The sequence below is a fragment of the Limnohabitans sp. genome (assembly GCF_031538885.1).
Lineage (GTDB): Bacteria > Pseudomonadota > Gammaproteobacteria > Burkholderiales > Burkholderiaceae_C > Limnohabitans.
In genome coordinates this window covers 1-55,904 of the sequence record NZ_JAVKLW010000061.1, presented here as the reverse complement: position 1 = coordinate 55,904, position 55,904 = coordinate 1, and the positions used below count along the sequence as shown (strand labels likewise).

Genomic DNA, 55,904 nt, shown 5'->3' with positions numbered 1-55,904 from the left:
TTATGGCGCGGCGTTATCGCAGCGCACCTGCCCACAGTAATGCTGGCAGAACGGACAGCCTGTCATGGGCAACCATGACGGAATTTGATGGCGCTGCTGGAAGATGTCTTTGAGCACCGTGTCGCGGTAGACCCGCCATTTGAAGTGCTTCCCCTCGACTGCGTAAAACGGCACCTCGTCTTGCGACGCAGTGATCAGTGACACGCTGTCAAAGTAGGCGCGGTACTCGTCTAAGTTGGGTTGGCTAAAGCCAATGATGCGGATGGTTTTGCCATCGAAGTCCGCGAAGTTCACCAGCAAGTCGTCTTGACGCGCGTGGAAGCTGCCCGCGCCAAACACTGGCACATAGGTTTTGAGCGTTTGGCCATAGATCGAGGCAGGCGTGTAGGACGTGGCCATTAACACCGTGTCTGGGGCTTGCACTTGGGCCAGCAGCGCTTGCGTGCGATAGCTGCGCACAATCTCGGGGTAAATTTTGACGCCCTTCCAATCGGCGAGATGCGTGCTGTACATCGTCACCAGTGCCACAAGATGCGCGCCCAAGAACACGCCCATCCATAGGCTGCAACGCTTGAGTTGTGTGGTCGGCAAGGCCAATGCAAGCAGCACAAAAAACAAAGGGTAGAAGTTCAGCACCCAATGCAAGCCCACCACCTTCTTCATGGCGATGAGTGCAAAGAAGGCAAAAGGCACGGCGACCAATGTGACCAAAAGCTTGTTTTGGCGAACCCCTGTGACGAGGGCTTGGCGATCTTTCCATCCCAACCATACCAGCCCCGGTGTGAGCAGATAAACCCAAGTCAGCAAATACAGCGCAGGCTTGTGCCATTCGAACACCTCGCCTTGGTTGCGGTTGTAAACGTTGAACATGATGTTGGCCCAGCCGTGGCCCATGTTCCACCACAGGTTGATCAGTGAACCTGGTGTGGCTGCCAGCACCAGCAGCACAAAGCCCAGTAGGCGCTCGCGTCGCCAGGCCACAAAGTACACCAAGTACGCCAAGCCCATCACCACTGCAAAGTACTTGGATAAAAACGCGAGGCCTAAACATAAGCCGCTCAAGGCGTAGAGCCCGTAAGTCGCGTGGTCACGCTGTGCCCGTTGCTCGGCCCGCACTAAGGCGCAAACCGACAGCGCCGACCAAAAAATCAACGGTGTGTCGGTGGTGATGAGCGCATTGAGCCAGTTGATGGGGGTGAGCCAGTACAGCACAATAGCCCACGCCGTTTTCTCGCGGTCTAAGCCCGAGAAGCCCCACCACAAAGCCGCGCCCAAGGCAGTTGGCAGGAGTAGCGCGGGGATGCGCATGGCCAAGGTGCTGTCGCCAAACAGCCTGAGCATGACGGCGATCAGCCAACCCGCCATCGGCGGGTGGTCGTAATAGCCCCAGTCGGGGTAGACCCCCCACCAGTAGAAATACGCTTCGTCGCCTGTGATGGGGAAGGTGGCGCCAATCCATGTGCGCACCAGCAGCGACAACACGCCGATCCAAAGTAACAAGCGAACCAAGGGCTGAGAAATCGGTGTGTTCATGAGGCGAACTGCGGGCAATCAATAAGGGCAGAGCAGGCCGAGGCGGGCCATGATGAACATCTCGAGCGTTTCCATTTCAATGGCGTCTGCTTCAGAGGTGTCGTGGTCGTAGCCTTGGGCATGTAGTGCGCCGTGAATCAGCAAATGCGCGTAATGCGCTTGCAGCGTCTTGCCTTGCTCTTTGGCTTCAGCTGCAACGACGGGCGCACACAGCACGAGGTCAGCCATGACCACGGGCGCTTGCCCATAGTCAAACGTCAGCACATTGGTGGCGTAGTTTTTTTTGCGATAGCTGCTGTTTAAAGCTTGCCCTTCTTCGGCATCGACGACGCGCACCGTCATCTCGGCGTCGTGGGCCAAGGCGTGACGGATGCAGCGGTTCACAAAAGCGCGTGGCAACGCTGTGCGGTGACGCGCAGCCTGCGGCACATCGCCAAATTGCAGGGTGAGGTCTAAGGTGGGCAGGGCCATGTGTTTAAGCTTGTTTGCGTGAGGGTGCGCCTGTGGTGGTCGTTCGTTGCGCGTCATACGCATCGACGATGCGTGCCACCAGCGGGTGGCGCACCACATCGGCCGTGGTGAAGCGGGTGACGGAAATGCCTTTGACGCGTTCCAACACGCGTTCGGCGTCAATCAAGCCACTGAGCTGCCCTTTGGGTAAATCAATCTGACTCACATCACCCGTGACCACCGCTTTGGCACCAAAGCCAATGCGGGTGAGGAGCATCTTCATTTGCTCAGGCGTGGTGTTTTGCGCCTCGTCCAAGATGACGAAGGCGTTGGTGAGTGTGCGACCACGCATGAAGGCCAGTGGCGCAATTTCAATCGCATTGCGCTCGAACGCTTTTTGCACGCGGTCGTAACCCATCAGGTCATACAAGGCGTCGTACAAGGGGCGTAAATACGGGTCCACTTTTTGGCCCAAGTCACCAGGCAAGAAGCCCAGCTTTTCACCTGCTTCTACGGCGGGACGCGTCAACACAATGCGTTGCACCGCGCTGCGCTCCAGTGCATCCACAGCGCAGGCGACGGCCAAATAGGTTTTGCCTGTGCCCGCTGGACCAATGCCAAAGCTGATGTCGTGGGCCGCAATATTGTCGAGGTAGGCGACCTGTGTGGGCGTGCGCGCACGCAGGTCTGTGCGGCGAGTTTGCAGCGTGGGCGCGTCTTCCTCCATGGCGCTGTCGCCTGCCAGCATGAGCTGCACTTGCTCAGGCGGAATGGATTTGGCCGCACGTTCGTACAAGGCTTGCAGCACCTCCATGGCGCGGGTGGCTTTGGCCTTGTGGCCGTCCACTTTGAATTGCTCGTGGCGGTGGGCGATTTTCACGTCCAGCGCCAGTTCGATGGTGCGTAAATGTTCGTCAGTAGGGCCGCACAAATGCGACAGACGGGTGTTGTTATGCGGGGTGAAGGTGTGGCGAAGAATCAAGTCGATAATCTCTCAAAAGGTTCCCCAATGATAGGCAAGATGTGATTGGCAAATTAAGCGGCATTCTCAGCGAGAAAAACCCACCCCAAGTGCTGGTGGATTGCAATGGCGTGGGCTACGAAGTCGATGTGCCCATGAGCACGTTTTACAACCTGCCCGCCACCAGCGAACGTGTGTCCTTGCTCACTCACTTTGTGGTGCGCGAAGACGCACAAATTTTGTTTGGTTTTGGGACGGCATCAGAGCGCGCCACGTTTCGCTTGCTGATCAAAATCTCAGGCGTTGGGCCACGCATGGCGCTGGGTATTTTGAGCGGGTTGAGTGCCGACGAGCTGGCGCGTGCGGTGTCGGACCAAGATGCGGGCCGCCTCACCAAAGTGCCGGGCATTGGCAAAAAAACCGCCGAGCGCTTGCTCTTAGAACTCAAAGGAAAGCTGGGTGCAGATCTGGGCCCCCATTTGTTTTCGACGCCCGACCACCAAAGCGACATCTTGCAAGCCTTGCTGGCACTGGGCTACAACGACAAAGAAGCTGCTGCCGCGCTCAAAGCTTTGCCGGCCGATGTGGGTGTGAGTAATGGCATCAAGCTGGCGTTGAAGGCTTTGGCCAAATAAACCATGAGCATTCAGACTGACGACTTCGCTCCCACACCTGTGCCGTCGCGCATGGTGTCCGCCGCACCCGTGTCGCCCAACGAAGAGGCCATTGAACGCGCCTTGCGCCCCAAGTTGCTGCAAGAGTACGTGGGTCAGATGAAGGTGCGTGAGCAGTTGGAGATCTTCATTGGTGCAGCCAAGATGCGCAACGAGGCCCTCGACCATGTGTTGCTGTTTGGCCCCCCAGGTTTGGGTAAGACCACGCTCTCGCACATCATTGCGCAAGAGCTGGGTGTCAACCTGCGCTCCACCAGCGGGCCAGTGCTTGAAAAGCCCAAGGACTTGGCTGCATTGCTCACGGGCCTAGAGAAAAACGATGTGCTGTTCATCGACGAAATTCACCGCCTCTCCCCCGTGGTGGAAGAGATTTTGTACCCCGCACTCGAGGACTACAAAATCGACATCATGATTGGCGAAGGCCCTGCGGCGCGCAGCATCAAACTCGACTTGCAGCCCTTCACTTTGGTGGGGGCCACCACCCGCGCAGGCATGTTGACCAACCCACTGCGTGACCGTTTTGGCATCGTGTCTCGCTTGGAGTTTTACACCGCCGAAGAGTTGCAACGCATCGTGGTGCGCAGTGCTGGGTTGCTCGATACGCCGATGGACGTGGAAGGTGGTTTTGAGATTGCGCGTCGCTCACGCGGTACACCGCGCATTGCCAACCGCTTGCTACGCCGTGTGCGCGACTATGCCGATGTGAAAGGCACGGGCCGCATCACCGAAGACATAGCCAAACGCGCACTGGCTATGTTGGACGTCGACCCCCAAGGCTTTGACTTGATGGACCGCAAATTGTTGGAGGCCGTGATTCACCGCTTTGACGGCGGGCCTGTGGGCTTGGACAACATTGCCGCGAGCATCGGCGAAGAGCGCGACACGATTGAAGATGTGATCGAACCGTATTTGATTCAGCAAGGCTTTTTGCAGCGCACACCGCGTGGGCGTATCGCCACCTTGGCGGCTTACCGTCACTTGGACGTGACGCCGCCCAAGGCGATTAGCGATGTCGCCACGGACTAAGCATGCGTTTTAAGTTGTGGTCTCGTCGCGCGGTGTGCCGTCCGCTTCTTCCAAGTGCGACACATCGCCCCAGCCTACCAAGCTCAAGCCCTGAGGCGTCCACAGCAAACGGTTGATGGCGGCATTGCCCAAGTGCCACGTGCGTGGAGCATCGAGGCTTTGTTGGGTGGCCAGACGGTACAGCGCATCCGTCACCCCGCCGTGCGCGACTAACACAATTTGCTCGCCGAGGTGCTGGCTGGCCAATGCGTGGACGCAAGTTGCAATGCGTTCGCGCAGCACGGTGAGTGATTCGCCTCCCACGGGCGACCAATGCGGGTCACGTCCACGCCAGCGTTTGGCGTCTTCAGGCCAGCCGCTTTCAATTTCAGCCCATGTCTGGCCTTGCAAGTGACCGAAGTGACGCTCACGCAAGCCCGTGTGCCCCACCACGCCAAGCTGTGCAGCGCGTGCATGGCCTTGCGCAATGGCATGTGCGGTTTCGAAAGCACGGGCCAAGTCGCTGCTGTAGATGGCGGTAATCGGTTCTTCGCGCAAAGCGTAGCCCACGCGTCGGGCTTGCCATTTGCCCGTGTCGTTGAGGCCAATGTCGAGTTGGCCCTGAATGCGGGTGTCCACATTCCAAGGGGTTTCCCCATGTCGTATGGCGATGATTCGTGTGGCTTGCATGGGCACAGTTTAAAGACGAAAAACCATGCAAAATAGTACGGCCGTTCTTTTTGTAAATTCGCATGACCGCCCCTCTTCAAACTTCTGCATCCGCGCACAAAGCCTTGCAAAAAGGCCAGCAAACCAAGGCTGCCATTGTGGACGCCGCCTTGGGCTTGGCCACGCAAATTGGCTTGGAGGGTTTGAGCATTGGCGCTCTGGCCGAGGTGGCGCGCATGAGCAAGTCGGGCGTGTTCGCCCACTTTGGCTCACGCGAGGCGCTGCAAATCTCGGTGGTGCGCGAATACCACGTACGCTTTGAAACCGAAGTGTTTCTGCCCATCTTGCAGGTGCCGCGTGGCTTGCCGCGCTTGCGCCAACTCTTTGCCAACTGGACCCAACGCACTTCGGCAGAAATTGATTCGGGTTGCCTCTACATCAGCGGGGCGAGCGAATTTGATGACCGCCCCGGCCCCGTGCGTGATGCGCTGGTCAGCTCCGTCAACACCTGGTTGGCTGCGGTGCATCGCACGGTGGCAAGCCTGTGAGGAAGGGCATTTGGCGGCCGACATGGACGCGGCGCAAATGGTGTTTGAGTTGCACGGCTTGATCTTGGCCTTGCAGTATGAGGCGCGTTTCTTGCGCTCATCTCAATCTCTGAGACGCACCGCGCAAGGCTTTGAAAATATCTTGCAACGCTACGGCGCACACAAGACGCCGCTGATTTCCAAACCCGCCGTCAAACGCGGCACAGTCACTCCAAAGTAAAAACCATGCCCAGCTACACCCCACCCTTACGCGATATGCAATTTGTGTTGCATGAGGTGCTGAACGTCACCGCCGATTTCAAGCAGATGCCCAACCACGCGGACATCGACGCGGATACCCTCGCGGCCGTGCTTGAAGAGGGCGGCAAGTTCGCCTCGGAAGTGATTTTCCCGCTGAACCAAGTGGGGGACGCACAAGGCTGCACCTTGAGCCGCGACACGCACAACGTCACCACGCCCGATGGTTTCAAGGCCGCCTATGCGCAGTACGTGCAAGGCGGCTGGCCGTCGTTGAGCGCCGACCCTGCCTACGGCGGTCAGGGCTTGCCCGTGGTAGTGAACCAGTGCTTCTACGAAATGCTCAACAGCGCCAACCAAGCGTGGACCATGTACCCAGGCCTGACGCATGGCGCCTACGAAGCTTTGCATGCGCACGGCACAGACGCACAAAAAGCCTTGTACTTGCCCAAGCTCACTAGCGGGGAGTGGACAGGCACCATGTGTTTGACAGAGCCGCATTGCGGCACCGACCTAGGCCTCTTGCGCACCAAGGCCGAGCCACAGGCGGATGGCAGCTACCGCATCACGGGTAACAAAATTTTCATCAGTGCTGGGGAGCATGATTTGGTGAACAACATTGTTCACTTGGTCTTGGCGCGCTTGCCCGACGCCTCTGCGGGTAGCAAAGGCATCAGCTTGTTTGTAGTGTCTAAATTTCATGTGCATGCGGATGGCAGCTTGGGTGAGCGCAACGGTATTTACTGCGGTGGCTTGGAGCACAAGATGGGCATCCACGGCAACGCGACCTGTCAGATGGTGCTTGACGGGGCGGTGGGCACGCTGGTGGGCCAACCCCACAAAGGCTTGGCCGCGATGTTTGTGATGATGAACGCCGCACGCATTGGTGTGGGCATGCAGTCCCTCGGACTGACCGAGGTCGCCTATCAAAATGCGGTGCGCTATGCCAAAGACCGCCGCCAGTCGCGCAGCCTGACGGGCGTGAAAGACCCCAGCCAAGCTGCCGACAGCATCTTGGTTCATCCCGATGTGCGCAAGATGCTGCTCACTGCCCGCGCCTATGCCGAAGGGGGTCGCGCCTTGGCGCTGCATTGCGCGTTGCTGATTGATCACGAGTTGAGCCACCCAGACGACGCCGTGCGCGCAGACGCAGCCCAACAAGTGGCCTTACTCACGCCCATCGTCAAAGCCTTTCTCACCGACAACGCGTGGACCGCCACATCCGCGTGCCTACAGGTGTTTGGCGGGCACGGCTTTATCCGTGAGTGGGGCATGGAGCAATATGTGCGCGATGCCCGCATCAACATAATTTACGAAGGGACCAACACCATCCAGAGCTTGGACTTACTGGGGCGCAAGGTGCTGGGTGACCAAGGTGCAGCCTTGAAAAAATTTGGCGCACACATCAGCGCGCTGGTGCTGGCCGAGCAGGACAACGACGAGATGGCCGAGTTCGTGAAACCCCTCGCCAAGTTGGCCCAGCAGATGACGCAGTTCACCGGTGAAATTGGCTACAAAGCCATGCAAAACGCAGATGAGGTGGGCGCGGCTGCGGTGGACTATCTGCGTGTGGCAGGCCACTTGGTGTTTGGCTACTTCTGGGCGCGCATGGCGCAAGTGGCTTTGCAAAAAATAGCAGCGGGCAACTGTGATCCGTTCTATCAAGCCAAGTTACAAACCGCGCGGTTTTACTTTGCCAAGCTGTTCCCAGAAACCGCATCACTCATGCTGACGGCTCGCGCCGGCGCCGCTGTGCTGATGGAGACAGACGCGGTGTTCGTTTGACCCGTAGCGATTTTGAATTCAGGTAAATTCAACCCATGATGGACTCTTGCCACGATTGGCGCACAAGAAATACGCAGCTACCTTGCTGTAGCCATAGCTCCACCATGGCGGCCCCCACATACGCGTGTCATCCCCCACACCAGGGCGCTCAACTTTAATGACATCAGCGCCGTAATCAGCCAGCATCTGCCCTGCCCATGGGCCAGCCAGAACCCTAGACAAATCCAGAACCTTTATCCCCTCCAAAGGTCTGGGCATTGAAGACTGCGAAACTGTCGGCATGATTAACGTAATCCTCAGTTCGAAAATGCTGCGATGCCTGTGATGGCACGACCCAAAATCAGCGCGTGCACATCGTGCGTGCCTTCGTAGGTATTGACCACCTCTAGGTTCACCAAGTGACGTGCCACCCCAAACTCATCCGAAATGCCGTTGCCACCCATCATGTCACGAGCTATGCGTGCAATATCCAAAGCCTTGCCGCAACTGTTGCGCTTCAAGATGGAGGTAATGTCCACCGAAGCCGTGCCCTCGTCTTTCATGCGACCCAAACGCAAGCAGCCTTGCAAGCCCAGTGAAATCTCAGTCATCATGTCGGCCAATTTCTTTTGAATCAGTTGGTTGGCAGCCAAGGGGCGACCGAATTGTTGTCGATCCATCACATATTGGCGTGAACGGTGGAAACAGTCTTCCGCTGCACCCAATGCGCCCCACGCAATGCCATAGCGCGCGCTGTTCAAACACGTGAATGGGCCTTTGAGACCACGCACATCCGGGAAGGCGTTCTCTTCAGGCACAAACACTTCGTCCATCACGATCTCGCCCGTGACAGAGGCACGCAAACCCACTTTGCCGTGAATGGCGGGGGCACTCAAACCCTTCCAACCTTTTTCTAAAATAAAGCCACGAATCGCGCCTGAATCATCTTTGGCCCACACCACAAACACATCGGCAATGGGGCTGTTGGTAATCCACATCTTGGCGCCTGAGAGCGAATAACCCCCTGTCACTTTCTTGGCGCGCGTGATCATGCTGCCAGGGTCTGAGCCATAGTTGGGCTCGGTCAACCCAAAGCAACCAATCCACTCGCCGGTGGCGAGCATGGGCAAGTACTTTTGTTTTTGCTCTGCAGAACCAAACTCGTTGATGGGCACCATCACCAAGGAAGACTGCACGCTCATCATGGAGCGGTAGCCAGAGTCCACGCGCTCGACCTCACGTGCAACAAGTCCGTAGCACACGTAGTTCAAGCCTGAGCCGCCGTAGTCCTCTGGAATCGTAGGGCCCAATAAGCCCAACTCGCCCATTTCGCGAAATATCGATGCATCTGTTTTTTCGTGACGGAATGCATCTAAAACTCGTGGAGCCAATCGCGCCTGACAATAAGCCGCCGCCGCCTCTTTGACTTGACGTTCGTCGTCTGTCAACTGCAAGTCAAGCATGAATGGATCCGTCCAAGAAAAACCGCTGCTAGCGCTCATTTGTAACTTTCAAAACATCGAAGGATGCGTCCATGTTATTTTGGGCAACCAACATACTCAAACGAATGTTCCTCACTCAGATATGATTTTTTGTAATGCCTGAGTCAATCCACTTACCGTCATGCGCCGTCAACTGCCGTCTATTCAAGCCTTGATCGGCTTTGAGTCTGTGGCAACCAGCCTTCATAACAGGCCGTGCAGGGTTGGCAATTTTTTTGGTTGATGACGGGCGTGCATCACCATACTCAGCGTACTTTGGGTGACGTGTGCGTCATCCGCGCTTTGAATGACGCAGATGTCATGCGTTTGTGAGGCTGCGTATTCTTTCCGCATGGGCCAGCAGCGAGCGCATGGCCACGGGCCACAAGCGCGCTGGCACATCGTCGTAGGCTTGCTTTAACCAGTCGTCCATGCTGCCTTCGGGGTGTTGCTGCATAACGCCCAGAATTTTGGCTTCGCGTTTGAGGCGATGTGCTTTGAGGTGGGCGATGCATGCGCGTGCATCGTGTGGCTCACCCCACACATTGCCCAACACATAGCCGTGGGCGGGCAGGATGAATTCGATGCGGTCTTGCGCACAGGCGGCCAGCAGTTTGTCGAGGGAGTTCAAGTAGTCGTTCATGTTGCCGTCAGGTGGGTCGATGACGGTCGTACTGCCATTGAGCACATGGTCGCCGCTGAACAGCAAGCCGTCTTCCTCCAGCACCAAGCACAGGTGGTTGGCCGCGTGGCCTGGAGTGTGGATTACGCGCAGGGTGTGGGTTGTGTCTGTGCCTTGAAGCACCAGTCGTTCACCATCGCGCACCTCGCGGTCAGGCGTGAAGGCACTGTGTGCGCGTGCGCTAGGTTGCGAGGCGAGGCCCAGCACGGGGGGTGTGTGACCATGTTGTTCACACAAGGTTTGCAAGGGGGCCGCACCCGGCGAATGGTCGGGGTGCGAGTGGGTACAGACGATGAACCGAATGTGGCCACCCGCGGCACACCACAAACGGTCGAGGTGTTCAGGGTCGGCAGGGCCGGGGTCGATGGCGGCGTAGCCGGTGTCCAGGTCACCGATCAAATAGCTGTTGGTGCCAGGGCCTGTCATCACGCCTGGGTTGGGGGCCGTGAGGCGTTGCACGTTTTTCAGGAGCAGCACTGCTTGGTCACTCACCCAATCCAAGTGGTGCAGCATTTGTCCATCGGGGCAGGTGAGGGCGAGTTCGCCAAAAGGGGCTTCATGCTCCATATAACGCACTTCTTTGCCGCCTAGCCAGCCCGCACGTGGACAGCTGGTGAACCAAGGTTGCTCACCTGTGCACTCGGCCAACACGCTGTCAACCGTGGCGTATTTTTGCAAACGCTCTAGTGTGCGAATGGTCGGATAGATGATGAAGAGGTTGCCTTGTTCGTGGCGTGCCAGTGCCTCGGCAGGGCGCACCCACACAGGCTCGAACTGTTCCTTGTCGTCGGCGACTGGCATTTGTGCATCTGGCATGCGGGCCACTAAAAAGGGGACATCAAAGCGCCGAGGCAGGTCTCTGTCCGTGATCCAGTGAGCCAAGACAAACACTTCGTCTGCCGCCAAGGTCAGCCCATGTGCGGCGCATTGCGCAGCGAAATCGGGTGGGGGTACATGGCGTTTCAGTGCGGCAATGTCTGCGTCGTTGGCCATTTGTCCGCTGGCATGGCGAGCCAGCAAGATGCCGAGTTCTTCAAAGCTTTCGCGAATCGCGGCAATGGCTTGGGTCAGGTGCAAGTCGCTTTGCGTGGCACGGCGTTTGGCAAACCTGTGTGCTTGCGCGTCAGCTGCATCGATACCGCCGCCCGGAAACACGTAGGCGCCCGGAGCAAAGCTGGCGGTCATGGCGCGGCGCGTCATCAAGACTTCTAAGCCTTCTGGGCCATCGCGCAATAACAAAACGGTGGCCGCTAACAGCAGGGGGGCGGGTTCTTTGTGAGGATGGAGGTGTTGGGTAGATCGAGCCATCTGCACATTATGGAGAAGCCTCCAAAAGAGGTGAGTCCGAGTATTTACCCTTGCGTAAAAGCCGCAAGAATTTGAGGTCTGCTTGCATCAACAATTTGTGCCAAACAACTTGTTGAGGAGGCTCCCCACATGCAACGACGTACTTTTCAAACGGCTCTCGGTTTGGCGCTGACTTTGGCGACGCTCAGTGTGCCGCAACTCGCCATGGCCCAAGCTTGGCCGAGCAAACAAGCCATCAAGTTGGTGGCTGTGTTCCCGCCAGGCGGCTCAGTGGACCAAGTGGCGCGCATCATTGCCCAGCCGCTGCAACAGCAACTGGGGCAAACCGTGATTGTGGAAAACCGTGGTGGTGCGTCGGGCGTGATCGGCACCGCTGCCGTGGTGCAAGCCCCAGCGGATGGTTACACCTTTGCCGTGGTGTTTGATACCCATGGTGTGAATCCCAGCCTCAACCCCAGCATGCCGTTTGACAGCAAGAAGGACTTGATTCCTTTGGTGTTGGTGGGCACATCGCCCATGGTGCTGGCGACCCATGTGAACTCCGAATACAAAACGTTTGCCGATGCGATGGCTGCGGCCAAAGCTAAAAAGAACGTCAGCTTTGGCTCGATTGGCAATGGCAGTTTGGGTCATTTGGCGATGGCTTTGTTGGCAAGAGACGCCAATGTGGAGTGGACGCATGTGCCTTACAAAGGTGGCGGCCCCATGATGAGTGATGCAGTGGCCGGCCACGTGCCTTTGTCCATCGGCTCGGTGTTTGTGACCAAGCCACACATCGACAGCGGTCGTATGCGCCCCTTGGCGGTGACGAGCAGTAAACGTGCCGCTGATTTGCCCAACGTGCCAACGATTGCCGAAAACGGCTACCCCGGTTTTGATGCACCTGCTTGGTGGGCTGTGATGGCCTCTGCCAAAACGCCACCAGAGATCGTCAAGCGCATGAACGAGGAACTCAACAAAGTGTTAAAGAAAGAACCCAGAAGTTGCTAAGAAGTTGGACGCGCAAGGCATTGATGTGACGGGTGGCACAGTGGCTCAAGCCAGCACCTTCATCGACAAACAAATGAACATCTGGTCTAAGGTGGTCAAGGACAACAACATCAAGGCCGATTGAGGCGGCTCCATCACGCCGCAGGCTTCCGATCAACGCGGTGCTTCACCCTCTGGCGTGATCTGCAAGGCCACCAAAAAGCGCGCCACCATGTTGTAGGTGGCAATGGCGGTCGTTAACTCGACCAACTCGGTGGTGGTGAAGCGTGCTTTCAAGGCGGCGAACAAGGCATCTTGGACATGGACATCGCGCGTCATTTGTGCTGCGTATTGCACCACCAGTCGTTCTGTTTCGCTCAGGGCTGCATCGGTCACGGGTTGACGCGCGTCACCTTGCACGACACGGTTCAAGCCATCTAGCTCCGCTTGTGTGCCACCAGCGGTGAGGAAGTCTGGCGCGTGGTGGTGGTATTCGTAGTGCGCACCCGTCAGCAGCGCGACGGTGCAAATGCCCAGTTCGCAGAGCTTGCGGCTGGTGGGCAGGCCGGTACGCACGTTTTTGATGTATACGTTCCAGCCGTGTGCCACGGGCTCGCTCCACAACAAAGCGCGGTCAAGGTTCATCAGTTGGCCACCGCGACGGGCGAGGATGGCATCGACCAAGTCTTGTGGTTGGTGTTTTTGTTCGGGGGTCCAAGCAGGAATTCGCATATGAGGTTGGGGACGGTTGAAAAATCAGAGGAAGAGCATAAAGGCAAGACAAGCCCAGACGTGACCATTCAGTGACAGCGGTGTGCGCAAACGCTACGTACCCGATAATCCCCTCATGCGAATTCGTTTCACCAAAATGCAGGGCGCAGGCAACGACTTCGTGGTCTTGGACGAGACCACGCAGCGCTTGAACCTCACGCCTGCACACTACCGTTTTCTGGCCGACCGCCACTTGGGTGTGGGTGCCGATCAAATCTTGACGGTGCGCCCCGCGCCCCAGCCCGATGTGGACTTTGAATACCTCATTCACAACGCCGATGGCGGCGAGGTGGAGCAGTGTGGCAACGGCTCTCGTTGCTTTGTGCGCTTCGTGCGTGAGCAGGGCTTGACCGACAAAACCACTGTGCGCGTCAAAGTGCATGGCGGTGTGATTACCCTGCAAGAAATGTCCGACGGCCAAGTGACGGTGGACATGGGCGCACCTGTGTTTGACTTGCCCCAAGTGCCGTTTGTGGCCGCGCATGCCCAAGCCTTGGATGTGACGGGTCAAGCGAGCCCTGTTGCAACATCCAACGCCAATGCGTGGCAACTCGGTTTGAGCAATGGCGACGCGGTGACGGTGGGCGTGGTCTCGATGGGCAATCCCCACGCCGTGCAAGTGGTGACCGATGTGGACACCGCCCCCGTGCTGACCCAAGGCCCTTTGATTGAACACCACGCCGCTTTCCCTAAGCGTGTGAATGCAGGCTTCATGCAGGTGATGCACCGTGGCGCGGTGCGCTTGCGTGTTTTTGAGCGCGGTGCCGGTGAAACCTTGGCCTGCGGCACAGGCGCATGTGCGGCAGTTGTCATGGGCATTCGTTGGGGCTTGTTAGACCCACATGTCAGCGTGCAAACCCACGGAGGCACACTCACCATCGAATGGCAGGGCGGCGACACGCCTGTGCGCATGACCGGCCCAGCCACCACCGTCTTTCAAGGCGAAATCACGATTCCGGACACCCTATGACCCACCCTGCCATGAACCCCATCACCGAAGACGACATTGCCAATTTTTTGGTGAACACGCCAGATTTTTTTGAACGTCACGCCGAATTACTGTCTGCGGTGAAGTTGACCAGCCCGCACAGCCACCGTGCCGTGAGCTTGCAAGAGCGCCAAGCCGAAATGATGCGCGAAAAAATCCGTGCGCTTGAACTGCGCATGATGGACATGATGCGCCACGGCACTGAAAACGAAGTGCTGATTGAGCGCATGCAGCGCTGGGTCAAAACCTTGCTGATGACCAACACCGCCCGTGATTTGCCGCACACCATTGCCGACCACATCCAACATTTTTTTCTAGTGCCGCAAGTGGCCATCAAGGTGTGGGACGTGCGAGAGGACTTCAAAATTGAACCCTTCGCGCAAAGCGTGATCGACCCCATCAAAGAGTTTGCTGCCTCGCTGACCAAGCCCTATGTGGGCATTAACAACCACGTTGATGCGGTGCAATGGCTGGCCGACCCAGCCGCCGCGCAGTCGGTGGCCTTCATCGCTTTGCGTGCCACACGCCCACACGACACGCCACAAACCGCTGCCGAACAGCCCGTGATTGGCTTGCTGGTGTTGGCCTCGCCTGATCCACAGCGTTACTACGAGGGCATGGGCACCACCATCATTGAGCGCATGGGTGACTTGGCCAGCGCGGCGCTTTCTCAGCTTCGTTGATGCACATGCGTTAAGCGTCACGACAGCATCCCCCCATCACCATGAGCTTGGTCGCCCGCTATCTTGACCATGTGCGTTATGAAAAGCGCTTGGCCGATCGCACGGTCACGCTCTATACCTTAGACCTTGAAAAGCTCACCGCGTATGCGGCGCAAGCGAACGTGGCGCTAGAGGCGGTGCAAAGCACCCACATTCGCCGCTGGGTCTCGCACATGCACAGTGGTGGCCGCAGCGGGCGTGGCATTGCACTCATCCTCTCAGGTTGGCGCGGGTTTTATGTGTGGTTAGGTCATCAAGGCTTGGTGAGCAGCAACCCAGTGCAAGACGTGCGCGCCCCCAAAGTCCCCAAGCCCTTGCCCAAAGCCCTGAGCGTGGACGACGCCGTGCAACTGGCCGAGTACCACGCCGCCCCCGATGCCGCAGACCCGTGGCTCGAGTGCCGCGACGCCGCGCTGGTGGAGTTGCTGTACGGCTGTGGTTTGCGTGTGGGCGAGCTGGTCGGCCTAGACGTGCAAGCGGGCGCACAAGCCAAAGGCTGGATTGACTTTGACAGCGGCGAAGCTCATGTGTTGGGCAAAGGCAGCAAGCGTCGCAGTGTGCCCGTGGGCGGCAAAGCACGAGAGGCTATGCAAGCATGGGTGGCCGTGCGCGACCAATGCCTCACACCTGCCACTGCCGACCAAACCGCTATGTTCATTGGCTGCAATGGCACGCGCCTTACCGCTCAAGCCGTGTGGCAGCGCTTGCGTCAGCGCAGCTTGAAGGCGGGCTTGTCCACACCCGTGCACCCCCATATGCTGCGCCACTCGTTTGCCAGCCATGTGTTGCAGTCCAGCCAAAATTTGCGCGGTGTGCAAGAGCTGCTAGGTCACGCCAACATCACCACCACGCAGGTGTACACACGCTTGGACTTTCAGCATTTGGCGCAAGCGTATGACTCGGCGCATCCGCGGGCTCGGAAGAAGTAACGCCTCTTTGATGCCGCTCCGGTCCAAGTCAGGGATGGGGCTGGCGCAGCGGGCCCTGGTACGTGACGTGGCGAAGCGAAGCGAAATAAACCGTAAAGCACAAGCCAAACCCCTAACGACTCAAACGACAATTGAGTCAATGAAAACTATCAAACTCAGAGAAGGCAAAGAACGCTCTGCCTTGCGCCGCCACCCGTGGATTTTTGACAGTGCCATTGCCAAAGGCAGTGGCGATGCGGGCGAAACCGTGCGGGTGGAAGCCAATGATGGCAAGTTCCTTGGCTGGGCCTCGTTCAGCCCTGCCTCCAAAATTCGCGCACGAATTTGGAGTTTTGACGAGGGTCAGCGCATTGATGTGTCGTTTTTCAAAGCCTCCATCGCTCGCGCCATTGCCGCGCGCAGCCGCTTTGACATCCAAAGCAATGGCGTGCGTTTGATTCATGGTGAGTCCGATGGCTTACCCGGCCTCATCGTGGACCGCTATGGCGACATCTTGGTGGCGTCGTTCTTGTCGTGTGGCACCGAGCGCTGGAAGGGCGTGATTGCGGATGCGCTGTTGGCGCAAACAGGCCTGACTCAACTCTATGAACGCTCAGACTCGAACGTGCGCAAGCTCGAAGGCTTGCCTGAAGTGACCGGCTGGTTGCGCGGCGAAGGTGCCACTGGCGTGCTGCTGCGCGAACACGATTGGCAGCTGTCGCTGGATGTGGCCGAGGGGCATAAGACGGGCTTTTATTTAGACCAACGAGACAGTCGCAAGAAGTTTGCAGACTATGCCCGTCGCTTGCAGTTTCAGCGCGTGCTCAATTGCTATTGCTACACAGGTGGCTTTACTGTGGCCGCTTTGGCTGGCGGTGCGGCGCATGTGACGTCGATCGACTCATCTGGCCCAGCCATTGAGCTGGCCAAAGCCAACGTGGCGCTGAACGGCTTTGACGCCACACGCACCACCATGATGGATGCCGATGTGAATGCTTCGTTGCGTCAATTCATTCAAGAAGGTCGAACGTTTGACGCCATCGTGCTCGACCCGCCTAAGTTTGCGCCGTCTGCCGCGCATGCCGATCGCGCGGCGCGCGCCTACAAAGACATCAACCGTTTGGCGTTCAAGTTGTTGGAGCCCGGTGGCGTGTTGTTCACCTACAGCTGCTCAGGTGGCATCAGTGCAGACTTGTTCCACAAAATTGTGGCCTCGGCGGGCATCGATGCGCCCTCTGATGGCTACATCAGCGAGCGCATGCAAGGCGCGCCCGACCATCCCATGACGCTGACCTTCCCCGAAGGCGAATACCTCAAGGGCTTGGTGGTCATCAAAGCGGCAGCGCTGGTTCAACAGGCTAGCTCGGCGACAATCATTGATTGATTCAAATGTTTAAAAATAAGGCTGCTCTTCTATGTTGATCCCCGCCACCATCCTGACTGGTTTTTTGGGCTCGGGCAAAACCACCTTGCTCAAACGCGTGTTGACCGAGGCCCACGGTCAAAAAATTGCCATTATCGAAAACGAGTTTGGTGAAGAAAACATCGACAACGAAATCTTGGTGTCCGACACCAACGAGCAAATCATTCAGATGAACAACGGCTGCGTGTGTTGCACCATCCGCGAAGACTTGCGCACCACCTTGCAACTGTTGGCCGCTAAAAAGCGCAAGGGTTTGCTGGACTTTGACCGCGTGGTGATCGAAACCACCGGCTTGGCTGACCCAGGCCCTGTGGCGCAAACCTTTTTCATGGACGACGAAATTGCTGAGAGTTTTTTGCTTGACTCCATCCTCACCTTGGTGGACGCCAAACACGCAGCTCAACAACTCAATGACCGCCAAGAAGCACGTCGTCAAGTGGGCTTTGCGGATCAAATCTTCATCAGCAAGGCCGACCTCGTGTCGCCCGCCGAGCTGGACGCTTTACAGCACCGTCTCAAGCACATGAATCCACGCGCCCCACAAAAAGTAGCGCACTTTGGTGAAGTCTCCTTGTCCGAGGTGTTTGATCTGCGCGGCTTTAACTTGAACGCCAAGCTCGACATCGACCCCGATTTCTTGTCGGACGACGACCATCACCACCACGATGGCGAGCATTGCGACCATCCCTCGCACAAGCATGGCCATTCACATGACCACGGCCACCATCACCACCATGACGACGATGTGAAGAGTTTTGTCTTCAAGTCCAAGCGCCAGTTCGATCCCGCTAAATTGGAAGATTTTTTGGGCGCCATCGTCAATATCTACGGCCCCAAGATGCTGCGCTACAAAGGCGTACTGAATATGAAGGGTACCGAGAAAAAGGTGATCTTCCAAGGTGTGCACCAGTTGATGGGCAGCGACTTAGGTGCCGATTGGGCTGAGGGCGAAGAACGCATCAGCAAGATGGTGTTCATTGGCATCGACCTGCCAAAGAACATTCTGATTCAAGGTCTTGACCAATCCTTGGTTTGATAAATCTTGTTAGTTTTCTCTAAGTTGACGAAGCTCTGAGGATTGTGGCTACAATCCCGCGCGCCAGACTCGCCAATACATCCGTGTTGCCAGTGGCCGCTAGGAGACCCTCAGTGAACGTGAACGCTAAATCCAAGAAAACCGTTTCTAAGAAGCCTGTTCCCGCTAAGAAAGCGGCTAAAGCAGTTGCAACGCCCAAAGCGGGTGCGAAAAAAATTGTGAAAAAACCTGTGGCGGTGAAGAGCCCTACAAAGGCTGCCAAGCCAGCGACTAAGCCTGTGGCCAAGAAGGCTGCGGCTGCTAAGAAGGTGGTTGTTAAAAAGGCGACGGCCAAAAAGTCTGTCGCTTCCAAAACAGCGTCTAAAGTCGTTGCTAAAAAAGCGGTCGCCAAGAAGGTTGTTACACCTGTTAAGAAAGTAGGGGCTAAAAAAGCGCCTGCCAAGGTCGTGAAGGTGTCCGTCAAAGCGCCCATCAAGGCCAAAGCCCCTGTGAAAGTTGCTGCTAACCCGGTTGCCAAAAAGGCGGCTGTTAAACCCCAAGCCAAAGTCGCAGCGAAGGCAGCACCTAAAGCCGCCAAACCCGTTAAACCCGCAGTGAAAGCTGCGCCCGCTAAGAGCCCTCCAACTGCGAAAGCACCTGTGGTCAAAGCAGCCAAGCCTGCCAAAGAACCCAAAGTCAAAGTGGTGGCTGCACCTACACCCATCGTGCACGTGACCCCCATCATTCCCGGCTATACCCCTGTGGTGCACAAGAAAAACTCCAGAGCTGCCAAGATGGCGGCGTTGGTACCACCCCCGCCAGCTCAAGTGGTTGCATCCAACGCAGCCAAGAATAGCTTTATGCCCATGACGGCACTTGCCGCGCCAACCATTGTTCCTGTGATACCTAAAAAAGACGCCAAGCTTGCCAATAACTGGAAGACCAAGAAAGCCGACCAACTCAGCGATGCAGAAATCATCGCCATGCCTGACGGCGAGTACATGAATGACACGCAAATGGCATTTTTCCGGCTCAAGCTCGTGCAGTTGAAAAACGAAGTGCTCAGCAATGCCAGCGAAACCACTGAGCATTTACGTGAAGACACCGTGGTCGTGCCTGACCCTGCCGACCGAGCCACCATCGAAGAAGAACACGCTTTGGAATTGCGCACACGCGACCGTGAACGCAAATTGCTCAAGAAGATCGAACAATCCATTCAGCGCATCGACAGCGGTGACTATGGTTACTGTGACGAAACCGGTGAGACCATCGGCGTGGGCCGTTTGTTGGCCCGCCCAACCGCCAGTTTGTCGCTGGAAGCGCAAGAACGTCGCGAAATTAAGCAGCGCATGTTTGGAGATTGATGGGTAAAACCCCAGAATCTTTTAAAAAAGCAGGCTTATCCGCCTGCTTTTTTTATGTCATTTCTCTTCATAAGCCACTTTTAGTGCCTTCTCTAAGTACTTAATTTATAACGATTTTTAGTCTTAGATGTAGAACTTAAAAGCACTGTAAGTTGTTGATTTTATTGAAAAAAATCTATATTCAGATGTTCTAGGCAGATTTTCCTGCTACAGTGCAAATAAGTGCAATTAAGTGGTGAGAAGTGCTTTTGATGCTTTTCGCGCGGTTTGTTTGTTCTGTTTGCTTGTAGAAAAGGTTGCCAACGTGTTTCAGGGTGCTTCATCGCTGAGTCTCGACGCCAAAGGTCGTTTATCGGTACCGACAAGGCATCGCGACGTCTTAAGTGCGACGGCCGCTGGGCAGCTCACCATCACGCGCCACCCTCACGGTTGTTTGATGATTTTTCCTCGCCCCGAGTGGGAGAAGTTTCGCGAACGCATTGCCTCTTTGCCCATGAGTGCGCAATGGTGGAAACGCATCTTCTTAGGCAATGCGATGGATGTGGAGATGGATGGCACAGGCCGTGTCCTCATCTCGCCCGAGTTACGCGCGGCAGCGGGCATCAGCAAAGACACCATGCTGCTTGGCATGGGTAACCACTTTGAACTCTGGGACAAGGCGACTTACGAGGCGCAAGAAGCCCAAGCCATGCAGGGCGAGATGCCCGATGTGTTCAAGGAATTTTCTTTTTAAAGGATGACGGTGGACACGCCATGGCAGCACACCACCGTCCTCCTGCGCGAAGCTGTCGATGCCCTCGACATCCAGCCAGACGGTACTTATGTGGACGCGACCTTTGGTCGTGGTGGGCATTCCCGTCTGATCCTGTCCAAGCTCTCGCCCCAGGGGCGTTTGATTGCCTTCGACAAAGACCTCGACGCGATTGCCGCCGCCGAGCAAATTCAAGACTCGCGTTTCTCGATTCGACACCTTGGCTTCACGCACTTGGGCGAGTTGGAGGCGGGCTCTATCGACGGTGTGCTGATGGATTTGGGTGTGAGCTCACCCCAGATCGACAACCCAGCACGCGGGTTCTCTTTTCGACACGACGGTCCTTTGGATATGCGCATGGACACCACCCGTGGCCAGGGTGTGTCCGAGTGGCTGGCCGAGGCAGAAGTCCAACACATGGCGGAGGTGATACGTGAATATGGCGAGGAACGGTTTGCTTTACAGATTGCAAAGGCGATTGATGCTCGCCGACAAGAACGGGGCGTGCCTACATCCACTTCTGAACTGGCCCAGCTCGTGGCTGACACGGTCAAAACCCGCGAGCCGGGCAAGGATCCTGCAACGCGCACATTTCAGGCTTTTCGGATTTTCATCAATGCCGAGCTTGAGGAGTTGCAACAAGCGCTGAGCGCTTCGTTGCAAGTCTTGCGTCCCGGAGGTCGATTGGCTGTGATCAGTTTTCATTCCTTGGAAGACCGGATCGTCAAGCAGTTCATCACGCAGCACGCGCGTGAGGTGTATGACCGCCGGGCGCCTTTTGCGACGCCCAAAGTGATGGACTTCAAAGCGATTGATCGCGTTAAGCCCAGTGCGGCTGAGGTGGCGGGTAACCCGCGATCGCGCAGCGCCATCATGCGCGTGGCCGAGCGCCTAGGGGCGAAGACATGAGCCGCGTCAGCGTCCTCTTGATGTTGGCTGTGTTGGCGAGTGCGTTGTACTTGGTGCGCACACAGTATGAATCACGCTCCCTCACCACAGAGATTGACCGTGCCACGAATGAGGCGCGACGCCTCGAAGTTGACAATGACCGCTTGGATGTGGAGCGCCGCGCACAGGCCACACCCTTGCGTGTGGAAAAACTGGCGCGTGAACAGTTGCACATGCGCACTATCACCCCTGCCATCACACAGTACGCCACGGTGAATGGTGTCGTGACACCGGCTTCTGCGGAGGTGCACCCATGAGCAGCCGCAGCGTGCAATACACCTCTAGCCCCTTGCTTGCCAGCAAGACGCCGATCTGGCGCAGTCAGTTCATCGTGGCCGTCATTGCGGCTGGTTTCTTGGGGTTGGTTGCGCGTGCGGCTTATGTGCAAGTGATTGATAACGCATTTTTCAAACGTCAAGGCACGGTGCGTTTTGTGCGCACCTTGGACTTGCCTGCCAACCGTGGCCGCATCTTGGATCGCAGTGGCAACATCTTGGCGTCTAGCGTGCCGGTGCCTAGTATTTGGGCCAATCCCGAAGACATTGAACGCGACCCTGTCAAGCTCAAAGCCTTGGCCAAGTTGTTGGGCATGACTGGGGCGGAGCTTCAAAAAAAGCTGCAAGACGAAGACAAAATTTTTGTGTGGCTCAAGCGTCAAGTGGACGAGTCAGTGGCCAAAGACATTGCAGCACTCAAGATCAAAGGCGTGTACGACCGCAAAGAGTACAAGCGCATTTACCCAGAGGGAGAATCGGTGGCTCACGTGGTGGGCTTCACCAATGTCGAGAACTTGGGCCAAGAAGGTGTGGAGCTCACCTTCAACAAAGACTTGGGTGGCCGAGCAGGGTCACGACGTGTGATCAAAGACCGTCTGGGTCGTGTGGTGGAAGACATTGGTGAAATGGTGCCGCCCATTGATGGTCAAGACTTGCAATTGAGCATCGACAGCAAGGTGCAGTACTTTGCCTACGAAAAAATCAAAGAAACCGTCATCGCCAACAAAGCCGCCGCAGGCAGTGTGGTGGTGTTGGATGTGAAAACAGGCGAGGTCTTGGCTTTGGTCAACTACCCCAGCTATTCACCTGGTCAGCGTGGCAGCTTGAGCGGTGCGCAATTGCGTAACCGTGCATTGACCGACACCTTTGAGCCCGGCTCCACCATGAAACCTATCGTGGTGGGCTTGGCTTTGGAAAAAGGCATTGTCAAGCCAGAGACCTTGATTCAAACCGCACCCGGCAAACTGCAAATGGGCACTGCCACCATCACCGACGCACACCCCCACGGTGTTTTGAGTGTCAATGAAGTGATCCAAAAATCCAGCAACGTGGGCACCGTCAAGATCGCCATGCAGATGCAACCCCATGACATGTGGGAAGTCTTCACGCAGGTGGGCTTGGGTCAAAAGCCCCAAGTGCCGTTCCCAGGCTCTGTGGCTGGCAGATTGCGCCCTTACAAAACATGGCGTCCGATTGAGCAAGCCACCATGAGTTATGGCTATGGTCTGTCGGCCAGTTTGTTTCAATTGGCGCAGGCCTACACCGTGTTTGCGCATGATGGTGAGATGGTGCCTGTGAGTTTGATCAAAACCAATCAGCCCACCCTCAATGGCGCACGCGTCTACTCTTCACACAATGCCGCAGCCATTCGCAACATGCTCCACATGGTGACCATCCAAGGTGGCACAGCGCCCAAGGCGCAAACCATGGGGTATTCAGTCGGTGGCAAGACAGGTACCGCACACAAAGTAGAGGGCAAAGGCTACGCCAGCAAAAAATACCGTGGCTTCTTCGTGGGCATTGCGCCCATTGACAACCCGCGCATCGTGGTCGCGGTGATGGTGGATGAGCCCTCCAATGGTGCCTACTTTGGCGGGGATGTGGCAGCACCCGTGTTCAGTCAAACGGTGCAACAAACCTTGCGCATGATGGGCGTGCAACCAGACATGGCGGTCAAACCCCAAGTCGTGACGCAAGTGGAAAAGGATTCCTTCTGATGAAGTTGCTCCATCACCCACAAGAAGCCGCACAGTGGTTGCGCACGCAGGTGCAAGGCGTGCTGCGCACCGACAGCCGCGCAGTGGGTGCAGGCGACGGCTTCATCGCATGGCCCGGCAGTGCAGCCGACGGTCGTCAGTTTGTCGTGGCGGCTTTGCAGCAAGGTGCCAAGGCTTGCTTGGTCGAGCAATCCGGGGCAGACGCTTTTGCATGGGATGCCGGCGAAACCATAGCGACCTATGAAGGCTTGAAAGCCGCCTGCGGCTCGATTGCTGCGGCGTATTACGAGCAGCCAAGTCAGACCCTCGACATGATCGCCATCACGGGCACCAACGGCAAAACGTCGACCGCTTGGTGGCTGGCGCATGCCTTACGCAGCGTAGGACAGCGCTGTGCCATTGTGGGGACGTTGGGGGTGGGCGAAATCGGGCAGCTCCAAGCCACAGGCATGACCACCCCTGCCCCCGTGCTGCTACAAGCCCGCCTGCGTGACATGGTGGATGCAGGCGTGAAAGCTTGCGCCATCGAGGCCTCATCCATTGGCTTGGCCGAGCATCGCTTAGGCGGCACGCACGTGCGCGTCGCCATGTTCACCAACTTCACCCAAGACCATTTGGATTACCACGGCGACATGGATGCGTATTGGCAAGCCAAGCAAGCCTTGTTCGATTGGCCAAGCCTGCAAGCCGCCGTGGTGAATGTGGATGATGCGCAAGGCCTCGCCTTGGTCGCACAACTACAAGCGCGTCACGCTGTGCAGGTGTGGACCGTGTCGTGCATGTCTAACAGCACGACAGCGCGTCAACACATCATGGCGCAGCGCATCCAACACGGTGCGCGTGGTTTGTGCTTTGATGTCACCGAAGGTGGTGAAAACCATGCACTCGAGACCCACTTGGTGGGTCAGTACAACGTGAGCAATGTGCTGGGTGTCATTGCCTGCTTGCGCGCCATGGGCTACCGCTTGGTCGATGCCGTCAACGCTTGCCGTGCTTTGCCTGCCGTGCCTGGGCGCATGGAGGTGGTGGGCGAGGTGAGTGAACCCTTGGTCGTGGTGGACTACGCACACACGCCCGACGCAGTGGCGCAAGCAGTGCAAGCTTTGCTGCCACTGGCCCAATCGCGGGGTGGTGCGTTGACCTGTGTGTTGGGCTGTGGCGGTGACCGCGATGCGGCCAAGCGGCCCTTGATGGCCGCTGCCGCAGAACAACACGCCCAACATCTGGTGCTGACCAGCGACAACCCCCGTAGCGAAGATCCACAAACGATCTTGAATCACATGCTGGCAGGTCTGCGACATGCAGAGAACGCCATCGTCATACCTGACCGTGCGCAAGCCATTGCCACAGCCGTGCGTCAAGCCCACGAACAAGACGTGGTGCTGATTGCAGGCAAAGGCCACGAAGACTACCAAGACATTGCGGGGGTGAAACACCCCTTCAGCGATGTGCTCCATGCGCGTGACGCTTTGACACACAGGAGTACCCATGTCTGACATGGACTTGAGCCTGAAACAAATCAACCAATGGTTGTTGGATGTATCTATGCGCACACAGATGCATGGCGACGCCAACTTAGCGATCCAACGCGTCCACACTGACAGCCGTACCTGCCAAGCAGGCGACTTGTTTGTTGCGCTCCAAGGTGAGCGCTTTGATGCGCATGATTTTTTGCCGCAAGTCGCTGCCCTTGGCGCCACAGCCGCCTTGGCGCACCGCGGCTTAGATGCGACCCAGTTAGCGGGCATGGAAGTGGCCGACACACGCATGGCCTTGGGTCAATTGGCCAAAGCTTGGCGCCGTCAATTCACATTACCTGTGATTGCGGTGACGGGCAGCAACGGCAAAACCACCGTGACCCAGATGATTGCCAGCATCTTGCGCGCAGACTTGGGCGACGATGCCTTGGCCACACAAGGTAATTTGAACAACGACATTGGCGTGCCACAAACCTTGCTGCGTTTGCGTGCCCATCATCGCCGTGCGGTGGTGGAATTGGGCATGAACCACCCTGGTGAGATTGCATGCTTAGCCGCAATGACGCAGGCCACGGTGGCCTTGGTCAACAACGCCCAGCGCGAGCACCAAGAGTACATGGCCTCGGTGCAAGCCGTGGCACAAGAAAACGGGGAAGTGATCCAAGCCCTGCCTGCGCACGGCATCGCTGTGTTCCCCGCTCACGATGCCTACACCGCCTTGTGGCAAGACTTGGCGGGTACACGCACTTGCCTGCGTTTTTCCATGACAGGCGAGGCCGAGGTGTACTTGCTCACAGTCGATTGGCGCAACGACCATTGGGCTGTGGAAGCACAAACCCCTGCGGGTGTGCTGCGGACCCAGTTGCACATCGCTGGACGCCACAACGTTGGCAATGCACTGGCAGCGACGGCCTGCGCTTTGGCCGCTGGCGTAGCACTGGATGTGATCGCGCAAGGTCTCAACAGTTTCGAGCCAGTCACAGGCCGCTCACGCGCCTTTGGCATTCAGTGTCAAGGCCGCGATATCACTGTGGTAGATGACGCCTACAACGCCAACCCTGATTCTGTGCGTGCTGCGATTGACGTGTTAGCCGAGTTGCCTGCGCCACGTTTGCTGGTGTTGGGTGACATGGGTGAGGTGGGTTCGCAAGGCCCAGAGTTTCACCAAGAGGTGGGCTTGCACGCGGCACAAATGGGCATTGAGTATGTGCTGTGCTTGGGTGAGTTGGCTGCTTTCACTGCCCAAGCCTGCGGTGCGCATGCGCAGCATTTGCCCAGCATCCAGGTGCTCAACGAACAGGTGATGCAACTGCTGCCACAACTCGGCAGTATGCTGGTCAAAGGCTCGCGCTTCATGCAAATGGAGCGCGTCATTGACGCGATCAGCACGGGTCATCGCAACACAAAGGACGCGACACCATGCTGCTGACCTTGGCCCAATGGCTGCAAACCCTCTCGCCTGACTTTGGTTTTTTCCGCGTGTTCCAGTACCTCACCTTCCGTGCGGTGATGGCGGCGTTGACAGCCCTGCTGATTGGTTTGATCGCAGGCCCCGCCGTGATTCGCCGCTTGACGGCACTCAAAATTGGTCAACCCATCCGTGAATACGCCATGCAATCGCATTTGGCCAAAAGCGGCACACCCACCATGGGCGGCGTGTTGATCTTGATTGGCATTGCCGTGTCTACTTTGCTGTGGGCGGATTTGTCCAATCGCTTTGTCTGGATTGTGATGATCGTCACCTTCGGCTTTGGCGCGATTGGCTGGGCCGATGACTGGCGCAAAGTGGTACACAAAGACCCAGAGGGCATGCCCTCAAGCGAGAAATACATGTGGCAATCCATCATTGGACTGACCGCTGCTTTGTACTTGGTGTTCAGCATTTCTGAAAGCAGCAACCTGCGCGTTCTAGAGTTGTTCTACTCGTGGGTCAAGTCCGGTTTCGATGTGAACTTACCGCCTAAAGCGGGTTTGCTTTTGCCCTTCATCAAAGAAGTGAGCTATCCCTTAGGCGTGTTTGGCTTTGTCATCATGACCTACTTGGTCATTGTGGGTTCTAGCAATGCGGTGAATTTGACGGACGGCTTAGATGGCTTGGCCATCATGCCCGTGGTCATGGTGGGGTCGGCGCTGGGCATGTTTGCCTATGTGACAGGCAGTGCTGTGTATTCCAAATACCTGTTCTTCCCGCACATCCCGGGCTCTGGTGAGTTGATGATTTTTTGCGCCGCCATGGCTGGTGCAGGCTTGGCCTTTTTGTGGTTCAACACCCATCCGGCGCAAGTGTTCATGGGCGACGTCGGGGCTTTGGCCTTGGGCGGAGCGCTTGGCACGATTGCGGTGATCGTGCGCCAAGAGATCGTGCTCGCCATCATGGGGGGCATTTTTGTCGTCGAAGCTTTGTCGGTCATGGCGCAGGTCATGTACTTCAAATACACCAAGAAGAAATACGGCGAAGGCCGTCGCATTTTAAAAATGGCACCGCTGCATCACCACTTTGAAAAAAGCGGCTGGAAAGAAACCCAAGTGGTCGTGCGTTTTTGGATCATCACCATGCTGCTGTGCTTGGTGGGGCTGTCTACCTTGAAGCTGAGATAAGAAGATGCAGCAACTCCACAACCAATCGGTGCTGATTCTGGGCTTGGGTGACTCTGGCCTAGCCATGGCGCGTTGGTGCGTGCGACAGGGTGCGCAAGTGCAAGTCGTGGACACGCGTGCCCAGCCGCCGCATTTGGCCGTCTTGCACACCGAGCTACCGCAGGTGAAGTTTGTGCAGGGTGCGTTCGAGGCTGCGTTGGTGCAAGGCCAAGAGGTGCGCGCAGTTTTCAAAAGCCCTGGCTTGAATCCCGAGTCAGTCTCACCCGTGTGGGACGCTGCGGTGACCGCAGGCCTGTGGGTGGGCACGGAGTTGACCTTGTTTGCACAAGCCTTGCGCGATTTGCAAACCAGCATGGCCTATCACCCCAAGGTCTTGGCCGTCACGGGCACTAACGGTAAGACCACCGTCACTTCGTTGACCGGGCAATTGCTCGCACGTGGGGGCAAGCGCGTGGCCATGGCTGGCAATATCGGACCGACCTTGCTCGACACCTTGTCGCAAGCCTTAGACCAAGCCGCCCAAGCACAAGCCGCAGATGAAGCCTTGGCGGAGCAAGCCAAAGCAGACGCTGAGGCCCACGAAAAAATCCAAACGGCACACGCGGCACAGATGGCCTTCGAGGCTGAAGCAGCACTGGCACGAGAAGCAGCGGTACACACCGATGCCGCATCGCAAATGGCGCTGACCGGCTCCGAGGCTGAACCACAGGCAGACACGGTTGAACCCGATTCATCGGACACGGATGCCTTTGCGGTGGACTTACCTCCGCTGGTGCCGCCACCACCGCCGCCTGCTGACCATCCGTACCTGCCGCAGGTGTGGGTGGTGGAGCTGTCGAGCTTTCAGTTGGAGGGCGTGGACAACTTCGAACCCACGGCTGCTACTGTGCTCAACCTCACGCAAGACCACCTCGATTGGCATGGCAGCATGGACGGCTATGCCGCAGCCAAAGCCCGCATCTTTGGCCAGCAAGGTGTGTTGGTACTCAACCGCGAAGACGCCGCTGTGCTGGCGATGCTGCCCGAGCCTGTGCGCGTGAAATTGCAAAAGCCTCACGTGCGTGCGCACATCACTTTCGGTGGCAACTTACCCCAACGTCCCGGTGACTACGGCATGGAAACCGTCAATGGCATGACCTGGCTGGTGCGAGCCCTAGAGGCAGACGAAACCCGCAAGCGTCGTAAGGATGACGAAGAAGAAATTCATATTCAGCGCTTGATGCCCGCCGATGCCTTGCGCATCCGAGGCCGTCACAATGCGCTCAATGCGTTGGCCGCGTTGGCTTTGGCCAGTGGCGCGGGTGGTGATTTGGCCCCCATGCTGTTCGGTTTGCGCGAGTATGTGGGTGAGCCACACCGCGTGGAGTCCGTCACCGTCTTCAACGGAGTTGAATATGTGGACGACAGCAAGGGCACCAATGTGGGCGCTACTGTGGCTGCCTTGAAGGGCTTGGGTGCTGACCATCGCTTAGTTGTCATCTTGGGTGGCGATGGCAAGGGTCAAGACTTCTCGCCCTTGCAAGAACCCGTTGCGCGCTATGCGCGTGCGGTGGTGTTGATGGGGCGTGACGCACCCGTGTTGCGCGAAGTGCTGCAACACTGCGGCACCTTGTTGATCGATGCCGCTAGCTTGGAAGAAGCGGTGTTCAAAGCCAGCGAGCAAGCGCACGCAGGCGACGCCGTGTTGTTGTCACCTGCTTGTGCGAGCATGGACATGTTTCGCAACTACGCACACCGTGCCGAAGTCTTTGTGAACGCGGTGCATCGTTTGGTGGAAGAGGCTGGAGGCATGGCATGAGCGACACGGCCATCTCCGCCAAACCACCGTTCATGCTGCGCATGAAACTGTTTGTTACTCGGCTCTTGGGCGCTGAACCCGAAACGGGCATGGACGCGTTGCCTGTGCGCGTGCATGGCACCGAGTTCACACGTACCGCTGCATCTCCCCCTGTGCATGTGAAGGGGTTTGACCAACCCCTGGTGTGGGTCACCTTTGCCTTGCTGATGTTTGGTTTGGTCATGGTCTATTCCGCATCCATTGCTATCCCAGACAACCCACGCATGGGCGCCAGCTACACCCAAACGTATTTCTTGCTGCGTCACACGCTGTCCTTGTTTGTGGCGTTTGTGGCGGCGTTGCTGGCTTTTCAAATCCCACTCAACACCTGGGAGCGCATGGCGCCTTGGGTGTTTGTGGCCGCCATTGTTTTGTTGATTGCGGTGCTGATCCCGTTCATCGGTAAATCGGTCAATGGCGCACGCCGTTGGATTGGCTTGGGCTTTATGAACTTCCAGCCTTCGGAGTTGGCCAAGTGGGGCGTGTTGCTGTACGCGGCCAACTACATGGTGCGCAAGATGGAGGTGAAGGAAAAGTTCTTCGCCGCAGTCACGCCCATGGGGGTGTCGGTGTCGGTGGTCGGCTTGTTGTTGTTGTCAGAGCCAGACATGGGTGCCTTCATGGTGATCGCGGTGATTGCCATGGGCATTTTGTTCTTAGGTGGTGTCAACGCCCGCATGTTCTTCTTGATTGCTGCGGCGCTGATTGGCGTGTTCGCTCTCATCATCGCGTCGTCGGAGTGGCGTCGCGAACGCATCTTTGCGTACCTCGACCCATGGAGCTTGGAGCATGCGCTGGGCAAGGGCTACCAGTTGTCGCACTCGCTGATCGCGATTGGTCGTGGTGAAATTTTCGGTGTGGGCTTGGGCGGTAGTGTTGAAAAACTCCACTGGTTGCCCGAGGCACACACCGACTTCTTGTTGGCTGTGATTGGTGAAGAGTTTGGTTTTGTCGGCGTGGTCGCGGTGATTGGCCTGTTCATGTGGCTGACCCGTCGCATCATGTACATCGGACGCCAAGCCATTGCGATGGAGCGTGTGTTTGCAGGCTTGGTCGCACAAGGTGTGGGCATTTGGATGGGCTTTCAGTCCTTCATCAACATGGGTGTGAACCTCGGCGCGTTGCCCACCAAGGGCCTGACCTTGCCACTGATGAGCTATGGCGGTTCAGCGATTTTGCTGAACCTGATTGCGATTGCTGTTGTGTTGCGCGTGGACTTTGAGAATAGAGTTGTGATGCACGGAGGCAGGTTATGACCCAGCCACGCACTGCACTCATCATGGCGGGTGGCACAGGCGGCCACATCTTCCCCGGCTTGGCGGTGGCTGACGCTTTGCGCGCCCAAGGTTGGCGCGTGCATTGGTTGGGTGCGCCCGAGCCGAGCATGGAAAGCCAGCTGGTGCCGCCGCGTGGCTTCGCCTACGAGGCGGTTCAATTTGCTGGTGTGCGCGGCAAAGGGCTTAAAACTCTGGCGTTGCTGCCCTTTAAGTTATTGCGTGCGTTCTGGCAAAGCTTGGGCGTGATGCGTCGTATCAAACCCGATGTGGTGGTGGGCCTCGGTGGCTACATCACGTTCCCTGCGGGGCTGATGGCCGTGTTGTGCGGCAAGCCCTTGGTGCTGCACGAACAAAACTCGGTGGCCGGCATGGCCAATAAAGTGTTGAGTCATGTCGCTGACCGCGTGTTCAGCGCCTTCCCCCATGTGCTGCCCAAAGCGGAGTGGGTGGGTAACCCCATGCGGGATAGTTTTGTGAATCAACCCGGCCCCGCGCAACGCTTTGCCGAGCGCACAGGCCCATTGCGTGTGGTAGTGGTGGGCGGCAGCTTGGGTGCGCAAGCACTCAACACCGTGGTGCCCCAAGCCGTAGCCAAGATGCCAGCCGACCAACGCCCCATCGTCACACACCAAAGTGGCGCCAAACAAATTGACGCCTTGCGTGCTGCGTATGAACAAGCGCGTGTACATGCTGAACTGACACCGTTCATCGACGACACCGCACAAGCGTTTGCCGATGCGGATGTGGTGGTTGCCCGTGCGGGAGCCAGTACCGTGACCGAGTTGGCGGCGGTGGGCGTGGCGGCTATCTATGTGCCATTCCCCCACGCGGTGGACGATCACCAAACCACCAACGCGCGCTTCATCGTTGAGGCAGGCGGCGGGTGGTTGATGCCACAAAACGACTTGAAAGTCCAAGACTTGGCAGACCGCTTGCAGTTCATGACACGCCGCACCTTGCTGGCTTGCGCTGAGAAGGCGTATGCCGTGCGTCAAGTCGATGCAGTGCGTCTCGTCGTGGCTGCTTGCGAGCAGCTCGCAGCGCAGAGAAATAAAAAATGAAACACGCCATTCGTTACATCCATTTCGTCGGCATCGGTGGTGCAGGCATGAGTGGCATTGCTGAAGTGCTGCTGAACTTGGGCTATGTCATCTCTGGCTCTGATTTGTCTGACAGTCCTGCCTTGAAGCGCTTGCAAAGTTTGGGCATCCAAACCCATGTGGGCCATGCCGCCAGCCATATTGCGGGGGTAGATGCGGTGGTAACTTCCACCGCTGTGCATGCAGACAACCCTGAGGTGGTGGCCGCGCACGCCAAGCTCATCCCCGTCGTGCCGCGTGCGGTGATGCTGGCTGAGTTGATGCGTTTGAAAACAGGTGTGGCGATTGCAGGCACACACGGCAAAACCACCACCACCAGCTTGGTGGCCAGTGTGTTGGCCGAGGCGGGCATGGACCCCACCTTTGTGATTGGCGGCAAACTCAACAGCGCAGGCGCGAACGCCAAGCTGGGTTCAGGTGACTACATCGTGGTGGAAGCAGATGAGTCCGATGCTTCGTTCTTGAACCTCTTTCCCGTGATGGCGGTGGTGACCAACATCGATGCCGACCACATGGACACCTATGGCCACGACTTCAACAAGTTAAAGGCGGCATTCATTGAGTTCTTACACCGCATGCCTTTCTATGGCGCAGCGATTTTGTGCACTGACGATGCCGCGGTGCGCAGCATCTTGCCCGAGGTGTCGCGTCCTATCACCAGCTATGGTTTTAACGAAGAAGCGCAAGTGCGTGCGGTGAATGTGCGCGCCGACAACGGGTGCATGTGCTTCACGGTGCAGCGCCGCAACGGCGTGACTTTGCCCGACCTGGACATCACGCTCAACTTGGCGGGCGAGCACAACGTGCTCAATGCCTTAGCTGCCATTGCGATTGCGGTGGAGCTGAATGTGCCCGATGTTGCTTTGCAAAAAGCGCTGGCCGAGTTCAAGGGTGTGGGCCGCCGCTTTCAACGCCATGGTGAAGTGGCTGCGAAAAACGGTGGCACGTTCACCCTCATTGAAGACTATGGCCACCATCCTGTGGAGTTGGCAGCCACCTTGGCGGCAGCGCGTGGGGCATTCCCCGGTCGTCGCTTGGTGTTGGCCTTCCAGCCGCACCGCTACACCCGCACGCGTGACTGTTTTGAAGACTTTGTCGAGGTCATGGGTCGCGTCGATGTGTTGTGGTTGTCGGAAATTTATGCCGCTGGCGAAACCCCCATTGCCGCTGCCGATGGCCGTGCGCTGTCGCGTGCCATGCGGCTGGCAGGCCACGAAGCCTTGGTCTTTGTGGATGACATTCAAAAAATGGCCCAAGTCATTGCGGACAACGCCCAAGTCGGCGATGTGGTGATGTGCATGGGTGCAGGCTCCATCGGTCAAGTGCCCACACAGGTGCTGGACTTGGTGCAACAACGTACACGCAAAGAGGTGGCGTAAGACATGACCTTCAACCTTCAAACCGCCAAAGTTGCTGTGCTCATGGGGGGGCTATCTGCCGAGCGTGATGTGTCCCTCATGTCGGGCAGCGGTGTGCTCAAGGCCTTGCAAAGCAAAGGTGTCAACGCCACCGCGTTTGACCCTGCCGAGCGCAGCTTGGACGAGCTCAAGCGTGAAGGCTACACACACGCGTTCATTGCGCTGCATGGCCGGTATGGCGAAGACGGGTCGGTGCAAGGTGCCTTGGAGTTGTTGGGCATTCCCTACACCGGCGCTGGCGTGATGGCGTCTGCCATGGCCATGGACAAAGTGATGACCAAGCGGGTTTGGAGCGCTGTGGGTTTATCCACACCGAGCTATGTGTGGTTGTCGCCCGAAGACCAAACCGCAAACAACATCGAAGCCATTCCTGCCAAGTTGGGTTTACCGCTGATCGTCAAGCCGCCTCGTGAAGGCTCATCGATTGGCATGAGCAAGGTCATGCAGGCGGGTGAAATCATGGCGGCCACACAACTGGCGACGAAGTACGACCCTGATTTGTTGGCAGAAGAATTCATTAAGGGCGAGGAGTTGACTTGCCCGATTTTGGGTAATGGCGCAGCAGCCCGTGCTTTGCCTGTGGTGCGTATTGCGGCCCCTGACGGTGCTTACGACTACAACCACAAATATTTCACCGACGATGTGAAGTACCACTGTCCCAGCGGTTTGCCCGAAGCCGAGGAACAAGAGATTCAAGGCTTGGTGGTGGCTGCGTACCGAGCCTTGGGGTGTCGTGGCTGGGGTCGCGCCGACATCATGTTGCGCGCGTCGGATCGCAAGCCGTATTTGTTGGAGATGAACACATCGCCCGGTATGACCAGCCATTCGTTGGTGCCCATGTCGGCGCGTGCAGCGGGCATCAGCTACGAAGACTTGTGCTTGACGCTGTTAGAAAGCGCCACGCTGGACCATCCCGGAGGCAAGGCCACCGTATGACCACGCGCTACACCCACATGCGGCCCCGTCCTGAGGTGAACACCTCGGTGGTGGTGCCGCTGGACGTCAAGCTCATGCACATGGCAGCTTCGCTCATGTTTGTGGGCTTGGTGCTGGGCGCTTTGGGTGCAGGCGTTTGGGCCTTGGTACGACTGCCTGCATTTGTCTTGACAGGTATCGCCGTTCACGGCGATGTCGAACACAACAACGAGGTGACCTTGCGTGCCAATGTGGTGACCAAGTTCACGGGTAATTTTTTCACTGCTGACTTGGGCCGTGTGCGCAATGCGTTTGAGAGCGTGCCTTGGGTGCGCTTGGCCTCGGTGCAGCGTGAGTTTCCTAACCGTTTACGCGTGACCTTGCAAGAACACAAGCCTGTGGCGTATTGGGGGGAGGACGGTGAACAACGCATGCTCAACAGTTATGGCGAAGTGTTTGAAGCCAATGCGGGTGATTTGGATGACGACAAGATGCCACGCCTGAGTGGACCAGACAGTCAATCCTTACAAGTGTTGAGCATGTATTTGGCCTTAGCCCCTGCCTTCAAGGAGTTGACCTTGGCCTTGGATAGTTTGGAACTCACGGAGCGCGGTAGCTGGCGTGCACGACTCCAGCACGGCGGCGTGATGGAGCTGGGCCAAGGCAGTGTGGACGATGTGATGACACGCATGCAGCGAGTTTCCAAAACATTGGCTCAGGTGACACAAAGACTAGGCCGCAAAGTCACGGCGATTGAATCAGCCGATTTGCGATACGAGAACGGGTATGCGCTTCGGGTGCGCGGGGTGAGCACGCAAGACGTGTCTGCCAAACGCTAACGAACACAGAGAGAAGACGAGAAAGAACGAGGCTGTTATGGCAAAAGAATACAAAGATTTGGTGGTCGGCTTAGACATTGGCACGGCCAAGGTCATGGTGGTTGTGGCTGAAGTGTTGCCCAGTGGTGAGCTCAAGCTCGCCGGCCTTGGCGTGGCACCCAGCAATGGTTTGAAGCGTGGCGTGGTGGTCAACATTGACGCCACCGTGCAAAGCATTCAACAGGCTTTGAAAGAAGCGGAGTTGATGGCGGACTGCAAAATCACACGGGTCTACACAGGCATCACGGGTAGCCACATCCGTGGCATCAACTCCACGGGCATGGTGGCGGTGAAAGACAAAGAAGTCACCGCTGCCGATGTGGCGCGTGTGGTGGAGACAGCCAAAGCCATCAACATTTCGACCGACCAGCGCTTGTTGTTGGTGCAGCCCCAAGAGTTTGTGATTGATGGTCAGGATGTGCGTGAGCCCATTGGCATGAGTGGCATCCGCTTGGAGGCCAAGGTGCATATCGTCACGGGCGCACAAAGTGCGGCAGAAAACATCATCAAGTGCGTACGTCGTTGCGGCTTGGATGTGGACCGTTTGATGCTGAACCCCTTGGCCTCCAGCATGTCGGTGTTGACCGATGACGAGCGTGAATTGGGCGTGGCCTTGGTCGATATTGGTGCAGGTACGACCGACGTGGCGATCTTCACCAATGGTGCGATTCGCCATACAGCGGTCATTCCGATTGCGGGTGACTTGATCACCAGTGACATCGCCATGGCTTTGCGTACCCCCACCAAAGATGCAGAAGAAATCAAAATTGAATCCGGCTACGCCAAGCAATTGCTGGCAGACCCCGAGGTGCAAGTGGAAGTGCCGGGCTTGGGGGACCGTGCGCCGCGCATGTTGAGCCGTCAAGCCTTGGCGGGTGTGATTGAGCCCCGTGTGGAAGAGATCTTTTCGCTGGTGCAGCAAGTCATCCGCGACTCGGGCTACGAAGAGGTGCTGTCATCAGGCATCGTGTTGACGGGGGGAAGCGCGGTCATGCCGGGCATGGTGGAGTTGGGTGAAGACATTTTCTTGAAGCCCGTGCGCCGTGGCATTCCGCACTACGACAGCGCGTTGGCCGATATGGTGTCGCAGCCGCGAGCCGCCACGGTGATGGGCTTGTTGGTCGAGGCCGGTGTGGACCGCCAACGCGGATTCAAAGTTTCACAAAAGAGTGGGTCTGTCAACTCGTTGATGGACCGTCTCAAAGATTGGTTTGTGGGGAATTTCTAAACATGATTCCACCAAGCTTGCTTTACCTCGCACGTGGTAGTCCGCCGCAGCGACTGCCACCACGGCTGCATGTGGGGGCGCGATGGCGGCCCTGCACGGCAACTGCGCCACCCTCGTAGAAGGCGCGCAATGCAACAAAACCAACACATGAATTCAAGGCAACTGCAAATTTTTAGATTGATAGGAGAAACAAAATGACCATCGAAATGATCGAAGTTGAAGCATTCAACTCAGGCACTCAAATCAAAGTGATTGGCTTGGGTGGCGGCGGCGGTAACGCGGTCGAGCACATGATCCGCTCAGGCGTACAAGGCGTGGAGTTCGTCACCGCCAACACCGACGCACAAGCTTTGCGCGTCAGCAATGCGCACAAAGTGATTCAGCTCGGCTCGACAGGCTTGGGCGCTGGCAGTAAGCCAGAGCGCGGCCGTGAAGCGGCTGAGGCTGCGGTGGATGACATCCGCTTGGCACTGGAAGGTACCAACATGTTGTTCGTGACAGCCGGCATGGGTGGTGGCACGGGTACCGGTGCAGCGCCTGTGGTGGCCCGTGTGGCCCGCGAGATGGGCATCTTGACCGTGGGGGTGGTGACCAAGCCTTTCGAATTCGAAGGCAGCCGTCGCATGGGTAATGCAGAAGCTGGGTTGGCGGAACTCGAAGCCAACGTGGACTCCCTCATCGTGGTGTTGAACGAAAAATTGATGAATGTGTTGGGCGAAGACGCTAGCCAGGACGAAGCCTTTGCGTTTGCCAACGATGTGTTGAAAAACTCTGTGGGCGGTATTGCTGAGATCATCAACGTCGAAGCCTTGGTCAACGTCGACTTTGAAGACGTGCGTACCGTGATGAGCGAAACCGGCAAAGCCATGATGGGCACAGCAGCGGCCAACGGTCCAGACCGTGCCCGCATCGCTGCCGAGCAAGCCGTGGCGTGCCCCTTGCTCGAAGGCGTGGACATGTCGGGTGCCAAGGGCGTGTTGGTGCTCATCACCGCAGCCAAGGGCGGCTTGAAGCTGTCCGAGTCACGCGAAGCCATGAACACCATCCGCAAGTTCGCTTCACCAGACGCACACGTGATTTACGGTACGGCTTATGACGAGAGTTTGGGTGACCAAATTCGCGTCACTGTGGTGGCTACCGGTTTGGCAGGCAGCCGCCGCGCTGCGCCGCAGTTGCAAGTGTTGCGCACAGGCACGGACGGTGTGGGCTTTCCCACCACGCAAGCCAACAATGCATCTCCTGCGGGCGTGTTGGCTGCCGCTGCCACAGGCGGCTTGGCCAGTTTGGCTGCGGGCTTGGGTGTTGGCTCAGCTGCACAACCCAACTATGAGTCGATGAACTCGCCCGCAGTGTGGCGTGGCAACCGCACCTCGGCTGCGGCCAAGGTCGATGCCTTGTCTTCTGGCGGTATGGATGATTACGAAATTCCCGCTTTCTTGCGCAGGCAAGCGGACTAAGTAGGCTTCTAGGATCGACACCTTTTGCCCCCCGTTTTGGGGCGATCCTGCGGTGGGGGCTATCAAGGTCATTGCATCAATGAATCACCTCTTCGGGGGTGATTCACTAAAATCTATCTGTGCTTAAACAAAGAACCCTTCAATCTCTCACCAAAGCCGTGGGCGTGGGGCTGCATAGCGGCCAACGCGTGGAGCTGACACTGCGCCCCGCGCCACCTGAGACGGGCATCGTGTTTCGTCGAGTGGATTTGCCGCAACCAGTCGATATCCCCATCAACGCCACGGCTGTGACGGATACGCGTTTGGCTTCGACCATCTCCAATGGGCGGGCGAAGGTGTTCACGGTGGAGCATTTGATGTCGGCTTGTGCCGGCTTGGGACTTGATAACCTCTACATTGACATCACGGCAGAAGAGGTGCCGATTTTGGATGGGTCTGCTTCGTCGTTCGTGTTCTTGCTGCAAAGCGCGGGCATCGTGGAGCAAAACGCACCCAAGCGTTTCATTCGCGTCTTGAAGACGGTGGAAGTGCGCGCTGGCGAAGGGGCCAACGTGAAGTGGGCGCGTCTGGAGCCGCATCACGGCTACAAGCTCAGTTTCGAAATCGACTTTCATCACCCTGCTGTGGACTCGACTGGGCAAAGCGTGGTGTTCGACATGGACACCGATGTGTACACCCGTGACATTGCGCGGGCTCGCACCTTTGGCTTCACACGTGATGTTGAGATGATGCGTGCCAATGGCTTGGCCTTAGGTGGCGGTTTGGACAACGCCATCGTGATGGATGACTACAAGGTTTTGAACAGCGAAGGCTTGCGCTACGACGACGAGTTTGTGAAGCACAAAATCCTTGATGCCATGGGCGATTTGTATTTGATTGGTAAGCCTTTGCTGGCGTCGTACGTTGCGTTCCGTTCTGGGCACGCCATGAATAACCAGCTATTGCGTGAGCTTCTCAGCCAACCCGATGCCTACGATGTCGTCACTTTTGACGATGTGCGCAAAGCACCGCCAGGCTTGGCCCAACTCGCGCCTGCTTGGTAAACCATGTGACCATATCGCCCTCCATAGTCGCTTCTTTGTGGTGAGCGGGCGGCGAGCCGTTAGGCATGGCGTTGCGCTTGATCGGGTTGCGCGCACATGGACCAGCGTGGACGACTGACCTTGGCCAATGGTTTGATGTGAGCTGCCATTTCGATGCAAGCCATGGCTCTGCGTCGTGCGTTGGACCAAGAAACGACCTTACAAAAAACTGCGCTCTTGATATTGAGAACCATGTCTGCACAGCGGCAGTTTGACTATCTCCAATGCGGTGGATGGTGGCTCCAGTGTGGAACTGAGTTTATTCGCCGTCGATCGCTGAAGTAGCGGGGTGCCTTCAGCGGCTGCGTCCCGCTTTGTACATGCTGCTGGTGCTGCGCTGCAAATCAGTCGCAGCGGCCAAGCGCGCCATGGCGTGCCCTGCATGCGCATGTGTGATGGCAATGCCTAAGGCATCAGCCGCATCAGGGCCGGGTAAGCTGGGTAGTTGCAGCAGGCGTTTGACCATTGCTTGCACTTGCTCTTTTTTTGCCAAGCCGTGGCCTGCCACGGCTTGCTTCATTTGCAAGGCCGTGTACTCTGCAACAGGTAAATTGCATGTGGCCAGTGCGGTGATGCAAGCGCCGCGCGCTTGACCCAGCAAAAGTGTGGCTTGTGGGTTGACGTTGACGAACACAATCTCTATGGCAGAAGTGTCGGGTTTGTAGCGCTCAACGACTTCATGGATGCCTTCGAACAGGACTTTCAAGCGATCTGCGAAATTACCTTGGACTTCCTTGTTGGTGCGTATCGTGCCACTGGCCACATAGAGAAGTTGGGCAGCATGCTTTTCCACCACACCAAAACCAGTGGTGCGCAAGCCAGGGTCAATGCCGAGAATTCGCATCAATGGTCGGGCAGTTGTGCGCTGCCCATGCGCATCAAGATGATTTCGGTGCGACCTGCCAAGTACTCCGACTGTGGAAACTTTTGGTAGTGCTTGGGGCGGGGCAGCATCACCGCCAAGCGGCCCGCTTCCCACGCGGTGAGTTGTGAGGGAGGTTTTTGAAAGTAGTGTTGTGCAGCCGCTTCGGCGCCAAAAATACCTTCACCCCATTCCACATGGTTGAGGTAAATTTCTAGGATGCGTTTCTTGCCCACGATGACTTCGAGCATCAGGGTCAAGACAAACTCTTGGCCCTTGCGAATGAAGGTGCGTTCGCCTGACAGAAACAAGTTCTTCGCCAATTGTTGTGTGATGGTGGAGCCGCCGACCACCTTGGGTGCTGCTTTGCTTTGTGCTTTACGGCTGGCTAGTAGTTCGGCTTTGGCGTTCTTGACCCATGCCTTTTCAATCGCATCCCATTGCACGCCATCGTGTTGCGCAAAGATGTCGTCTTCGGACGCAATCACCGCACGTTTGAGGTGGTTGGAAATTTGTGCATAAGGCACCCAATCTTGGCGCCAACGCAGCCGTTCCTTGGTGTTGATAATGCGCCAAGCCTCCGAGCGTTCAAAGGCGGTGGACTCCGGCGCGACACGCACCATCACCGCAATGCGTGCCAAAAAGAAAATTTGTAAACCCACCCAAGCGATAAGCAGCAAGAGCAGCCAGCGCAGCAGGGGGCGAAAGCGTGCGTCGTTCACGGTGGTTCAGTGGGTGGCTTCGCCACCTCGTGTTTGCAAGGTGTTGTCTCGGCTGAAGATGAAGCGCGCCACGATGGCCAGTTGATCGGCTTGTCGTCGCATCTCTTCGGTGAACTCACCAAATGGTCCAGCTGCCGTGGCGATGGCTTGTGCACGACGGTCTAGATCGACTTGACCTGAGCTTTGAACCACCTCTGTTTCGATCACTCGACCACGGTTGTTGACCGTGATGATCATGGTCAATTTCCCATAGAGTTTTTGACCGTTCTGGGTGGCAGGGAAGTAACGTGTGCCGCGGTCTTCAATCCCGCGCCTGAGAGCGTCGTAATACAGAGCGTAGGCCACCTGTTTGGTGGCGGGGCTCAGGTAGTGTTTGTGTGGACGGGCGTTGTCTTGGTTGATGCGCTCTTCAATTTCGGCTAAGAGTTTGAGCATTTGACGACGTTTTTGTTCAACAGCGTCTTGTGCAGCCTGTGTTTTTTGCGGCTGAGGCGGGGGCAGTTGTGCGAGTAATTTTTTCACTTGTGCCAGCAGCAAAGATTGCTCTTTGCGCATGGCGCTGATTTGATGTTGCGCCGACTCGGTCATGTCACCCGCAGAGGTGCTGGCAGCGGCTGGCAGTGGCGATGCGGCACGACCGCTCATGAGTTCACCCCCGCCTGCGAGTTGCGTTTGGGCCAAGGCTTGGGCTTTGTCAGGGGCATCGGCTTTGGCTTGGGTGTTGACCAAAATCACTTCCAGTGGCGTGTCGTTGAACAAACGATCAAACCGCTCAGGGGCAGCCAAGCGCAGGGTGAGTAGCGCCCCATGAAAGGCAAACGAGATGAACAATGCTTTGTGCAGCGTCGTCCATCGGTACCAAGAAAAACGCGAGAGCATCATGCGGCATCGACCTCAGGGGTGGGGGCTTCGTTCACATCCATGGCCAAAGCAATGGGGCCTGCAGCACTGTCGTCTTCGTCATCTGCTATTCCAGCTTCTTCAGCACTGGTGGGGGCATCGGCTTCGAGCAGGTGCAACAAGTGACCGGTGATGTCGAGGGTGATGTCATCCACAGCGCTCAAGCGCAGTTGCACATGAGCGCCGCGCGGCAAGTCACCGCCGCCAAGCACGGGCAAGACCAAGGGCAGGTCGTCGGCGCGGGCCATGGGTGGCTGACCTGGGAAAACCTTGAAGACGGTGGCACTGAGATCGGTGATGTTGTTCTGTTTCAAGTATTGCAGCGTCCAGAAACGCTCCATGCCGTTTTGGTAGGCGTTGTAAGCCCCATAGGCCCCGTCAAAGGCTGAGATGATGGAGAACAGTTCGGCGTCTTTGGGTTTGAACGGTGCGGCCAAAGCGGCGGTGCTGCCATGTTTGGCGCACGCAATGATTTGCCATTGGTTCACAAGGTCGGTGTAGCGACGCAGGGGTGAGGTGCTCCACGCATAGCTGGGCACGCCAATGCCGGCATGCGGCAGCGCTTTGGTGCCCATGCGCACTTTGACACCGGGCAGCAAGCTGGCTTGGCTGCGGTAGATGCCTGGCACGCCGAGTTCAGCCATCCAGTTGCCCCAGGTGCTGTTGGCCAAAATCATGGCCTCGGCCACCATCAAGTCGAGCGGCGCACCGCGCTGGCGGATGGTGATGTGTACTTGCTCGTGGCCTTGTGGCTCGATGCCGTCATTGCCGACCAAGCGGAAGTTGTAGTCAGGGCGGTTGAAGTTCTCAGGCTTGCCGCGCACCACTTCGCGTTGGGCTTTCAGGTGCTGTGCCAAGCGGAATAGGAACGCCAGTTGTGCGCGTGGCATGGCGGGTTCTTGTACGCCTGCGGGGTGTGTGAAGCTGTCATCGTTGAGCCAAGCTTCGGTGACGATGGTATCGAGTTGGTCGTGGCGCAAGTTGGCGGCAATGGACACACGCTCCACCCGTGTCTCGGTGTGTTGCAAGGCCAGTGTCACTTCGTCAAAGGTGGCGTAGAGCGACACCGCAGGGCAGTCGCGACCTTCTTGTAAGGTGTAGGTTTGCACCACGTCGTCAGGCAGCATGGTGATTTTGTAGCCGGGCATGTAGACGGTGGACAGACGTTGGCGACCCAACTGGTCAATCGCGTCCCCAGGTTTGAGCGCCAGTGCAGGCGCAGCGATGTGAATGCCCAGCGTGACCGTACCTGCGCCCAAGCCTTGCACCGACAAAGCGTCGTCAATCTCGGTGGTCTGTGAGTCGTCGATCGAATAGGCCTGCACATGGGCCAGTGGCAGCTCATCTGCAATCGCAGGCGCTTGAAGCTGGGGAAAGCCTGTGCCCTTGGGGAAGCTGTCAAACAAAAAGCGCTGCCAATGGAACTGGTAAGCCGATGCGATGGCGCCCGCTTGTTGCAGCAAGGCCAGTGGTGCTGTTTGGGTGGCGCGCGCGGCTTCGACCACGGCTTTGTACTCCGGCGCGTTCTTGTCGGGTTTGAACAAGATTTTGTAGAGTTGCGTTTGAATCGGTGCAGGGCAAATGCCTTGGGCTAGATCGGCGGCCCAACTTTCAATTTGCGCTTGGATTTGTTTTTTCTTTTCGATCCCCGCGAGTGCTTGGGCAATCACCTCGGCAGAGGCTTTTTTGAAGCGGCCTTTGCCTGCACGGCGAAAGTAATGTGGCGCATCGAACAAGCGCAACAAGGCCGCAACTTGCTCGGTGAGTGTGGCTTGGGCGCTGAAGTATTCGCGGGCGAGGTCGGCAAAACCGAATTCGTCTTCGGGGGCGAATTCCCAAGCGAGATCGAGTTCGATGCTGGCGCTCAAGGCCTGCGCATCGCGCATCAGGTCGGCGGGTGAGGGCTTCTCAAACTTGAGCAGCAAATTGGCGGCCTTGACCTTGACCCGTTTGCCAGATTCCAGCTCGATTTGAGCCGAGCTCTCAACTTCGGAGAGGATGCGGCCCGTCTGGAATTTTCCAGCTTCTTCAAACAATGCGTACATGAGCGCAATTGTCCCATGCTCAGGCTAGGTCGGCCTATGGCGCAGGCTGCAAGTCTAGAAATGCCAGCAGGTGTGGCAAGTGGCTTTCGAAGTCGCTGATGCCGTGGTCACCGCCCTCCAGCACCACTTGATGTGAGCTGGGGTAACGGGCGGTCATTTCGCGCCAGTCCAGCACTTCGTCGCCTTGGGCGATCAGGGCCCACACACGTTCAGGGTGTGGCATGGGGCCAACTTCTAAGGCACGCAGTTCATCCACAAATTCAGGCGCAAAGTAAAAGCGTTGTGCAGGGTCGTGCCAGGCGCTGTGTTCGCCAATGTATTGGGCCAAGTCGCGTGCAGGATCAATCGCGGGGTTGAGCAGTACGGCTTTGCAGCCACGTTGGACGGCCAACCAAGTGGCATAGAACCCGCCGAGTGACGAGCCGATCACCGCCATGCGGTCTGTGGGCCAATCGGCGGTGCCTGCTTTGATGAGGGCCGCCGCAGCGTGGGGTGAGGAGGGGAGTTGCGGGCACCACCAGGTGATGTGGGGGAACTGAGTGGCGATGAGGGTCGCCATTTGCTGCGCTTTGGTGGACTGAGGGGAAGAGCGAAACCCGTGCAAATACAGCACATGGGTGGTGGTGGAGGCGGCATGGCTAGGCAAGATCATGCCAAATGCTAGCAGCGCCTGCGAGCCAAACTCTTGTGGCAGGGGATAATCACAGTCATGCCTACCGTCATTCACAAACCTAGCCCACTTCAGCAACTGAAGCCTTTGCTCAAAGGGTTTGACGGGCCATTGGCGCTTGGTGTTTTTTTGCTGGCCTGTGCCGGCTTGCTGACCATGTATTCGTCTGGTTTTGCCAATGGCGCACGTTTTTTTGACCATGGTCGCAACATGCTGATTGCGGGATTCATCATGTTTGTGGTGGCGCAAATCCCGCCGCAGCGGTTGATGGTGTTTGCCGTGCCGCTGTACACCGTGGGCGTGGCGTTGTTGGTGGCCGTGGCCTTGTTTGGCCTGACCAAAAAAGGCGCACGCCGGTGGTTGAACATTGGAGTGGTAATTCAACCCAGCGAAATCATGAAGATTGCCATGCCACTGATGCTGGCGTGGTGGTTCCAAAAGCGTGAAGGGCAGTTGCGTCCGCTGGACTTTTTGGTGGCGGGTTTGTTGCTGTTGGTGCCTGTGGGCCTCATCGTGCGGCAGCCGGATTTGGGGACGGCCATTTTGGTGTTGTCCGCTGGCATTGCTGTGATCTTCTTTGCTGGGCTGAGTTGGTGGCTCATCGTGCCGCCCATCATCATGGGTGTCATTGGCGTGGGCTTGGTGGTGTTTTTTGAGCCGACCTTGTGCGCTGACGGCTTCCGTTGGCCCATCCTGCATGACTACCAGCAGCAGCGTATTTGTACTTTGCTGGATCCGACGCGAGACCCGTTGGGTAAAGGCTTTCACATCATCCAAGGCATGATTGCGATTGGCTCGGGTGGTTTCTGGGGTAAAGGTTTTATGCAAGGCACGCAAACCCATTTGGACTTTATCCCCGAGCGCACGACGGACTTTGTGTTCGCCGCCTTTGGTGAAGAGTTTGGATTGATCGGCAATTTGATGCTGATTGCTTCCTTTCTCTTTTTGATCCTGCGCGGCTTGGCCATTGCAGTGGAAGGCCCCACACTGTTTGCCCGTTTGTTGGCTGGTAGCGTGACCTTGAGTTTTTTCATCTACGCCTTCGTGAACATGGGCATGGTCAGCGGCATGCTGCCAGTGGTGGGGGTGCCGTTGCCCTTTGTCAGCTATGGCGGCACAGCCATGGTGACCTTGGGGCTAGGCTTAGGGATATTGATGTCCGTAGCCAAAGCCAAACAGTTGGTGCAGTCATAATTCCCGCATGATTTCACGCGAACCTACCCTTGAGCGATTGGCCATTGCCCGTCAACTGTTGTTAGAACCTTTTGGTTTGGATGAAACCGATTTGGCCAACACACTGGCTGAAATCAAAGCGCACAAGGTGGACGAAGCTGATTTGTACTTTCAATACACCCGTGCCGAGGGCTGGAGTTTGGAAGAGGGGATTGTCAAAACAGGCTCTTTCAGCATCGATCAAGGTGTGGGGGTCCGCGCGGTGAGCGGGGAAAAAACAGCGTTTGCCTACTCCGACGATATTTCCAAAGCGTCCTTGCTCGACGCAGCACGTACCGTGCGCTCGATTGGCGCAGCGGCCAAAGGAGGGCGCGTCAAAGTTCCCGCCCGCAAAGTCGCTTCTAGCCGCTCCTTGTATGGTGGTTTGGACCCGATTGCTTCGCTTAACAGCACCGAAAAGGTCGAGCTGCTGGGGCGCGTTGAACAAATGGCCCGTGCCAAAGACCCGCGTGTGATTCAAGTCATGGCTGGCTTGGCCAGTGAATACGACGTGGTGATGGTGGTGCGTGCGGACGGCACCTTGGCGGCCGATGTGCGGCCCCTCGTGCGCTTGAGCGTTACCGTGATCGCCGAACAAAATGGCCGTCGTGAAGTGGGCTCTGCCGGTGGTGGCGGTCGCTTTGGGCTCGACCATTTTGACGATGCCTTGGCGCAAAGCTATGTGGACGACGCCGTGCAATGCGCACTCACCAACTTGGATGCACGCCCTGCACCCGCAGGCGAGATGAGTGTGGTGTTAGGCCCAGGCTGGCCCGGTATCTTGTTGCATGAAGCCATTGGTCACGGGTTGGAAGGTGACTTCAACCGCAAAGGCTCTAGCGCGTTCAGTGGTCGTATCGGTCAACGCGTGGCCGCCAAAGGCGTGACCGTGTTGGACGACGGTACCCTTCCGGATCGCCGTGGATCGCTCAACGTGGATGACGAAGGCAACCCCAGCCAGCGCAATGTGTTGATCGAAGACGGTATCTTGAAAGGCTACATCCAAGACGGTATGAATGCCCGCTTGATGGGCGTCAAACCCACAGGCAATGGTCGCCGTGAAAGCTATGCCCATGTCCCGATGCCGCGTATGACCAACACTTACATGCTGGGTGGCGATAAGTCACCAGAAGAAATTGTGGCCAGCCTGAAAAAAGGTTTGTATGCCGTGAACTTTGGCGGCGGGCAAGTGGATATCACCTCTGGCAAGTTTGTGTTTTCAACCTCCCAAGCTTTTTGGGTGGAAAACGGCAAGATTCAATACCCTGTCAAAGGTGCGACCCTGGTCGGCAACGGCCCAGATGCGCTGACTCGCGTGAGCTTGATCGGTAACGACATGCAACTCGATCCCGGCGTGGGCACGTGTGGCAAAGAAGGCCAAAGCGTGCCCGTGGGTGTGGGGCAGCCGACCTTGCGCATTGATGGATTGACTGTTGGTGGAACCGCCTAAAGGCAGTGGCTGGAATACCCTAGCGCCTCGTGTAAATCTTAGAACTTGTCAGCAAACTGCCTGATTCCTTGTGCTACATTTCGTTTTATGAATTCAGCTCGTTTTTATTTTGCTTACTTTTTTATCTCACGCCCCCACGGCGGTCGAGAGATCTGAACGTAGCCTAAACGCTCTGAACTCCCCAACCAACCGCCGTACCCTCGGCGGTTTTTTTTTACCCAATTACTTCATCACTTTTTTAAACTTCAGGACGAAACCATGAAAACGAACACCAGTTATCCAAGCCACGTTGAAAACACCTGTCAAACTGATGATCAACGTATCAAGGACATTACCGTGCTGCCTCCTCCCGAACATTTGATTCGCTTCTTTCCGATTCAGGGCACGCCTGTCGAGAAACTGATCACTCACACGCGTAAAACCATTCACAACATCATGCACGGTAACGATGACCGCTTGCTGGTGGTGATTGGCCCATGCTCCATCCACGACCCCGCTGCGGCCATTGACTACGCTCGTCGCTTGCAGCCCTTGCGTGAAAAGTACGCCAATACCTTGGAAATTGTGATGCGTGTGTACTTCGAAAAACCACGCACAACGGTGGGCTGGAAGGGCTTGATCAACGACCCGTACTTGGACGAGAGCTACCGCATTGACGAGGGCTTGCGCATCGCGCGTCAGCTCTTGATTGAAATCAACCGCCTTGGCCTGCCTGCTGGCAGCGAGTTCTTGGATGCCATCAGCCCGCAATACATTGGTGACTTGATTTCGTGGGGCGCGATTGGCGCACGCACGACCGAGAGCCAAGTGCATCGTGAATTGGCTTCGGGCATCTCTGCTCCGATTGGCTTTAAGAATGGCACCGATGGCAACATCAAAATCGCGACCGATGCGATTCAAGCTGCGGCAGGCGCACACCACTTCTTGTCCGTCCACAAAAACGGTCAAGTCGCGATTGTGCAAACCAAGGGCAACAAAGATTGCCACGTCATCCTGCGCGGCGGAAAAACTCCCAACTACGATGCAGCCAGTGTGAGCGCTGCCTGTGAAGAATTGGCTAAGGCCAAGTTACCCGCCTCATTGATGGTGGATTGCAGTCATGCCAATAGCAGCAAGCAGCACGAGCGCCAACTGGTGGTTGCTAAGGATATTGCGGATCAAATCAGCGGTGATTCACATCAAGTGTTTGGCGTGATGATTGAGAGTCACATTCAAGGCGGTACTCAGAAGTTCACGCCAGGCAAAGATGATGTGTCCAAGCTTGAATACGGCAAAAGCATTACCGATGCATGTTTGAACTGGGATGACTCAGTGGGTTCATTGGACGTGTTGTCTGAAGCTGTGGCGGTGCGTCGTAAGCGATCGTGATACTTGGTTGTTTCGATGCTGCGCTCTCAGCACGCAGAGTGGTCAGTGTCTGATACGGCGCTATCACGCCCGCAGGGACATTAAGCTGTGGCAGGTGCTGGCCGCGCTGTGTGCGTGCAAAAGAGGTTACCCAGCCAAAGCAGCCAATAACTTAGCGTGAATCCCGCCAAAGCCCCCATTGCTCATACACAACACATGGTCGCCCGGCTGTGCAGTGGCGACCACTTGGGCTATCACCTCGTCCACGGCCGCACCCACACAGGCGCGTGCGCCCATGGGTTGGAGGGCTTCGTTGACATCCCAATCCAATCCACCGGAGTGGCAAAAGGCGATGTCCGCATCTTCCAAACTCCAAGGCAGTTGCGACTTCATCGTGCCCAGCTTCATGGTGTTGCTACGTGGCTCAAACACCGCCAAGATGCGGGCGTTTGGCCCCACTTTGCGACGCAGGCCATCGACGGTGGTACGGATGGCGGTGGGGTGGTGCGCGAAGTCGTCGTACACAGTGATGTCGCCACCTGCACGGGCCACGGTACCACGCACTTCCATGCGGCGGCGCACGTTCTGAAACTCGTTCAGCGAGGCAGCGGCTTGGGCGGGTGACACGCCTAAGTGCTCGGCGGCGGCAATGGCGGCCAAGGCGTTGAGCTGGTTGTGTACACCTGTGATGTCCCACTGCACACGACCGACTTTTTGACCTTGGTGTAAGACGACAAAGTTGTCGGGCTCACCTTGGATGGACCAACCGTCTGGGCCTTGTGCGTGGGCGCTGATGCCAAATTTGGCGACCTTGCTCCAGCAGCCTTGGGCCAACACGCGTTGCAAACTCTCTTCATCGGCATTGACCACCACGCGACCGCTGCATGGCACAGTGCGGACCAAATGATGGAACTGGCGTTCAATGGCAGCAAGGTTGTCAAAAATGTCGGCGTGGTCAAACTCTAAGTTGTTCAAAATTGCAGTGCGCGGGTGGTAGTGGACAAACTTGCTGCGTTTGTCAAAGAACGCGGTGTCGTACTCGTCGGCTTCAATGACGAAGGGGCTGTGTTTGTGGGCGGCCACATCGGCGGAGCTGCTGAGGCGGCCCAAGCGGGCAGATACACCAAAGTTCATTGGTACGCCGCCAACCAAAAAGCCGGGTTCGAGCCCCGCAGCTTGAAGCACCCACGCCAACATGGAGGTGGTGGTGGTTTTGCCGTGTGTGCCAGCCACGGCCAGCACATGGCGGGGTTGGCTAGGGTGATGCAACACGTGTTCGGCTAGCCATTGAGGGCCGCTGGTGTAAGCTGCACCGCTTTCCAAAATGGCTTCCATCAACGGGAATTTAGGTGTCCCATCGGTCAAGTGTGCGCGCGAAACGACATTGCCAATCACGTACACATCGGGGTTGAGCTTTATTTGGTCGGCGTCAAAGCCTTCCATCAATTCAATGCCGAGGCTGCGGAGTTGGTCGCTCATCGGGGGGTAAACGCCCGCATCGCAGCCAGTGACTTGGTGGCCCGCCTCGCGTGCCAACGCAGCCAGTCCACCCATGAACGTGCCGCAAATTCCCAAAATATGTATGTGCATGTACCCATTTTAGGAGGGTGTATCTGCCTATCCCGAGCAGACGTTAGCCTGTACGCTGACAATGACGAGATATGAATACGGTTCAAGACGAAATTGCAGCCACCGCTGCGCGTATGGTGGTCGAAGAAGGGTTGGAGTACGGCCCAGCCAAGCGCCGTGCGGTGAAGCAACTGGGTTTGAACGCGCGTGCGCAGTTGCCAAGCAATGACCAAGTGGAGGACGGGGTGCGTGAGTATCTGGATCTCTTTTGTGCGGACACTCAACCTGCCGAGTTGGCTGCATTGCGGGAGTTAGCCATGGTGTGGATGGTGCGTATGGCCGCTTTCCGACCTCATTTGACGGGGGCGGTGTGGCGTGGCACGGCAACGGCCTTGTCGGATGTTTATCTACAGTTGTTTTGTGATGACACCAAGTCCGCAGAAATCAGCCTGATTGACCACGGCGTGCGCTATGAGGTCAGCACGGTTCAAGGCTTCCAAGGCGAGGCGGTGGATGCCTTGAGCATCTTGCGTACTTGTCCCAGTTTTCAACAAAAGGTATTGGTGCATTTGATGATTTATGACTTAGACGACTTGCGTGGCGCTTTGAAACCGGACGCCAAAGGACGCTCACCGCGGGGTGACTTACCAGCCCTGCGCGCTTTGATGGAGAGCTTGAGATGACATCCGTATCGACCAGACGCACGGCCCTGTGGACAGGTGTGGCAGCGGTGGCAGCACTTGCTGGCGCAGCGATGGCTTGGAAGCGCAATGCGCTGCAAGAGATCGCACCAACTGCCAAAGAGGCGCTTTGGGCGGCGGAGTTCGTCACGCCTTCGGGGGAGTCCTTGCACATGTCGAGTTTGCAAGGGCGTCCTTTGGTGCTTAACTTTTGGGCGACTTGGTGCCCACCATGTGTGGAAGAAATGCCGTTAATTGATGCCTTCTATCGTCAAAATAAGCAATATGGATGGCAGGTCGTGGGGTTGGCCATCGATCAACCCAGTCGCGTACGACAATTTTTAAGTCAATTTCCGATGAGCTACACGATTGGGTTGGCTGGACTGGATGGCACGGAATTAGGGAAGTTGCTAGGGAATGAGCAAAGTAGTCTGCCTTTTACGGTAGTTTTAGATAAAGAAGGCCGACTCAAGCAGCGAAAACTGGGCAAGTTAACACCAGAAGATATTCAAAACTGGGTGATCTAATCGTCCTTTGTGTGTCATTGACTTGCAAATTGGTGTAAATTAGCCTCTTATTTGCAACAAATAGGGTGTAGTTATGGATTTGCGAAAACTCAAGACGTTGATTGACCTGGTCTCCGACTCCAATGTGTCTGAACTCGAAATTACCGAGGCAGAAGGCACGGTCCGCATCGTTAAGAGTGCGCCTGCGCCTGTGGCGATGATGACGCAAATGGCTGCGCCTGTTGCTGCGGTGGCCGCTGCGCCCACCCCTGTGGTAGAGGCTGCGCCTGTGGGACACACCGTCAAGTCGCCCATGGTGGGTACGTTCTACTGTTCTTCCAGCCCTGGCGCCAAGGCTTTTGCCGAAGTTGGCCAGCAAGTCAAGGAAGGTGAAACCATCTGCATCATTGAAGCGATGAAAATCTTGAACGAAATCGAAGCAGACAAGTCAGGCGCCATCACCAAAATCTTGGCTGAGAACGGCCAAGCTGTGGAATACGGCGCACCCCTGTTCATCATTGAATAACAGGCGGGTTTTCCATGTTTAAAAAAATCCTGATCGCCAACCGTGGCGAAATCGCCTTGCGCATTCAACGCGCATGTCGCGAACTGGGTGTCAAAGCGGTGATGGTGTATTCCGAAGCTGACCGCGATGCCAAGTACGTCAAGTTGGCTGACGAAGCGGTGTGTATTGGCCCCGCAGCCTCGCCTTTGAGCTACCTGAATATGCCTGCGATCATCGCGGCTGCTGAGGTGACAGACTCGGAAGCGATTCACCCCGGCTACGGTTTCTTGAGTGAAAACGCTGACTTTGCAGAACGTGTCGAAAAGAGTGGTTTCCAATTCATTGGGCCAACTGCTGAATCCATTCGCATCATGGGCGACAAGGTGTCGGCCAAGCAAGCCATGATCAAAGCGGGCGTGCCTTGTGTGCCAGGCTCTGAAGGTGAGTTGCCGGACGACCCCGCCACTATCAAGCGCATTGCCAAGAGCGTGGGCTATCCTGTGATCATCAAAGCCGCTGGCGGTGGCGGTGGCCGTGGTATGCGTGTGGTGCATACCGAAGCGGCGCTCATCAATGCAGTGGCGATGACCAAAGCGGAGGCGGGCACCGCTTTTGGCAACCCTGCGGTGTACATGGAGAAATACCTCCAAAACCCACGCCATATCGAAATTCAAATCTTGGCTGACAAGCACAAGAACGCGGTGTACTTGGGCGAACGCGATTGTTCGATGCAACGTCGTCACCAAAAGGTGATTGAAGAAGCACCTGCGCCCGGTATTCCACGCAAGTTGATCGAGAAGATTGGCGAGCGTTGTGCAGCGGCTTGTAAAAAAATCAACTACCGCGGTGCTGGTACGTTTGAGTTTTTGTATGAGAACGGCGAGTTTTATTTCATTGAAATGAACACCCGCGTGCAGGTGGAGCACCCCGTGACGGAGTACATCACGGGCATTGACATCGTGAAAACGCAAATCATGGTGGCGGCTGGCTTGAAGTTGCCCTTCACACAACGCGATATCCATGTGCGCGGTCACTCGATTGAGTGCCGCATCAACGCGGAAGATCCGTTCAAGTTCATCCCGTCGCCTGGCCGCATCACCATGTGGCATGCGCCTGGTGGTCCTGGTGTGCGTGTGGACTCCCACATTTACACCAATTACTACGTACCGCCCAATTACGACTCGATGATCGGCAAGATCATTGTGCATGGGGATACCCGCGACGAAGCGTTGGCTCGGATGCGTACGGCGTTGGCGGAGACCTTGGTCGAAGGTATCAACACCAATATCCCACTGCACCGCGAATTGATGGTCGATGCCAAGTTCATGTCCGGTGGCACGAACATCCATTACTTGGAAGAGTGGCTCGCTACTCACAAGCGCTGATGTTTGAGTTGCGTTTGATGTGCCCCGAAGACAGCGTGGAAGCTGTTTGCGAGGCGTTGGATGCACTCGATGCCTTGAGCGTGTCCGTCGAAGACGCAGATGCACAAACCGATGCTGAGCAAGCCTTGTTTGGTGAGCCTGGCATGCCGCCTCCCAAAGAAGGTTGGAAGCGTTCACGCATCGTGGCCTTGTTTGCGCAACAAGCCGCCGCGCGAGATGCGGCACGTTTGCTGGCATTGCAAGATTTCTTTGCGAAGAGCGAAGTGCTGGGTATTCAACCCGTGGCTGACCAAGATTGGGTACGGTTGACGCAGTCGCAATTCGCGCCTGTGGAAATCACGCCCGAGTTTTGGATTGTTCCAACTTGGCATGAGCCGCCTGCACAAGCGAAGAAAATCATTCGCCTTGACCCGGGGCTGGCGTTTGGCACAGGCACCCATCCCACCACACGCATGTGCTTGCGTTGGATTGCCACACACGACGTGGTCGATCAACGTGTACTTGACTACGGTTGCGGTTCTGGCATCTTGGCAATTGGTGCGGCACTGCACGGTGCTCACGCCATTGATGCCGTGGACATTGACGACGCGGCCGTGACGGCTACGCTACTCAATGCCGATGCCAACCATGTGCGCTTGAACGCAGGCCTGCCCGACAAGGCCACTGGGCAATACCAAACGGTATTGGCCAATATCTTGGCGACACCCTTGAAAGTGCTGGCCCCACTGCTGCGCAACCATGTGGCTGCGGGTGGGCATTTGGTGTTAGCAGGTATCCTTGAGCGACAAGCGCAAGAGCTCAAAGATGCTTATGCACCTTATTGCACGTTGAGCGTGAGCGACATGGAAGACGGCTGGATTTTGATGACTTCTCACTGCTGATGCAAATCACCCACTGCCCCCAATGCGAAACCGCTTTCAAGGTGTCGCCCGCGCAGCTTGAGCTTGCTAAAGGCTGGGTGCGGTGTGGTCGGTGTTCCCATGTGTTTGAAGCAGCGCTTCATTTTGAAATATCACCCAATGCTTCTGTGGCGCGGCCTTCTATGGCAGATGCCCCTCCTCTGTTTCGCACTGCGACGGTGACCACGATGGCTGGCGATGCGGCCCATCCACCAGCACGCAGCGACGAGCGTACGGTAACTTCTCCGTCTGTAACGCTAATACCTGTGCTGTGGCTGATCGGCGCGGTATCGCTGGTCATTGCCTTGATTTGGCAGTTCTTGGTGGCACAACGTAACTGGCTGGTGGCGCAAGAGCCGACGTTGCGCCCTGTTTTGTCGGCCATGTGTGCTTGCGAAGTCACTTGGCCGCGTGAGCCAGAGGCGGTGTTGATTGAAAGTAGCAGCTTCGCCGAAAACCCAGAAGGTGGTTACATCGTGCAGTTGCGTTTGAAAAATACGCAGCACCATCCCGTGGCTATGCCTGCTTTGGAGCTGAGTTTGACGGATTTGCAAGACCAAGTCTTGGTGCGCCGTGTGTTCACCGCCGATGAGTTGTCGGCTAAAGACCACGTTCAGGCTCTGCGCGATGTGCGCGCCACACTGAACTTCGACTTAGATGACAAAGTGAGTCAGCGCATCACGGGGTTCCGCGCTTTTATTTTTTACCCTTAATTTACAGAAAGTATTTCTATGGCATCGCTGATTTGCGGCTCGCTCGCGTTCGACTCCATCATGAGCTTTGAAGGCCGATTTGCGGAGCAAATCTTGCCTGAGCAACTGCACATCTTGAATGTGTCGTTTTTAGTCCCCACCTTGCGTCGCGACTTTGGCGGTTGTGCGGGCAATATTGCCTACAGCTTGAAAGCACTAGGCGGTACGCCGTTGCCAATGGCCACCTTGGGCGCAGACGCTGCGGATTACTTGCAACGCTTGCACAGCTTAGGCATCTCCACAGAGTTTGTGCGCCAAGTGCCAGACACCTACACCGCACAAGCGATGATCATGACGGACTGCGACAACAACCAGATCACCGCCTTTCACCCAGGCGCCATGATGCAAGCGCACATCACGCAGATCGAAAAACGTTCAGACATCCAGTTGGCCATCATCTCGCCAGATGGTCGTGATGCCATGCTGCAACACGCTGATCAACTTCAAGCCGCGCAGATTCCTTTTATCTTCGATCCAGGCCAAGGCTTGCCGATGTTTGATGGGGATGAGTTGGCGCACTTCATTGACCAGGCCACTTGGGTGACGGTGAATGATTACGAAGGCAAGATGCTGAGTGAGCGCACGGGCCTGAGCCACGCCGAGATTTCGCAGCGCGTGCAAGGCTTGGTGGTGACCTTGGGGGCCGAAGGTTGCGAAGTGTGGATGAATGGCGAGAAGACCCTGGTTCCACCTGTCAACGCAACGGCTGTGGTGGACCCCACCGGTTGCGGTGATGCTTGGCGTGGCGCACTCTTGTTCGGTTTGGAGCAAGGGTGGTCATTGACCAAATGCGCGGCGTTGGGCAACCAAGTGGGTGCTCTCAAGATTGCACAACGTGGCCCCCAAAACTATTTGCTCGATGGTTTGACCGTGGCGTAATACGCAGATTCGCAGCTGTTTTCGTTTGGAGGTTTGCCCACGGAGTAGCTCGATATCGCGCTTTACCAGCCCGAGTGTGCTTGCTAACCAAGTGATGAGCGCTAGGGGGGTGCATGCAATCGCATACCCAAGGTACCATCATGCTCACCATCGGCATGTGTGCGGGAGGCATTGGGGATCACATGTATGTCCATAACCACAGCGCCATAAGGGCAATATAGGCAAAAAAAAGCCCGAAGCCTTGCGGCATCGGACTTGAGCTAACGGTCAACCGTCGCCTAGATCAATACAGATTAAGGCTTGCTAGCTGTTGGGAAAGGCCAAGCAGCTTGCGGGTTCAACGTTGTCTGTGCTTGGGCAGCGGGTGCTTTCGCAGCTTTCTTTGCAGCAGGCTTTTTAGCGGCTTTTTTAGCCGCTGGTTTTTTGGCAGCAGGCTTTTTAGCAGCTGCTTTCTTTGCTACTTTTTTAGCGGCTGTTTTTTTAGCAGCAGGCTTTTTGGCCGCAGCTTTTTTAACAGCAGGCTTCTTAGCAGCTACTTTTTTAGCGGCAGGCTTTTTGGCCGCAACTTTTTTCGCTGCTGGTTTCTTAGCAGCTACTTTTTTAGCTGCTGGCTTCTTAGCCGCGACTTTCTTAGCTGCTGGCTTCTTAGCCGCGACTTTCTTAGCTGCTGGCTTTTTGGCCGCGACAGCTTTCTTTGCAGGGGCCTTTTTAGCGGCCGGTTTTTTTGCAGTTGCCATTTCTGTTCTCCTAGATCGAATTTAGATCATTGGGTGAAAAACACTTCGCACGGTTTTTGTGTGCAAAGCGATTCATGGCGCTGGACCCGGGTCCAACCCCATGAACACGGTGAGTCCACCACAACACCACGTGAGCGGGTGTTTGTTGTTGTGGGGGACAAATTGGGTGTCATGTGTGTCGTGAAGCCATCAATCCCAAGACAGAGCACCGCCAGATTGGTACTCGATCACGCGGGTTTCAAAGAAGTTACGTTCTTTCTTGAGGTCGATCATTTCGCTCATCCAAGGGAACGGGTTCTCTTCATTGGGGAATAGGGATTCCAAACCGATTTGCGTGGCGCGTCGGTTGGCG

50 protein-coding genes and 4 pseudogenes are annotated in these 55,904 nt (G+C 56.8%); 38 read left to right on the top strand and 16 right to left on the bottom strand.

Annotated features, from left to right (window positions below):
• The 3 genes from RMS03_RS04845 to RMS03_RS04835 are packed head-to-tail and all read right to left on the bottom strand — an operon-like array spanning position 1 to position 2,965.
• Entirely contained in the window at positions 1-1,533 is a 1,533-nt protein-coding gene (locus RMS03_RS04845; RefSeq protein ID WP_310625964.1) for a glycosyltransferase family 39 protein, read from the bottom strand.
• An 18-nt stretch (positions 1,534-1,551) separates the two neighbouring features.
• Positions 1,552-2,004, bottom strand: a complete 453-nt coding sequence (gene ybeY / locus RMS03_RS04840; RefSeq protein ID WP_310625963.1) for an rRNA maturation RNase YbeY — start codon at positions 2,002-2,004, stop codon at positions 1,552-1,554.
• A 4-nt stretch (positions 2,005-2,008) separates the two neighbouring features.
• A complete protein-coding gene (locus RMS03_RS04835; RefSeq protein WP_310625962.1) occupies positions 2,009-2,965 on the bottom strand; it encodes a PhoH family protein in 957 nt (318 codons plus the stop codon).
• Between the two features lie 41 nt (positions 2,966-3,006).
• On the opposite strand from RMS03_RS04835, the gene ruvA reads away from it, so the two are divergent.
• On the top strand, positions 3,007-3,579 hold the full coding sequence (gene ruvA / locus RMS03_RS04830) for a Holliday junction branch migration protein RuvA (RefSeq protein WP_310625961.1): 573 nt from the start codon (positions 3,007-3,009) through the stop codon (positions 3,577-3,579).
• 3 nt (positions 3,580-3,582) lie between these two features.
• Complete coding sequence (gene ruvB, locus RMS03_RS04825) at positions 3,583-4,644, top strand: Holliday junction branch migration DNA helicase RuvB (protein ID WP_310625960.1); 1,062 nt, start codon at positions 3,583-3,585, stop codon at positions 4,642-4,644.
• Between the two features lie 9 nt (positions 4,645-4,653).
• On the opposite strand, the gene RMS03_RS04820 is transcribed toward ruvB, so the two are convergent.
• Positions 4,654-5,313 (bottom strand): histidine phosphatase family protein, encoded by a 660-nt coding sequence (locus RMS03_RS04820; RefSeq protein WP_310625959.1) that lies wholly within the window; start codon positions 5,311-5,313, stop codon positions 4,654-4,656.
• 62 nt (positions 5,314-5,375) lie between these two features.
• Between RMS03_RS04820 and RMS03_RS04815 the strand changes: the two are divergent.
• Both RMS03_RS04815 and RMS03_RS04810 read left to right on the top strand, forming a co-directional pair.
• A pseudogene (locus RMS03_RS04815) lies at positions 5,376-6,060 on the top strand (TetR/AcrR family transcriptional regulator).
• A gap of 5 nt (positions 6,061-6,065) precedes the next feature.
• The gene (locus RMS03_RS04810) at positions 6,066-7,862 is read left to right on the top strand and encodes an acyl-CoA dehydrogenase C-terminal domain-containing protein (protein ID WP_310625958.1); all 1,797 of its coding nucleotides are present in this window, start codon (positions 6,066-6,068) and stop codon (positions 7,860-7,862) included.
• 45 nt (positions 7,863-7,907) lie between these two features.
• Here the strand turns inward: RMS03_RS04810 and RMS03_RS04805 are convergent.
• From RMS03_RS04805 to RMS03_RS04795, 3 genes and pseudogenes are all read right to left on the bottom strand, one after another.
• Positions 7,908-8,144 (bottom strand): annotated as a pseudogene (locus RMS03_RS04805) (CoA transferase); the annotation flags it as partial.
• Positions 8,145-8,158: 14 nt separating this feature from the next.
• Complete coding sequence (locus RMS03_RS04800; RefSeq protein WP_310625957.1) at positions 8,159-9,343, bottom strand: acyl-CoA dehydrogenase; 1,185 nt, start codon at positions 9,341-9,343, stop codon at positions 8,159-8,161.
• Positions 9,344-9,641: 298 nt separating this feature from the next.
• On the bottom strand, positions 9,642-11,312 hold the full coding sequence (locus RMS03_RS04795; protein WP_310625956.1) for an MBL fold metallo-hydrolase: 1,671 nt from the start codon (positions 11,310-11,312) through the stop codon (positions 9,642-9,644).
• A gap of 129 nt (positions 11,313-11,441) precedes the next feature.
• On the opposite strand from RMS03_RS04795, the gene RMS03_RS04790 reads away from it, so the two are divergent.
• Positions 11,442-12,302 carry a tripartite tricarboxylate transporter substrate-binding protein gene (locus RMS03_RS04790; protein ID WP_310625955.1) on the top strand — a complete coding sequence of 287 codons (861 nt, stop codon included), beginning with the start codon at positions 11,442-11,444 and terminating at the stop codon, positions 12,300-12,302.
• A gap of 153 nt (positions 12,303-12,455) precedes the next feature.
• Here the strand turns inward: RMS03_RS04790 and RMS03_RS04785 are convergent, their stop codons facing one another.
• On the bottom strand, positions 12,456-13,013 hold the full coding sequence (locus RMS03_RS04785) for a carboxymuconolactone decarboxylase family protein (RefSeq protein WP_310625954.1): 558 nt from the start codon (positions 13,011-13,013) through the stop codon (positions 12,456-12,458).
• Positions 13,014-13,128: 115 nt separating this feature from the next.
• On the opposite strand from RMS03_RS04785, the gene dapF reads away from it, so the two are divergent.
• From dapF to lpxC, 22 genes are all read left to right on the top strand, one after another.
• Positions 13,129-14,022, top strand: coding sequence for a diaminopimelate epimerase (gene dapF / locus RMS03_RS04780; protein ID WP_310625953.1), 894 nt, complete (start codon positions 13,129-13,131; stop codon positions 14,020-14,022).
• Positions 14,019-14,723, top strand: a complete 705-nt coding sequence (locus tag RMS03_RS04775; protein WP_310625952.1) for a DUF484 family protein — start codon at positions 14,019-14,021, stop codon at positions 14,721-14,723. Before dapF ends, RMS03_RS04775 begins: the two co-directional genes overlap by 4 nt.
• 41 nt (positions 14,724-14,764) lie before the next feature.
• A complete protein-coding gene (locus RMS03_RS04770) occupies positions 14,765-15,691 on the top strand; it encodes a tyrosine recombinase XerC (RefSeq protein WP_310625951.1) in 927 nt (308 codons plus the stop codon).
• 139 nt (positions 15,692-15,830) lie between these two features.
• Complete coding sequence (locus RMS03_RS04765; RefSeq protein ID WP_310625950.1) at positions 15,831-17,054, top strand: class I SAM-dependent methyltransferase; 1,224 nt, start codon at positions 15,831-15,833, stop codon at positions 17,052-17,054.
• 31 nt (positions 17,055-17,085) lie between these two features.
• Positions 17,086-18,129: a GTP-binding protein gene (locus RMS03_RS04760; RefSeq protein WP_310625949.1), complete on the top strand. Its 1,044-nt coding sequence runs from the start codon at positions 17,086-17,088 to the stop codon at positions 18,127-18,129.
• A gap of 119 nt (positions 18,130-18,248) precedes the next feature.
• Complete coding sequence (gene dksA, locus RMS03_RS04755) at positions 18,249-19,472, top strand: RNA polymerase-binding protein DksA (RefSeq protein ID WP_310625948.1); 1,224 nt, start codon at positions 18,249-18,251, stop codon at positions 19,470-19,472.
• A gap of 304 nt (positions 19,473-19,776) precedes the next feature.
• Positions 19,777-20,205 (top strand): division/cell wall cluster transcriptional repressor MraZ, encoded by a 429-nt coding sequence (gene mraZ / locus RMS03_RS04750; protein WP_310625970.1) that lies wholly within the window; start codon positions 19,777-19,779, stop codon positions 20,203-20,205.
• Between the two features lie 9 nt (positions 20,206-20,214).
• Positions 20,215-21,132 carry a 16S rRNA (cytosine(1402)-N(4))-methyltransferase RsmH gene (gene rsmH / locus RMS03_RS04745; RefSeq protein ID WP_310625947.1) on the top strand — a complete coding sequence of 306 codons (918 nt, stop codon included), beginning with the start codon at positions 20,215-20,217 and terminating at the stop codon, positions 21,130-21,132.
• Positions 21,129-21,428, top strand: a complete 300-nt coding sequence (gene ftsL, locus RMS03_RS04740) for a cell division protein FtsL (RefSeq protein ID WP_310625946.1) — start codon at positions 21,129-21,131, stop codon at positions 21,426-21,428. Before rsmH ends, ftsL begins: the two co-directional genes overlap by 4 nt.
• Positions 21,425-23,164 carry a penicillin-binding protein 2 gene (locus RMS03_RS04735; RefSeq protein ID WP_310625945.1) on the top strand — a complete coding sequence of 580 codons (1,740 nt, stop codon included), beginning with the start codon at positions 21,425-21,427 and terminating at the stop codon, positions 23,162-23,164. Before ftsL ends, RMS03_RS04735 begins: the two co-directional genes overlap by 4 nt.
• On the top strand, positions 23,164-24,660 hold the full coding sequence (locus RMS03_RS04730; RefSeq protein ID WP_310625944.1) for a UDP-N-acetylmuramoyl-L-alanyl-D-glutamate--2,6-diaminopimelate ligase: 1,497 nt from the start codon (positions 23,164-23,166) through the stop codon (positions 24,658-24,660). The genes RMS03_RS04735 and RMS03_RS04730 overlap by 1 nt, the downstream gene beginning before the upstream one ends.
• Complete coding sequence (gene murF / locus RMS03_RS04725) at positions 24,653-26,071, top strand: UDP-N-acetylmuramoyl-tripeptide--D-alanyl-D-alanine ligase (RefSeq protein ID WP_405023498.1); 1,419 nt, start codon at positions 24,653-24,655, stop codon at positions 26,069-26,071. The genes RMS03_RS04730 and murF overlap by 8 nt, the downstream gene beginning before the upstream one ends.
• Entirely contained in the window at positions 26,062-27,240 is a 1,179-nt protein-coding gene (gene mraY, locus RMS03_RS04720; protein WP_310625943.1) for a phospho-N-acetylmuramoyl-pentapeptide-transferase, read from the top strand. The genes murF and mraY overlap by 10 nt, the downstream gene beginning before the upstream one ends.
• Positions 27,241-27,244: 4 nt before the next feature.
• Positions 27,245-29,038, top strand: a complete 1,794-nt coding sequence (gene murD / locus RMS03_RS04715; protein ID WP_310625942.1) for a UDP-N-acetylmuramoyl-L-alanine--D-glutamate ligase — start codon at positions 27,245-27,247, stop codon at positions 29,036-29,038.
• A 41-nt stretch (positions 29,039-29,079) separates the two neighbouring features.
• Positions 29,080-30,333, top strand: coding sequence for a putative lipid II flippase FtsW (gene ftsW, locus RMS03_RS04710; RefSeq protein ID WP_405023499.1), 1,254 nt, complete (start codon positions 29,080-29,082; stop codon positions 30,331-30,333).
• Positions 30,330-31,415 carry an undecaprenyldiphospho-muramoylpentapeptide beta-N-acetylglucosaminyltransferase gene (gene murG / locus RMS03_RS04705; RefSeq protein WP_310625941.1) on the top strand — a complete coding sequence of 362 codons (1,086 nt, stop codon included), beginning with the start codon at positions 30,330-30,332 and terminating at the stop codon, positions 31,413-31,415. Before ftsW ends, murG begins: the two co-directional genes overlap by 4 nt.
• A complete protein-coding gene (murC, locus tag RMS03_RS04700; protein WP_310625940.1) occupies positions 31,412-32,833 on the top strand; it encodes a UDP-N-acetylmuramate--L-alanine ligase in 1,422 nt (473 codons plus the stop codon). The genes murG and murC overlap by 4 nt, the downstream gene beginning before the upstream one ends.
• A gap of 3 nt (positions 32,834-32,836) precedes the next feature.
• Complete coding sequence (locus RMS03_RS04695; protein WP_310625939.1) at positions 32,837-33,808, top strand: D-alanine--D-alanine ligase; 972 nt, start codon at positions 32,837-32,839, stop codon at positions 33,806-33,808.
• Positions 33,805-34,626, top strand: coding sequence for a cell division protein FtsQ/DivIB (locus tag RMS03_RS04690; protein ID WP_310625938.1), 822 nt, complete (start codon positions 33,805-33,807; stop codon positions 34,624-34,626). Before RMS03_RS04695 ends, RMS03_RS04690 begins: the two co-directional genes overlap by 4 nt.
• 37 nt (positions 34,627-34,663) lie before the next feature.
• Positions 34,664-35,893, top strand: coding sequence for a cell division protein FtsA (gene ftsA / locus RMS03_RS04685; protein ID WP_310625937.1), 1,230 nt, complete (start codon positions 34,664-34,666; stop codon positions 35,891-35,893).
• Positions 35,894-36,087: 194 nt separating this feature from the next.
• Positions 36,088-37,350 carry a cell division protein FtsZ gene (ftsZ, locus tag RMS03_RS04680; protein ID WP_310625936.1) on the top strand — a complete coding sequence of 421 codons (1,263 nt, stop codon included), beginning with the start codon at positions 36,088-36,090 and terminating at the stop codon, positions 37,348-37,350.
• A 119-nt stretch (positions 37,351-37,469) separates the two neighbouring features.
• The gene (gene lpxC / locus RMS03_RS04675; RefSeq protein ID WP_310625935.1) at positions 37,470-38,393 is read left to right on the top strand and encodes a UDP-3-O-acyl-N-acetylglucosamine deacetylase; all 924 of its coding nucleotides are present in this window, start codon (positions 37,470-37,472) and stop codon (positions 38,391-38,393) included.
• 334 nt (positions 38,394-38,727) lie between these two features.
• Here the strand turns inward: lpxC and ruvC are convergent, their stop codons facing one another.
• The 5 genes from ruvC to RMS03_RS04650 are packed head-to-tail and all read right to left on the bottom strand — an operon-like array spanning position 38,728 to position 43,613.
• Positions 38,728-39,276 carry a crossover junction endodeoxyribonuclease RuvC gene (gene ruvC / locus RMS03_RS04670; protein WP_310625934.1) on the bottom strand — a complete coding sequence of 183 codons (549 nt, stop codon included), beginning with the start codon at positions 39,274-39,276 and terminating at the stop codon, positions 38,728-38,730.
• The gene (mtgA, locus tag RMS03_RS04665; protein WP_310625933.1) at positions 39,276-40,016 is read right to left on the bottom strand and encodes a monofunctional biosynthetic peptidoglycan transglycosylase; all 741 of its coding nucleotides are present in this window, start codon (positions 40,014-40,016) and stop codon (positions 39,276-39,278) included. The genes ruvC and mtgA overlap by 1 nt, the downstream gene beginning before the upstream one ends.
• A 6-nt stretch (positions 40,017-40,022) precedes the next feature.
• Positions 40,023-40,895, bottom strand: a complete 873-nt coding sequence (locus RMS03_RS04660; RefSeq protein WP_310625967.1) for a TonB family protein — start codon at positions 40,893-40,895, stop codon at positions 40,023-40,025.
• The gene (locus RMS03_RS04655; protein ID WP_310625932.1) at positions 40,895-42,961 is read right to left on the bottom strand and encodes an RNB domain-containing ribonuclease; all 2,067 of its coding nucleotides are present in this window, start codon (positions 42,959-42,961) and stop codon (positions 40,895-40,897) included. The genes RMS03_RS04660 and RMS03_RS04655 overlap by 1 nt, the downstream gene beginning before the upstream one ends.
• A 34-nt stretch (positions 42,962-42,995) precedes the next feature.
• On the bottom strand, positions 42,996-43,613 hold the full coding sequence (locus RMS03_RS04650) for a YqiA/YcfP family alpha/beta fold hydrolase (protein ID WP_310625931.1): 618 nt from the start codon (positions 43,611-43,613) through the stop codon (positions 42,996-42,998).
• Positions 43,614-43,670: 57 nt separating this feature from the next.
• On the opposite strand from RMS03_RS04650, the gene rodA reads away from it, so the two are divergent.
• The 3 genes from rodA to RMS03_RS04635 all read left to right on the top strand — a co-directional run bounded on the left by rodA (position 43,671) and on the right by RMS03_RS04635 (position 47,661).
• Positions 43,671-44,825 carry a rod shape-determining protein RodA gene (gene rodA / locus RMS03_RS04645; RefSeq protein WP_310625930.1) on the top strand — a complete coding sequence of 385 codons (1,155 nt, stop codon included), beginning with the start codon at positions 43,671-43,673 and terminating at the stop codon, positions 44,823-44,825.
• 7 nt (positions 44,826-44,832) lie between these two features.
• Positions 44,833-46,293, top strand: a complete 1,461-nt coding sequence (gene tldD / locus RMS03_RS04640; protein ID WP_310625929.1) for a metalloprotease TldD — start codon at positions 44,833-44,835, stop codon at positions 46,291-46,293.
• A gap of 258 nt (positions 46,294-46,551) precedes the next feature.
• Positions 46,552-47,661 (top strand): 3-deoxy-7-phosphoheptulonate synthase, encoded by a 1,110-nt coding sequence (locus tag RMS03_RS04635; RefSeq protein WP_310625928.1) that lies wholly within the window; start codon positions 46,552-46,554, stop codon positions 47,659-47,661.
• A 126-nt stretch (positions 47,662-47,787) separates the two neighbouring features.
• Here RMS03_RS04635 and mpl read toward each other — a convergent pair whose 3' ends face one another.
• Positions 47,788-49,230, bottom strand: coding sequence for a UDP-N-acetylmuramate:L-alanyl-gamma-D-glutamyl-meso-diaminopimelate ligase (gene mpl, locus RMS03_RS04630; RefSeq protein WP_310625927.1), 1,443 nt, complete (start codon positions 49,228-49,230; stop codon positions 47,788-47,790).
• Between the two features lie 71 nt (positions 49,231-49,301).
• Here mpl and RMS03_RS04625 point away from each other — a divergent pair, with 71 nt between their 5' ends.
• From RMS03_RS04625 to RMS03_RS04590, 8 genes and pseudogenes are all read left to right on the top strand, one after another.
• Complete coding sequence (locus RMS03_RS04625) at positions 49,302-49,892, top strand: hypothetical protein (protein WP_310625926.1); 591 nt, start codon at positions 49,302-49,304, stop codon at positions 49,890-49,892.
• A 47-nt stretch (positions 49,893-49,939) separates the two neighbouring features.
• Entirely contained in the window at positions 49,940-50,416 is a 477-nt protein-coding gene (locus RMS03_RS04620; protein WP_310625925.1) for a TlpA disulfide reductase family protein, read from the top strand.
• Between the two features lie 73 nt (positions 50,417-50,489).
• Positions 50,490-50,921: an acetyl-CoA carboxylase biotin carboxyl carrier protein gene (gene accB, locus RMS03_RS04615; RefSeq protein ID WP_310625924.1), complete on the top strand. Its 432-nt coding sequence runs from the start codon at positions 50,490-50,492 to the stop codon at positions 50,919-50,921.
• Positions 50,922-50,935: 14 nt separating this feature from the next.
• Positions 50,936-52,285, top strand: a complete 1,350-nt coding sequence (gene accC, locus RMS03_RS04610; protein ID WP_310625923.1) for an acetyl-CoA carboxylase biotin carboxylase subunit — start codon at positions 50,936-50,938, stop codon at positions 52,283-52,285.
• Positions 52,285-53,166 carry a 50S ribosomal protein L11 methyltransferase gene (prmA, locus tag RMS03_RS04605; RefSeq protein ID WP_310625966.1) on the top strand — a complete coding sequence of 294 codons (882 nt, stop codon included), beginning with the start codon at positions 52,285-52,287 and terminating at the stop codon, positions 53,164-53,166. The genes accC and prmA overlap by 1 nt, the downstream gene beginning before the upstream one ends.
• Positions 53,166-53,267, top strand: a pseudogene (locus RMS03_RS04600) (zinc-ribbon domain-containing protein); the annotation flags it as partial. The gene prmA and the pseudogene RMS03_RS04600, both read left to right, overlap by 1 nt.
• Before the next feature lie 60 nt (positions 53,268-53,327).
• Positions 53,328-53,897 carry a DUF3426 domain-containing protein gene (locus RMS03_RS04595; RefSeq protein WP_310625965.1) on the top strand — a complete coding sequence of 190 codons (570 nt, stop codon included), beginning with the start codon at positions 53,328-53,330 and terminating at the stop codon, positions 53,895-53,897.
• Positions 53,898-53,915: 18 nt separating this feature from the next.
• Positions 53,916-54,815, top strand: coding sequence for a carbohydrate kinase family protein (locus RMS03_RS04590; RefSeq protein WP_310625922.1), 900 nt, complete (start codon positions 53,916-53,918; stop codon positions 54,813-54,815).
• 293 nt (positions 54,816-55,108) lie between these two features.
• Here RMS03_RS04590 and RMS03_RS04585 read toward each other — a convergent pair whose 3' ends face one another.
• A complete protein-coding gene (locus RMS03_RS04585; protein WP_310625921.1) occupies positions 55,109-55,552 on the bottom strand; it encodes a histone H1-like DNA-binding protein in 444 nt (147 codons plus the stop codon).
• Between the two features lie 189 nt (positions 55,553-55,741).
• Positions 55,742-55,904, bottom strand: a pseudogene (locus RMS03_RS04580) (ribonucleotide-diphosphate reductase subunit beta); the annotation flags it as partial.

Excerpts from the sequence above, each read along its gene's own strand:
- RMS03_RS04800 (WP_310625957.1), bottom strand. The coding sequence starts at position 9,343 with ATGAGCGCTAGCAGCGGTTTTTCTTGGACGGATCCATTCATGCTTGAC.
- ybeY (WP_310625963.1), bottom strand. The coding sequence starts at position 2,004 with ATGGCCCTGCCCACCTTAGACCTCACCCTGCAATTTGGCGATGTGCCG.
- RMS03_RS04655 (WP_310625932.1), bottom strand. The coding sequence starts at position 42,961 with ATGTACGCATTGTTTGAAGAAGCTGGAAAATTCCAGACGGGCCGCATC.
- RMS03_RS04795 (WP_310625956.1), bottom strand. The coding sequence starts at position 11,312 with ATGGCTCGATCTACCCAACACCTCCATCCTCACAAAGAACCCGCCCCC.
- dapF (WP_310625953.1), top strand. The coding sequence starts at position 13,129 with ATGCGAATTCGTTTCACCAAAATGCAGGGCGCAGGCAACGACTTCGTG.
- RMS03_RS04635 (WP_310625928.1), top strand. The coding sequence starts at position 46,552 with ATGAAAACGAACACCAGTTATCCAAGCCACGTTGAAAACACCTGTCAA.
- murG (WP_310625941.1), top strand. The coding sequence starts at position 30,330 with ATGACCCAGCCACGCACTGCACTCATCATGGCGGGTGGCACAGGCGGC.
- RMS03_RS04625 (WP_310625926.1), top strand. The coding sequence starts at position 49,302 with ATGAATACGGTTCAAGACGAAATTGCAGCCACCGCTGCGCGTATGGTG.
- RMS03_RS04785 (WP_310625954.1), bottom strand. The coding sequence starts at position 13,013 with ATGCGAATTCCTGCTTGGACCCCCGAACAAAAACACCAACCACAAGAC.
- tldD (WP_310625929.1), top strand. The coding sequence starts at position 44,833 with ATGATTTCACGCGAACCTACCCTTGAGCGATTGGCCATTGCCCGTCAA.
- RMS03_RS04770 (WP_310625951.1), top strand. The coding sequence starts at position 14,765 with ATGAGCTTGGTCGCCCGCTATCTTGACCATGTGCGTTATGAAAAGCGC.
- RMS03_RS04660 (WP_310625967.1), bottom strand. The coding sequence starts at position 40,895 with ATGCTCTCGCGTTTTTCTTGGTACCGATGGACGACGCTGCACAAAGCA.
- RMS03_RS04845 (WP_310625964.1), bottom strand. The coding sequence starts at position 1,533 with ATGAACACACCGATTTCTCAGCCCTTGGTTCGCTTGTTACTTTGGATC.
- RMS03_RS04730 (WP_310625944.1), top strand. The coding sequence starts at position 23,164 with ATGAAGTTGCTCCATCACCCACAAGAAGCCGCACAGTGGTTGCGCACG.
- accB (WP_310625924.1), top strand. The coding sequence starts at position 50,490 with ATGGATTTGCGAAAACTCAAGACGTTGATTGACCTGGTCTCCGACTCC.
- RMS03_RS04765 (WP_310625950.1), top strand. The coding sequence starts at position 15,831 with ATGAAAACTATCAAACTCAGAGAAGGCAAAGAACGCTCTGCCTTGCGC.
- mpl (WP_310625927.1), bottom strand. The coding sequence starts at position 49,230 with ATGCACATACATATTTTGGGAATTTGCGGCACGTTCATGGGTGGACTG.
- RMS03_RS04590 (WP_310625922.1), top strand. The coding sequence starts at position 53,916 with ATGGCATCGCTGATTTGCGGCTCGCTCGCGTTCGACTCCATCATGAGC.
- RMS03_RS04775 (WP_310625952.1), top strand. The coding sequence starts at position 14,019 with ATGACCCACCCTGCCATGAACCCCATCACCGAAGACGACATTGCCAAT.
- RMS03_RS04650 (WP_310625931.1), bottom strand. The coding sequence starts at position 43,613 with ATGATCTTGCCTAGCCATGCCGCCTCCACCACCACCCATGTGCTGTAT.
- accC (WP_310625923.1), top strand. The coding sequence starts at position 50,936 with ATGTTTAAAAAAATCCTGATCGCCAACCGTGGCGAAATCGCCTTGCGC.
- ftsW (WP_405023499.1), top strand. The coding sequence starts at position 29,080 with ATGAAACTGTTTGTTACTCGGCTCTTGGGCGCTGAACCCGAAACGGGC.
- RMS03_RS04695 (WP_310625939.1), top strand. The coding sequence starts at position 32,837 with ATGACCTTCAACCTTCAAACCGCCAAAGTTGCTGTGCTCATGGGGGGG.
- rodA (WP_310625930.1), top strand. The coding sequence starts at position 43,671 with ATGCCTACCGTCATTCACAAACCTAGCCCACTTCAGCAACTGAAGCCT.
- RMS03_RS04760 (WP_310625949.1), top strand. The coding sequence starts at position 17,086 with ATGTTGATCCCCGCCACCATCCTGACTGGTTTTTTGGGCTCGGGCAAA.
- mraY (WP_310625943.1), top strand. The coding sequence starts at position 26,062 with ATGCTGCTGACCTTGGCCCAATGGCTGCAAACCCTCTCGCCTGACTTT.
- prmA (WP_310625966.1), top strand. The coding sequence starts at position 52,285 with ATGTTTGAGTTGCGTTTGATGTGCCCCGAAGACAGCGTGGAAGCTGTT.
- RMS03_RS04735 (WP_310625945.1), top strand. The coding sequence starts at position 21,425 with ATGAGCAGCCGCAGCGTGCAATACACCTCTAGCCCCTTGCTTGCCAGC.
- RMS03_RS04585 (WP_310625921.1), bottom strand. The coding sequence starts at position 55,552 with ATGGCAACTGCAAAAAAACCGGCCGCTAAAAAGGCCCCTGCAAAGAAA.
- RMS03_RS04595 (WP_310625965.1), top strand. The coding sequence starts at position 53,328 with ATGGCAGATGCCCCTCCTCTGTTTCGCACTGCGACGGTGACCACGATG.
- ftsZ (WP_310625936.1), top strand. The coding sequence starts at position 36,088 with ATGACCATCGAAATGATCGAAGTTGAAGCATTCAACTCAGGCACTCAA.
- ruvC (WP_310625934.1), bottom strand. The coding sequence starts at position 39,276 with ATGCGAATTCTCGGCATTGACCCTGGCTTGCGCACCACTGGTTTTGGT.
- murD (WP_310625942.1), top strand. The coding sequence starts at position 27,245 with ATGCAGCAACTCCACAACCAATCGGTGCTGATTCTGGGCTTGGGTGAC.
- ftsL (WP_310625946.1), top strand. The coding sequence starts at position 21,129 with ATGAGCCGCGTCAGCGTCCTCTTGATGTTGGCTGTGTTGGCGAGTGCG.
- murF (WP_405023498.1), top strand. The coding sequence starts at position 24,653 with ATGTCTGACATGGACTTGAGCCTGAAACAAATCAACCAATGGTTGTTG.
- murC (WP_310625940.1), top strand. The coding sequence starts at position 31,412 with ATGAAACACGCCATTCGTTACATCCATTTCGTCGGCATCGGTGGTGCA.
- RMS03_RS04810 (WP_310625958.1), top strand. The coding sequence starts at position 6,066 with ATGCCCAGCTACACCCCACCCTTACGCGATATGCAATTTGTGTTGCAT.
- RMS03_RS04790 (WP_310625955.1), top strand. The coding sequence starts at position 11,442 with ATGCAACGACGTACTTTTCAAACGGCTCTCGGTTTGGCGCTGACTTTG.
- RMS03_RS04820 (WP_310625959.1), bottom strand. The coding sequence starts at position 5,313 with ATGCAAGCCACACGAATCATCGCCATACGACATGGGGAAACCCCTTGG.
- RMS03_RS04690 (WP_310625938.1), top strand. The coding sequence starts at position 33,805 with ATGACCACGCGCTACACCCACATGCGGCCCCGTCCTGAGGTGAACACC.
- ftsA (WP_310625937.1), top strand. The coding sequence starts at position 34,664 with ATGGCAAAAGAATACAAAGATTTGGTGGTCGGCTTAGACATTGGCACG.
- ruvB (WP_310625960.1), top strand. The coding sequence starts at position 3,583 with ATGAGCATTCAGACTGACGACTTCGCTCCCACACCTGTGCCGTCGCGC.